Below are 57,153 nucleotides of genomic sequence, written 5' to 3' on the forward strand. Positions count from 1 at the left end.
ATTCATTTGAAAGGTGAAAATCCAAAGCAAGATGCTGAAAAAATAAAGGAAATTTTGCCAGAACAGGTGCGTTTGATTGATACTAAAAAAACTTACCCATTGGTTGATCGTGAAAGTTTACCTACAGGCTCTATTATTGATGTGGGTGGTGTTGCGATGGGTGGCAAAACGATTCAAGTGATCAGTGGGCCTTGCTCTGTGGAGACGCCGGAGCAGATGGTTGCTGCGGCAAAAATGGTTAAGAATGCAGGCTGTCGATTAATGCGTGGTGGAGCATTCAAGCCAAGAACCAATCCCTACAGTTTTCAGGGGCATGGTATTGATGGCTTAACGATGTTAGAGCAAGCGGCTCGGCCTAATGAGCTGCCGATAGTGACAGAGTTGTTAGATGTGAGGCATTTAGAACATTTCTTGTCAACAGGTGTGGATTTGATTCAAATTGGCACACGCAATATGCAGAACTTCGAATTATTAAAAGAAGTTGGACGAACAAAAACACCGGTTTTATTAAAGCGTGGCATGTGTGCGACGATTAAAGAGTGGTTGAATGCGGCTGAGTATATCGCAGCACATGGGAACTCAAATATTATCTTGTGTGAGCGTGGGGTACGTAGCTTTGAGAGTGCATATCGCAATATGTTAGATATCACTGCAATTCCAGTATTAAAGCGTGAAACGCATTTGCCTGTTATTATAGATCCGAGTCATGCTGGGGGCTGTGCTTCGCTGGTCCCTGCTTTATCGAAAGCAGCAATTGCTGCGGGTGCAGACGGTTTGATTATAGAGTCACATCATCAGCCCGAACAAGCGTGGTGTGATGCAGAGCAAGCGCTAAGCCCACAGAGTTTGGCGCAGTTGATGCAAGAACTGGCTTTGATTGCGAAAAGTGTTAATCGTGATATCTGAGAGGAAGATAGTAATGAATCCAGCATTGAATGAATTGCGTCATAAGATTGATGATATCGACCTTAAGTTATTAGATTTATTAAACCAGCGCGCACTATGTGCTTTAGAAGTTGCCTCGGTGAAAAAGCAGGCGAATATTGCGAAATTTTACTGCCCAGAGCGGGAACAGGCTGTTTTAAAAAGAATTCTTGAAAACAATCACGGGCCTTTGGAAGATAAAGCGGTTTATCATATTTTCCGTCAAATTATGTCATTGAACTTAAGTTTGCAGCAGCCATTAACCGTCGCTTGTTTAGGTCCTGAGGGAACTTATTCTGAAGAAGCGGCCTACGGGCAGCTAGGAGACTTCATTGAGCTTTCTTTGGAGAGCTCTTTTAGCGATATTACCAATAGGTTATTAGCTGAACAGGTAAAGTTAGCGGTTATGCCGCTTTATAATAGTACGACAGGAGTGATTGCTCCTGTGTTAGATCAATTGCTAAAGTCAGATGTATATATCAGCGAGGAACATCATTTGGCGATACAGCATAATCTATTGGTCAATGATAAGACTGTAGAGATTAATAAGATTTATGCACATGAGCAGTCATTACAGCAGTGTAAACGCTGGTTAAAGCGAAACCAAACAAATGTGAAATGCATTGCTGTTGCAAGTAATGGCGAAGCGGCGATCCGGGCTAAAAATGAGGTTGGCGCAGCAGCGATTGCATCAGCGCGCTGTGCTGAAAAATTAGGCTTAAGGATTCACGCTGAGCACATTATGGATGCGCTTAATAATACAACTACCTTTGTTGTCATTAATAAAGGGAAAGCTGAGATTAAGCCTAATCTATCAATATGTTACCTTTGGTTAAATCATCATGATGATCTTAATAGAGTGATTGAGCTTGCTGATACTGCAGGGGTGGATTATTGGCCGTGCTCAAAAGGTGTTCTCGTTAGGTTGTCAGAGAAGAATAAGCATGATAGGCTATCTTGTACTGTTAAAAAGGTACAGGATGAAGTGCGATCATGTCGTATTCTTGGCTGTGCCTAGATTAAGGTTTGATATTTTAAAGGTTATAAATTTTCGTGTTATTGGTTGAGTGAGATAATGAAAAAATTGCAGATTAAGCCGTCACAGTTGCAAGGCCGCATAGAAATACCATCCTCCAAGTCACATACGTTACGAGCAATTTTATTTGCCTCTTTAGCTGAAGGAAACAGTGGTATCGAATCTTTTTTGCCTTCGCCAGATGCGTATGCAATGATCGATGCTTGTCGAGCGCTGGGGGCAGAAGTTACCGTTATTGAGTCTGAAAATCGTTTGGATATTAAAGGAGTGTCGGGTCAGCCACAGCAGCCAGATAATATTTTAGATGCGGGTAATTCAGGCCAGGTTTTGCGGTTTGTTGGTGCAATTCTAGGTTTAATCCCAGGGTATAGCGTCATGACTGGGGATCACTCCGTACGTTTTAATCGCCCGGCTTTGCCTTTAATTGAAGGCTTAAAGCAGCTCGGCGCGGAGTGTATTTCAACGAAAGGGGATGGGCATGCGCCTTTGATTATTCGTGGGCCGATGCAAGGGAATCGTGCACAGATAGAAGGTCAAGATTCACAGCCGGTTTCAGCTTTATTAATCGCAAGTTTATTTATTCCAGGTGAGACAGAAATTATTGTCGATAACCCTGGAGAATTGCCTTGGTTGGACTTAACTTTAAGCTGGTTTGATCGTTTAGGTCTGTCTTATCAACGTGAAGGCTATACACGCTTTATCATTCCTGGAGTACAAAAAATTGCCGGTTTTAATTACCGAGTCCCGGGAGACTTTAGTTCACTTGCCTATCCTGTGGCCGCAGCTTTGGTGACGAAAAGCTCGGTGATTATTGATAATGTTGATTTAGAAGATGCTCAAGGCGATAAGAAACTACTCGATGTTTTAGTGAAAATGGGTGCTAATTTTGAATATAATGCGCTAGAAAAATCCTTGCAGGTGTTACCTGTAGAAAAACTTCAGGGTATTCGTTTTGATATTAATGAGTTTGTGGATGCGATTACCATTATGGCAGTGATTGCATGTCATGCCGAAGGACAAACGTTGATCTCGGGTGCGGGCATCGCGCGTAAAAAAGAGTCAAATCGTCTCACCGCAATTACCACAGAGCTGAAAAAGTTAGGTGCTGATATTGCAGAAACAGAAGATGGTTTGCATATTATGGGTGGACAATCGCTGACCAATCAGAAAAACTTGCAAAGCTATCATGATCATCGCATTGCTATGTCGATGACCGTTGCAGCGTTGGCAGCAGTAGGTGATTGCGAAATTGCTGACAGTGAGTGTATTGCTAAAAGCTATCCAAGTTTCGTTACACAAATGCAAGCGTTAGGTGTTAATATTCGAGAATTAGCATGCGCATAATTTTGTGTGGATCTAAAGGTGTCGGCAAAACGACTTTAGGGCAGCAGCTAGCCAAAGCAAAAAATTGGCCATTTTTTGATCTCGATGAACTATTAAAGAATCACTATAATCAGCAAGAAAATACCGAGTTTACTATCCCTGAAATTTTTAAAAATTTAGGTGAGACTGGCTTTCGTAATTTAGAAACTCAAGTGATTTTATCACTTAATTTACCTGAGTCTTGTGTACTTGCTACAGGTGGTGGTGCTATTTTAGCAAAAATCAATCGTCAGACTTTACGGCAATTAGGCCAAGTGGTTTATTTAGATGCTGATAGTAAGCTATTAGAGAAGCGTTATTTATCAGGGAAAAAGCCGGCTTATATCCATAATAGTATGGATAAAGGTTTGGCTGAATTTTTAAAACTTTGCCAAAACCGTCATGACTATTATCAACAAGCTGCACATCATAGTATTAAGATTAATTGCGATACAGCGCATTTAACGATTATGCAATTAGAAGCATTAGGAGAGTCTTGTGGCCAGTAATTCATTTGGACAAATTTTTCGTATTACGACCTGGGGTGAGTCTCATGGTAAAGGCATTGGTGTTGTGATTGATGGTTGTCCTGCCGGTTTAGTGATTAATGAAGATGATATTAATGCTGAATTGGACCTACGTGTAACGGGCAAAAATCGTTTTACTTCGCCACGTAAAGAAAAAGACCATGCACAAATTTATTCAGGAGTTTTTGAAGGAAAAACAACTGGTGCGCCATTGTCGATTGTCATTCATAACCATGATGCAGACTCGAGTAAATATGAGCCGATCAAAAATTTATTGCGCCCAGGTCATGCGAACTACACTTACCTGGAAAAATACGGTGTATTTGATTATCGTGGTGGTGGGCGCTCTTCGGCCCGTGAGACAGCGTGTCGAGTGGCTGCTGGGGCGGTTGCTAAAAAATTATTAGATCACTTTGGGATAGAAATTGCCGCAAGTATTCAATCGATTGGCTCTATTGATGCAAGTTTAAATGTAGAAAAACTACCTAAACTAAAACAAGCGATTTACCAACATCCATTATATTGTGCTGATCCTGCCGCTGGTGAGAGAATGATGGCAGAGTTAGATAGCGCGATTAATGATGGTGACTCCCTAGGGGGTATTATTCAGTTTTCTGCCATTGGTGTGCCTGTTGGTGTGGGCGACCCCGTTTATGAGAAATTGGAAGCTAATTTAGCAAAAGCGATGATGACACTGCCTGCAAGCAAAGGAGTTAGTATTGGGGAAGGGTTTTCAGCATCACGGATGCAAGGTTCTGAGCACAATGATTTGTTTGCAGAGGATAAAGCCTTATTAACCAATCATGCCGGTGGGACCTTGGGTGGAATTAGTACCGGAGAATGCATTAGTGGGCAAGTTGCGTTTAAACCAACGTCAAGCATTAAAAAAGCACAAGCAACAGCCAATATTACAGGGGAGAAAGCCAGCTTTTCACTACCTGAAGGTTCTCGTCATGACCCTTGTGTTGCGATTCGTGCGGTTCCTGTGGTCGAGTCTATGTTAGCTTTGGTATTGGCAGATGCTTTACTCGTGAACCGCGCGGCGAAATTATAAAAATAAATGGATAAGGTAAAAAGCATATTATGTTGCAGTTAGAAGTCACCACAAAACCGGCCTACAATATTGATATAGATTCAGGGCTATTAAAGTCAGATCAATTAATACAAGACTGCATCACGCTTTCTAAGCGAATCGTATTAATTACCGATGATCAAGTAAGAACATTGTATGCGGAACAGTTTAGGTCGAAGCTAGTGGAACAAAGCGCTGAAGTTTTGCTGCTCAGTATAGGTTTGGGTGAGGAGTGCAAAACACGCGAGGTGAAGCAAAGGCTTGAAGATGCCATGCTCGATGCAGGCTTTACACGAGATACTTTAGTGATTGCACTTGGCGGTGGAGTGGTGACAGATATTGCGGGCTATTTAGCCGCGACTTATTGTCGTGGTGTGCCGGTGCTATATATTCCAACTAGTCTACTTGCTATGGTTGATGCCAGCATTGGTGGAAAAACAGGGGTGAATACTCCTTTTGGCAAAAATATGATCGGAACAATCACCCAACCTGTGCGTGTTGTGATTGATCCTGGTGTATTGCAGACACTCTCAATGCGAGAACGCAAAGCGGGATTTATAGAGATTTTAAAACATGCTTTAATCAGTGATCGCGAGTTTTTTGATAAATTAACTGAGAATGCCAAATCTTTGCTAAACTTAGATAATAGAAAAGTACTGGCTGAAGTGATTCTTAAAAGCTGCCAAGTTAAAAAGCATGTTGTCAGCATCGATGAGCATGAAAAAGGCTTGCGCCAAGTTTTAAATTTAGGTCATACGATAGCCCACGCTTTAGAGATTGTCAGTGGTCATACCCTTAATCATGGCGAAGCGGTTGCTTTAGGTTTAATGGTTGAAGCTGATTATGCTGTGCGTTTGGGTGTTTTAGCAAAAAGCGAAAGCGATAAATTAATATATTTCTTAAAAATAAATGGCTTATTACCTAGTATTCCTAGATTAGGGTTAACAGAAATTCTAGCTGCTCTGACTCTTGATTAAAAAAGTACTGGATAAGAAAGTAAGGTTGGTTTTACTCGAAAAGATCGGTCTTGTTTATGTAAAAGATGGGCAATATAGTCATGTTGTTGATCAAGATATTTTAAATCAATCTATTCAAGCTATTTTATTTTAATCCAGTAATTTTAACTCTTTAAGCAGAAAAATATTTGTTTTTGATTTATTCATTTTAATTTAATAAATCATGTCTATGCCTTTTGTATGCAACGAAAGAAAATAAAAAGGTATAGCTTATGCGAAAAGAGGCAATCGGTTTGGTTTTAGGGCTATGGGGAAGTATCACAATTGCAAGTGATATTCCTCAGGGTGCTGGGCGCTATCTAACTGAGTTACCCGCACAAGATAGTGAGGGAAATAACTTAAGAAGTGTAAAGGGGGTAATCAAAAAATCGAATAGCTTTCAGGGGCCAATACCGACACATACCTGGTGGTCATCGTTAATTTGGGATTTTAATGGCAACCAGCCTCACTCACAACCGATGTTTGCCCATCCATTAGCTTTTCAGGCAGAAAAACAAGGATTAGGCATAGGTTATCCTGACCAGCCGATTGTTTATAATATTGAGTGGCAGGGTACTATTTATAATCGAGGGGCGGGTTATCGTTACTCTTATCAAAAAGATTTATTAGTTTCTTTGCAAGGTGAGCAGTTTGATAAAACGGTGGCAGAGAGTTACAGCGATTGGACGGTGGGAGCGCTTTGGCAGAATAGCCAAAACTCACTGAAAGCAACTTTAGGGCACGGTTTACCTTTTATCTATTTTGAGCGCTCTGGTAATCGTCCTGTAGAAGTGAAGTTAAATCGAGTATCTCAGCGAGCGATTGATTTTCCTTTTAAGTCGAAACGTTATCATTTCGAAAACTTACATGGGAGTTATCAGGGAGGAAATATTGGATTTAATATTCCTGTTAACGCCTTAGAGCCGGGTGCTGCTGTAAAAGTTAGATTTGCATTAGATTTTGATGGTGACGGCGAATCCGACCGTATAGAGCAATATGCTTTATTTCCGACTGATGGTTCTAGTGTTTCGTGGGAAATTTATAATGAAAACTCTCATGGCGGTATCGATCAAAACCACAGTTATGGTGATTATCAAAATTTTAATAATGGCAATGTTTCGATAGATATTTGGCGTAATTTTGGTTCTGGAGATATCTTAATTGATCAAAGTCAAGCTCGAGTTGTTTTACCTTATCAGTTAGATCGTACAAATATATTAAATTTTAATAATAATCGTGAAGGAAGTATTGCTAGATTAGAGCAGGATAAAAATGAAGTATGGTATCAAAATGCCAACGTGATGGGTTTAAGTGTTAATGGTCATCACTATGGCTTATTTGCCCCCAGTGGCAGTCAATGGAGTGTGAGTGGTAATCGTAGTTTAATAAGCTCGAATTTAGCAGGAAAAAATTATTGGTCAGTTGCCTTATTACCTGAAAAAAACATTGAGACTTTATTGGAATTTAAGAAATATGCTTATTCTTTTGTGACATCTGGAAAGGCTAACTATCAGTATCAGCCTGAAAGTTCTGAAATAGTAACAGATTTTATATTGAACTTTGATCAAAAAGAGCCTGCGAATCATAATAATCAAACAGTGATGGCTTTATATCCACATCAATGGAAAAATCTACTAGGCTCTCCAACGAATATAGAGTATCAGTCTTCAAGAGGAATGATGAAGGCGATTATCGATAATAAATTTAAAACAGTGCGAAAATTTTCAGGAATTATATCAAGTCTGCCCATTGATCCCTCTCAACAAGATCACTTGAAAGCCCAACTTATTGGTGAATATAACGCATTGCGTAATCAAGGTGGTTTTAGCAAAAAAGATACTTACTGGTTAGGAAAAGAGCTGGGGAAAGTTGCTGAATTTACTTATTTGGCTGATCAGCTAAATTTAACCAGTCAGAGAGATTATTTTATTGAGATTTTAAAAAGTAAGCTAGAGGATTGGTTCGAGGCTAAATTATCGTCATTTTTTTATTACGATCCTACTTGGCAAACATTAATTGGCTATCCTGCTTCTTATGGTAGTGATGATCAGATTAATGATCACCATTTTCATTATGCTTATTTTATTCGGGCCGCCGCAGCGGTTGCACGATTTGATTCGGTTTGGGCAAAGCAAAATAATTGGGGCGCGATGGTCAATTTATTGATTAAAGATGCAGCCAATCATGAACGGTCAGATGATAGTTTTCCATATTTAAGGCATTTTGACCCTTATGCGGGGCACTCCTGGGCATCAGGCCATGCAGCTTTTGCAGCAGGAAATAATCAGGAGTCTTCTTCAGAAGCAATGAATTTTGCCGCCGCAGTTTTGCTTTGGGGCCAAGCAACGGGCCAAGATAGCCTCAGAGATTTAGGTATTTATCTTTATGAAACCGAAGGCTCAGCAATTGACCAGTACTGGTTTGATGTAGATCAAGATATATTTCCAGAAGGTTATTTACACACAACCGCAGGAATTGTCTGGGCAGAGGGTGTTGTGTATAGCACCTGGTGGACTGCAAACCCAGAGGAAATTCATGGTATTAACTATTTGCCGATTACAGCAAGTTCGCTTTATTTGGGTCGATCTTCAGAATATGTCACACGCAACCTTAATGATTTAAAGAAAACCAATCAGTTTTATCATCAGCAGCGTAATGAACATAGTCGGGCGCACTATTATGATCGTTGGCAGGGATTGATTGGGCAATACCAGGCGCTGACTGATACGAACCAGGCTTATCGTCAGTACCAAGAAAACAATAATTTTACACCTGAGTTTGGCACCAGTCATGCACAGTTGATCCATTGGTTGACTAGTTTAAACCACTTGGGCTTACCTGACTTCACCATTTATGCGAATGACCCTTTAGCGGTTGTGTTTACTAAAAATGGTAAGAAAAACTATGTGGTTGATAACCCTTCAGCACAGAGTAAAACCGTAACATTCTCTAATGGTACAACAGTTATTGCAAAAGCTAATCAGCTAACGCTAATACATGAGGATAATCTGACTCAACAGCAAGAAACAGGAACTTCAGATAATGCCAATGAGTCTGAAGATAACTCAACGTCAAATGGGCCTGTTGGTGATCAAAGCGATGATACCTCCTCTTTTTCTGATGGAGTCATTGAACTTGAAGATAATGTCCTACTTAAAATTGATCAGCAGGGCGATGAATATATTATTGAGCTAGAAACCGATAAAGATCGTCGTTATGCCATTATTCATTATTTTGCTAAAAATGGCGTGCCTCAGAATGTGACTCTAACTAAAAATGGACAAAAATTTACTGGGAGGTTTAGGAATTTAGATGGCAGCCGACCTATACGCTTTACCATCGCAGATGCTGATCGAGTGCAATTCACCACTGCTGCGGTTGATGTGGTTGTGGCCGATAATAGTGATACCGACTCAGGAGAGCCTACACAAAGCCAGCCGAGTGAAACAGAAGAAAATTTAGGGAGTATGGTGATACTTGAGGATAATCTACAGCTGTCAGTTACTCATGATAATGGAATTTATCAAATCCAAGTTGAGAGTCATGAGGAGCGTAGTTATATGATTATTCACTACGTTGATTTTCGTGGCATTCCTCAAAATGTGACGTTATGGAAGCAAGGTAAAATGTTTTCAGGGCAATTTAGTAACTTAGATGCTGAACAACCTGTATCTTTTACTGTGGCTGATGAGCAACGAGTACAATTTACGACAGAAAAAATGCAGATTGGTTAAATAAACATGGCTCTGCGTGATTTTTGCACCAAGAATTTCTCCGGTAGGAGTCTTTCAAAACCTGGCAAACGGCGTGCTGTTATTGTTTTCTTCGCTCCACCGGCCAAGCTCTCAATTTCATCCTCGCCGAGTAAGTGTATTCGGCACTTTGGTTGGGTGTATGAACACCACTGCCGCCTTTACAGCGGCCACCAGAGTCAGTAGTATATTTGTTCATTTTAAATTAGTCATAAGGATATAAGCATGGCTTTATCTAAAGCTCTACTACAGATTTTAAGCATTGTTGTACCTTTTATTGGAACCACAATAATTGTAATAACACCGAAATTGTTCGAAGCATGGGAAAGTAGAAGAAAATCAATAGGCAATATATTGAACGACTTGCTTTTGCCTGAAAACAAACTAAATAAACTAAATACCATTACAGTTTCAATAAATAAAAACTTGGATATACTTTGTCCAGATAATTTATTTCCTAGCTTTATAATTGAGTCTCATGAACCAGATAAGCACCTTAGAAACCTTAAGGTCTGTAGAAATCATGTAACAAACTCTTCAAAAAAACTTGATAATTCACTATTCATCGAGCGTTCGACAGAAAAAAGGAAAAAAAGTAATATTTTGGAATAAAGTTAAATCTATTGCATGGGACATTTTTTAGTGGTGGTAGCGTTCTGTTATTTTTTGGGATTTACATATTAATGATAATATTTTCCAAACACTCCCAATTTTCTTGGAGTACAAATTTACAGCTCCTGTGTATTGGGGGTATGGCAGTTGGATTTATATACCTACTGAACACAAACCATTATAAAGCAAAAATACATTTACTTAATGCCTTTTATAAATATTATGACAATTTAAATGCCAGCACCTACTTATCAAGTGTTAAAGAGTCCTATGCTGACCAAAATGGTGATAGAGCCAAACAATATGATTAATAGTCTGGGCAGGAAAACAATGATTCTTGGGTATGTGAAAGCATGTCAAATCTTAAAAATGAAAAATTTGCACTATATCAGCTAATTAGTGTGACGATGCACTTCTATCTTCATTGTTCATATGAAAATGTCAACGTGACCTATTTAAACTTACTAATTCATTGCCACAATAAGTATATTTGCAGAGTATTTCTCATTTTTTGATTTCTTGTTTTTCATGAAGCTACTATATTAATGGCTTGCCTAAAATGTGTTACTCTCAAATTTGGGGTAATACATATGCGACGGTTTATTGGTACATTATTGCTTGTGGGACTGGTTGCTCTTGTGGCAACTTATTGGGTTGCACGTTTTGAAATACCTGTTCTTGTGCAAGGTGAATTAAAAAAGGCACAGAAAGCTGAATTAAGTGCAAATCTTTCAAGTTTGAGTTATAGCGATATTGACGCAGGGTTTACCTTTTTAATTAATGGCAGTTTTCAGTTACATAATGTTGAAATTCAACTAAGCGATTTGCCTGGAGTAACTTTATTTGCGCCAACTATTTCTGTTACCGGCTTTGAGCAAGGAACGGTGAAAGGACTACAAATCGATCAGCTTTACATCAAAAAAGATAAAGCTGAAATAAGTAATGATAGCAATGTACTGGCTGATTTATCGGATTGGTTTTTTACTATACATTATTATCAAAATTTACAAGACCGGCAGAAAAAATTAGATCTTAATATTTATAAAAAAATACTTTGCTTGCTGAAATTGGGATGTCTTTATCGACTGAGCAATCCCTCATTGCTGCTTTGCATGATTGGTACCAAACTGGTGGAAAATTAAATAAGTTAAGGGCGAATTATGAAAACTTCGGTTTGGAAAAGGAACTGGTGAAGCTGCCAAAGTCGCTGAGCCGTGTGCAGCTTGCTGTAGATCAATTGGCATCTGGGCGTAGTTGATAAAGGTTTTTGCTGCATAGACTACAGTTTTTGAGGAGTTATTTTTGTTGAAAGCGCTAGAGCCTGTTAAAATGGTGCTTTTGATTTAATCGTAAGCAGTAAAGAAGGGTCATAATGGCAAGACGGCGACATAAACCTGTTCCTAAAGAGCCTGTGCAAGCAGTCATTGATAAGATGGATCATGAGGGGCGTGGCATTACCTATCATGACGGGAGGACTGTGTTCGTAGATGGCGCTTTGCCTAAGGAAGAGGTGGTTTTTCAATATGTTTCGCGCCGTGCTAAGGTGGCTGAAGCACGTACCTTAGAAGTTATTCAAGGCTCAGCGGAGCGTGTGGATGCAAAGTGTCCTCATTTTTACCTATGCGGTGGTTGCTCGTTGCAGCATATGGCGCCTGAGGCACAGATTAATTTTAAACAAAATGTTTTATTAGAGCAGCTTGAGCATTTTGGTAATGTTCAGCCTGAAGACGTCTTGCCGCCTTTGGTCAATAAAGAGCCGTGGGCTTATCGTCGTCGAGCGCGGTTGGGTGCGCGTTATGTGCACAAAAAAGAGAAGGTTTTGGTTGGTTTTCGTGAAAAACACAGTAGCTTCTTAGCCGATTTATCAAGCTGTAAGGTATTAACTGCTAATGTGGGTGAAAATTTAGAAGAGTTTAAAACTTTGTTTTCAAGCTTGGCGGCGAAAGAAACTATTCCACAGATTGAAGTTGCAGTGGGTGATGAGCAAACCGCGTTGATTATTCGTCATCTGGAGCCGTTGAGTGATGATGATCTAAAAATATTAATAGGATTTTGTCAGCGTTTGGACTTCGAACTTTACTTGCAGCCTAAAGGGCCGCAGACGATTCATCGGGTTTATCCAGACCCTGTGCCAGGTATTATACCCGGGCAAGAGCGTTTATCGTATCGTTTACCTGACTTTAATTTAGAGTTTAAGTTTCATGTCAGTGACTTTACTCAGGTCAACGGTGGAATTAACCGTCAAATGGTGCCTTTTGCAATTGATTTACTGGCTCCGAGTAAAGACGATAAAGTATTGGATTTATTCTGCGGTTTAGGGAACTTTACCCTGCCGATTGCAACTCGTGCTAAAGAGGTCGTCGGTGTTGAAGGCAGTGAGCGCATGGTTGAACGTGGTTATGAAAATGCCAAGCTAAATAATTTAGAGAATGCTCGTTTTTATGCCGCTGATTTATCACAGCAAGGGCAGCAAGCGCCTTGGTATGATGAGCAATATGACTTGATTCTGCTCGATCCTGCACGTAGTGGTGCTGATGTGTTGGTCAGTAATATCGAACGCTTTGGTGCTAGGCGTATTGTTTATGTGTCTTGTAATCCGGCGACGTTATCTCGTGATGCTGGAATTTTGGTTGAAAAAGGTTATCGCTTGAAGAAAGCTGGGGTGATGGATATGTTCCCTCATACCGCTCATGTTGAATCGATCGCTTTGTTTGAAAAATGATTCGACGCTTAAAGAGAGTATGTTAGGCTAGAAATCTGCAGGTCGGTGACAACAGTGGAGCATAATATTCATGGTACAGGTGCGAGAGGAAGTGCGTCCATCTCTCGATGAGGATGCCACTCAGTTTGCAAGTTGGTTAAAAAGTGTTCATGAAACTTTAGGTTATCAAGATGAGCAAATCACGCTTATTGTGAAAGCCTGTGAACTGGCCCAAAAGCAAGGGCGTGAGACAATTGCTTTATCGGGCCATAGCGCCTATTACCAAGGCCTTATGATGGCCGATATTTTAGTCGAACTGCATGTTGATCATGAAACCTTTGCTGCAGCAATTTTATATCCATCGTATTGTTATGGTGCATTGAGTCATGATGATATTAGAGATAATTTATCGTCAGACCTAGCGAAGATTGTGACGGGTGTCAAACGTATGGAGGCAATGCAAACAATTCGTCGTGGCAAGGATATGACCTCGATGGATCGGCTTCGTAAAATGCTGCTCTCTATGGTTGAAGATGTTCGGATTGTCTTAGTCAAGCTTGCTGAGCAGGCGTTTGCTTTAAGGGCGGTGAAAGAAGAAGCTGAACCGGTACGTAAGCAAATTGCACTTGATGTTCAAGAAATTTACGCCCCGCTTGCAAATCGATTGGGGGTGGGCCAGCTTAAATGGGAAATGGAAGACCTTGCTTTTCGTTATCTAGAAAAAGAAACTTATAAGCGTATCGCTAAATTGCTCGATGAAAGACGCTTGGATCGTGAGCGTTATATTCGTAATGTTATTGATGATTTGGAAAGTGCATTGGCAAGTGCTCACATTGAAGGTGAAGTCAGCGGCCGGGTTAAACATATTTATAGTATCTGGCGTAAGATGCATAAAAAAGGGTTGGCCTATGATGAAATTTATGATGTGCGTGCTTTGCGCATTATGGTCAATGAAGTTAAAGACTGTTATGCGGCTTTAGGCGTTGTGCATTCCTTGTGGAAACATATTCCGCGCGAGTTTGATGATTATATCGCAACACCGAAAGAAAATGGTTATCGCTCGATTCATACGGCTGTCGTGGGTCCTGAAGGAAAAACGGTTGAGGTGCAAATTCGTACCTTTAGTATGCACGAAGAAGCTGAATTGGGTGTGGCTGCACACTGGCGTTATAAAGAAGGTGTGAAGCATGATGCCAGCTATGAATCTAAGATTAATTGGTTAAGGCAGTTACTCGACTGGCAAGAAGAAGTGGCTGATGCAAAAGATGCGATTGATGACTTAAAGGCGCAAGTGGTTGACGATCGAGTGTATGTCTTCACTCCGCAGGGTGATGTGATGGATTTGCCTCGTGGAGCAACGCCTTTGGATTTCGCTTATCATGTGCATACCGAAGTGGGTCATCGCTGTAAAGGTGCGAAAGTGGGAGGCGTCATTGTTCCGCTGACTTATGAGTTAAAAACCGGGGATCGTGTTGAAATATTAACCTCGAAACACGGTGAACCCAGTCGTGATTGGTTAAGTTCACATTTGGGTTATTTAAAAACAACGCGTGCACGTAACAAGGCCGCATCTTGGTTTAAGCAATTACGCCGTGAAGATAATATTATTGAAGGTCGGGCAATTTTAGAGCGTGAAGCGGAGCGTTTAGGGGTTGAGAGTATCGACTATGCGCGTTTAACTGAGCGTTATAAAATGCAATCGGAAGATGATATTTTCATTTCTGTTGCTTGTGGTGAATTGCGACCTTTGCAGCTGCTTAATTATTTGCAGCCGGCAGTAGATAAAGAACAAGAAAAAGAACCGATTATTATCACTCCATCATCACCTGTCGCACAAAAAGATGCACAATTAGGTGAGGTCGTTGTTGCTGGGGTTGATAACTTAATGACGCATATGGCGCGTTGCTGTAAGCCTGTGCCTGGAGATAGTGTCGTGGGTTATATTACTATGGGACGTGGTATTTCTGTGCATCGGCAAAACTGCCCAAATGTCGCTTGGCAGCGTGTGGAAAAATCACGTTTGGTTGAAGTGCAATGGGGGACTGTTGAGTATCAGTCTTATCCTGTTGATATTTGTATTTGGAGTACGGAGCTAGACCATACGACCAAGGCGTTAATGATGCTGCTCTCTGGTGAAAAAATGGCGGTGCAGTCTTTGAATGTACAACGTGAAAAAAAAGGGCAGCCAGCGATGATCTTGCTCACGCTTGAAGTCGAAGGGTTGGATATATTGGGTCGGCTGCTTGATAAAATCCAGCAATTATCTTCAGTGACAGAAGTAACACGTAAGCGATAATGACATGGTGAGTGATAAAAAAATAAAAAAAGAAGTTATCGAAGTCGTTATAGAGAAATTGCTTGATAAGAAAAGTGGTGATGCATGGTTATGTCATCAATCTGTTGAAAGTTTAACGGCTTATATTATTGAAGAGGCTTATGAATTGGTTGCAGCGATTAGCGCAAAAGAGCCTTTATCGATTAAAGATGAATTGGCAGATGTGCTATATCAGGTGTTATTGCAAGCATATCACCAAAACGTTAGCCTCGATGAGATTTATGTACACTTGGAAAAGAAATTAAAACAGCGCCATAAAAGTGTATTTAATTGTGCAGATAGAACGCTAAAAGCAGAAGAGTCTTGGTTAGAAATTAAAAACCAAGAAAAGCAGCAAGTGCCTGAACAGCTATTAGATCATGTTGATGATTCATTGCCGGGGTTGCAAAAAGCATTGAAGATGCAGCGTGTTGCGGCAAAAATCGGTTTTGATTGGCCTGAAGTGACAGGGGCTATTGAAAAATTAGATGAAGAAGTAAGTGAGCTTGTTGATGCTGTTAAGGCAAAAGATCAGGCGTTAATTAGTGATGAGATGGCAGATGTTTTGTTCTCGAGTGTCAATATTGCCAGACTATTGAAGGTTGATCCTGAGGTTGCATTGCAGCAGGCGAGTCAAAAGTTCAGGCAACGTTTTAATTATATCGAAAATGAGCTTAAAAAATCGAAGGCTAGCCTTGAAGAAGCTAGCCTTGAGCAAATGGAATTACTGTGGCAAGAAGCAAAATTGAAACTAGAGACGAACGGAAAGTGAGTGCTGGTCTAAAGCAAGGTCATTTTCAGCATGGTGTGCTTTAATAATTTTTATCACCTCATCAGGCGTGTCTGCCATTTCGAATAAATTCATATCTTCGGGTGAAATCATCTTTTGTTTAACGAGAACATCGTCGAACCAGTTGACGAGCCCTTGCCAGAACTCCGAACAGACAAGCACGATGGGAATGGCCCGTACTTTGGCGGTTTGAATCAAGACTAAAATTTCACTCAGCTCATCGAGAGTGCCATAGCCTCCTGGCATGCAGATGTAGGCAGAAGCATACTTAATAAACATGGTTTTGCGTGAGAAAAAGTGACGGAATTTAAGGCTGATGTCTTGATAAGGGTTGTTACATTCTTCAAAAGGGAGTTGTATATTCAAGCCGATACTTAATGATTTTCCTTCAGAAGCGCCGAGATTGCCTGCTTCCATCATCCCCGGGCCGCCACCGGTGACTATGGAAAAGCCTTCTTCTGAGAGGCGTTTTGAGATTTGTCGGGCGAGCTTAAATTGAGGGTCTGAAGAGGGGGTGCGAGCTGAGCCAAAAATACTGACTGAAGGGCTAATATGGGCAAGGCGCTCATAACCTTCGACAAACTCTGCGATGATTTGAAAAATTTGCCAGGTCTCATTGTCTCCTGTAAAGCAGGAGTCTGGTGAGGCGTCTGGGTGAGGTCGGTTACGTTTTTTGTTCATTTTGGATCCTTTTTATTATCTTGAAATTGCATCTTAAACATTAACTTTTTGTAGGGTCACTACCTCCTTTTTAAGCCTAGCTGATTTTTGTCTTGTTTTCCAAGTAGATAGCTAACTGAAGTGAGAAGATAGGCTGAGTTTTATTTCGCCCAAGCTTAAATCGTTTTATGTTAAAATAGGCTCTTATGTTTTTAGTGACTGAAAGGTAAGAAGATACATGCGTATTATTTTATTGGGTGGCCCAGGTGTGGGCAAAGGAACTCAAGCACAACGTTTAACTGCACGTTATGGCATTCCTCAGATTTCTACAGGTGATATGCTGCGTGGTGCAATACGTGAGGGGACGCCTTTGGGTTTAGAAGCGAAAAAGATTATGGATGAGGGTGGCCTCGTTTCTGATGACATCATCATTGGCTTGGTGAAAGAGCGTATCTTAGCCAAAGATTGTGAAAATGGCTTTTTGTTAGATGGTGTACCACGGACGCTTGCCCAAGCTGAAGCATTAAAAACGGCGGGGGTGAAAATCGATGTCGTGGTTGAGATTGATGTTGCAGATGAGGAAATTATCAAGCGATTAAGTGGTCGCCGGATTCATTTACCTTCAGGGCGTACTTATCATGTTCATTATCAGCCGCCTAAGAATGAAGGTCTCGATGACGAAACAGGGGAAGCCTTGGTTCAGCGGGATGATGATAAAGAGGAAACTGTGCGCAAGCGTTTAAATGTGTATTATGAGCACACTTCACCATTAATTGATTATTATCAGCAATGGGAAAAAGAAGGCAGTGCATTTGCTCCTCGTTATGTTAGAGTGGAAGGTGTAGGTGATGTCGCTGAGATAGAACAACGCATCTGTGATGGAATAGATAATCGATCATAACAATAATGGATAGAGGAGCCGTATGCTGATGGAAAGTCTGGTTTGTTTAACCAATGAGAATTTTGATCAAACTGTTGGGGAAAATGATCTGACGGTGGTCGAGTTTCATGCGGACTGGTGCGAGCCTTGCCGCACCTTTGATAAGGTGTTCGCTAAGGTGGCAAAAGAGCATGGAGATGTTGTTTTTGCTAAAATTGATACCGAGCAAGAGGTTGAGCTTGCACAGGAATTTCATGTGCGGTCGATTCCACGCTTGATGATCTTTCGAAAAAATGTTGTTGTTGCGGATCAAGCAGGTGAGCTACCCTTTGATGTTGTTAATGACTTGGTTAAGCAAGCAAAAGCGCTGGATATGAATGATATCCACCAGCATATGGCAAAGCAGTTTTTATCTTAGATTACTTTAAAATATATCCTTATTTTATGGACAGGCGACTTGGCTCTGTCCTTTCTCGTCGTCATTGTCATCTTGTTTATTGAGCCTGTCCTGATGATCTTTTTCTAGCTTGTGACGTAATAGCCAAACGAAAAATAGACACGGTAGTGAAATAATAAAGCTCCAGAAAAAAAACTGTGCCCAGCCTAAGCTGTCAACCATTCTTGCAGCAATAGGCCCTAACCAGGTTCGACCAAATAGCGAGAGTGAGGTAAATAAAGCATATTGGGTTGCAGTGTAGTTCAAATTACATTGCGACATCAGTAAGGCGACAAATGCTGCGGTTCCCATGCCACTAAAAAAGTGTTCTGCGAGTGCGGTGATGACAAAAATACTATAGTTTTTGCCAACAATCGCCAGCCACATGTAGCCTAGATTAGCGATGGCTTGCACTAAGCCAAAGAGCATCAGCGAGCGAAATAATGACAGGCGTAGCATTAATAAACCACCGACAATGCCACCGGCGATAGAGCCAATAATGCCAACATTTTTATTGATAACACCAATGGCATCTAAAGAAAAGCCAACACCTTTGATTAGAAATGTCGTATTCAGTGCAAGTGCTAAGGCATCGCCAATCTTATAGGTTAAAATAAGTAAAATAACCAATAGGGCAATATGAAGCTTTTGCCTGGAAAAGAAGTCAACGAAGGGTTCGTAAATGGCTTTTACGAAAGTAATAGGGGCACGTCCTTCGTTTTTGGGGTTAGGGCCAAAAAAGCGTGGCAAAGATGCCGATGAGCATGCAAAAACTCATGATGATATAAGTGAGATGCCAGCCAATATGTTGAGCAAGAATAAGGGCAATAGAGCCTGAAAGAATAAAGCTGATGCGCCAGCCCGTCACCCCTAGAGATGCACCTAAGCCACGTTCATTCTCATGTAAGACTTCTGTCTGGTAAGCGTTGATTACGATATCTTGGCAAGTAGAAAACAGCGCAACACAGGCACCAATAACCATGAGTATGGGAATGGCCTGCCCTGAAAGGGTTATGGTATGAGTTGGTTTAAATGTGCTCATCAGCAAAATGGTTGTGAGTAATGCGAGCTGAAATAACAACAACCAGCCACGGCGTCGACCGAGTATAGGCAGCCGATAACGGTCGATCAAAGGCGCGATAAAGGGCTTTAGAGTATAGGGTAAGCCAATGAGGCTTGCGGCGCCGATGGTTTTCAAGTCTAGCCCCGCTGTTGTAAACCATGCTTGTAAGGTACCGGCGATAAGAGCAAAAGGTAAGCCTGAGGAAAAGCCCAGCAGAAAAACGGTTAAAATGCGGGGCTCAGTTAAGGCGTATAGGTAAGTTCGCCATGGGGCTGTAGACACGTAAAGCGCTCCTGCTGGTTTTATTTTTATATTATCTAGCCTAAATAAGGCCATTTATGGGCTGCGTATTGTCTGGGTATTCAGTTAGCCTTAATAGCGCCAGGTTAACATTAATCTTCGCTGTTGGCGATAGAGATTTCTGTTGTCAAAACCCCATTTACGTTCGCTTTATGTTAGACTGGACGCTGAATTTTTGGAGCTGATTGAGTGCTAGACTGGATATACCCATATATTACGCCGATTTTACTTTGGCTGGAACATCATATTTATATCATGATGTTTTTTGCTGCCTTTATAGAAGGTGAAACATTTTTATTATTGGCTGGGATAGAAGCAGCCCATTCGATTAGCAGATATGGGGCTTTGCACTTGCCCTTACTGATTTTGATCGCAGTGATTGGTAGCACCATTCACGACCAGCTTTTGTTTGCGCTAGGGCGCTTTTGGGGAGGGCCGTTACTGGCCCGCTGGCCAAAGATTGAGAAAAAAGCCGCCCATGTGCAAAGGTTGCTAGAAAAATATGATATTTGGTTGATACTTGCCTTACGTTATGCGTATGGTTTGCGGACGGCGATCCCTATTGTACTAGGAACAACAAAGATGCCTTGGGGGCGGTTTTTTATTTTTGATGTGATCGGTGGGGTGTTGTGGTCATCAACCTTTATTTTGGGGGGGTACTACTTCGGTATTGCTTTGAAGGAGTTGTTGAAGCATTTAGGTCACTATAAGGGTGCTGTGATCGTTGCCTTGGTTGTTCTGGTTATTGCGATCATTATTTTTATTTGGCGAGGGCGAAGAACAAAGCGGTCTGAAATGTAAATCGACTTGTACTACACTGAGGATATCGGTGTTTTTTTTGATGGATTTTGGAGAACATGATGAAAAGGATGTGCTTGTGGAGCCTTTTAGGGGTTGTTTTTGTTGGTCTGGCTGGATGCACTAGCCCAGCACATCGTGACCAGCAACAAACACAGTCAGTCTCTTCGGTCGATAAAGGTCACAATGTGCAGTCCCTACAAAAGGGTAGTGCGGCTGCGACGTTAGGCAAGGGCAAGTAATTTAATGGCGGAATATTCTTAGTGTGTGAGGAAAGCAAAGCGGACTTTCCCTCACAGCACTCATGGATAGACTGAATTAATTCGATGAATCTTCAGGCGTGTTGAGAGTAGATGCCTCAGTTTGAAAGTTATGGCTAAACATTGTGTCTTGTGCCTTATCAATATAAATATTGGTTGCGTATAAGCCCTTTGCTCCCTGGTTAGTCTCATAACTGACAGGTTGTCCTGTCTTTAATGTTTTATAGCCTTCCATGCCAATTGATGAAAAGTGTGCAAAAAGATCGGCACCTCCCTCAGCGGGGCGAATGAACCCGTAACCTTTTGCATTGTTGAACCATTTAACGAATCCTATTGCCATATCAACATCCCTTGGGTTGATAACTACCAAAACCAAGCACTAGCCAGAGTAGTGCTTTTCCCTTAATCTGAGCTTTTATAATGATCTATATTCGGTTGTGTCGTCAAGGGGTTAAATCATGTTTAAATACCTTGTTATTATTTGATTGATTGAGATAAACGAATGACAATTAGGCTATAAGGGGAGATGAATGAGCAAAAGATTGACTAAACTTTTAGGTATGGCGCTCGAAAAAGAGGATATGGAAGGTGATGTTGCAACAGAAGTCGCACGACCCAAATTGCAAGTTCCTCCCATGTATAAGGTTGTGCTTCTCAATGATGATTATACACCGATGGATTTTGTCGTTGATATTCTTAAGCGGTATTTTACGATGGATGAAGAGAGAGCAACGGTGACGATGTTGGAAATACATACTAAAGGTCGAGCGACCTGTGGTGTTTATTCTCGTGATGTTGCTGAGACTAAAGTCGCTCAGGTGAATGATTATTCGAAAGAATCGGGCTATCCTCTGTTATGTATTGTAGAGGTGGATAAGTCATGAAGATTGAGGTGTGAAACGTGTGTTGTGTGCTGAGTTTGGTGGAGTAGGGGTATGTTAAGCAAAGATCTAGAGATGACACTTAACTTAGCTTTTAAAGTCGCTCGTGAGAAGCGTCACGAGTTTATGACTGTAGAGCACTTATTGTTAGCGTTACTAGATAACACCGCAGCTGCGAGTGTTTTGCAGGTGTGTGGGGCTGATTTAGAGCGTTTACGGCACTCTTTGTCGCAGTTTCTTGATGAAACAACGCCGTTGATTCCGAACAATGACTATGATCGTGATACTCAGCCGACGTTAGGTTTTCAGCGAGTGTTGCAACGTGCTGTTTTTCATGTTCAATCTGCAGGGAAAACCGAAGTGACTGGTGCAAATGTGCTGGTCGCAATTTTTGGTGAGCAAGATAGCCAGGCGGTTTATTTTCTAAGGCAGCAGAACATTACTCGCCTTGATGTAGTGAATTATATTTCTCATGGCATCTCTAAAATCCATGATGACGATGCGGCTGTGGACTATGATCAAGCTCCTCAACAAAGTACTGAGCGTGATGAGACTGAAGAGGCGATGGTCGGGCCGTTAGAAAGTTTTGCTGTTAATTTGAATGAAAAAGCGCGTCAAGGCTCAGTTGATCCTTTGATCGGTCGTAATGCAGAACTTGAACGTGTTGTACAAGTATTGTGCCGTCGCCGTAAAAATAACCCTCTATTGGTCGGTGAAGCCGGTGTGGGTAAAACAGCGATTGCTGAAGGCTTGGCTTGGCGTATTGTCGAAAAAAATGTGCCGGATGTGATTAATGAAAGTGTTGTTTATTCATTAGATCTAGGTGCCTTATTGGCTGGGACTAAATATCGGGGTGATTTTGAGAAACGCTTTAAATCGGTCTTACGTCAATTGCAGAAAGTCAAAGGCGCAATTTTATTTATTGATGAAATTCATACGATTATCGGTGCAGGTGCGGCCTCGGGTGGGGTGATGGATGCATCGAATTTGATTAAGCCCTTATTGAGTAGTGGTGAACTTAGGTGTATGGGGTCAACGACCTATCAAGAGTATCGTGGCATTTTTGAAAAAGATCGTGCATTAGCCAGGCGGTTTCAAAAAATTGATATCACCGAGCCGAGTGAAGATGAAACTTATCACATTCTAAAAGGCTTGAAGAGCCGTTTTGAAGAGCACCATAATATTCGCTACTCAGATTCGGCTTTGAAGATTGCAGCTGAATTATCAGCACGTTACATTCCTGATCGCTTTTTGCCGGACAAGGCCATTGATGTTGTCGATGAAGCGGGGGCGTATCAACGATTACGTGAAAGTGACAAGCGTAAAAAGGTCATTACAGTAACAGACATAGAAAAAATTATTGCAAAGATGGCGCGTATTCCAGAAAAACGAGTGTCTGCTTCAGATCGTAAATCTCTGGAAAACTTGGAACGAGACCTTAAAATATTAATTTTTGGCCAAGATGAAGCCATAGAAGCGCTAGTTTCTACGATTAAGATGTCACGAGCAGGTTTGCGTGATGAAGCTAAGCCTATTGGTTCGTTCTTATTTGCAGGGCCGACAGGTGTGGGCAAGACTGAAGTCTCTCGCCAACTATCAAAATTATTGGGTGTGGAGCTCGTGCGTTTTGATATGTCAGAGTACATGGAAAGTCACAGTGTTGCGCGCTTAATCGGTGCACCTCCAGGTTATGTCGGCTATGATCAGGGGGGGTTATTGACAGACGCGGTAACTAAGCAGCCTCATTGTGTTTTATTACTGGATGAAATAGAAAAAGCTCATCCTGATATATTTAATATTTTATTACAGGTCATGGATCATGGAACTTTAACGGACAATAATGGCCGTCAGGCGGATTTTCGCCATACTATTGTCATTCTGACAACAAATGCAGGCGCCTTTGAAGAGTCTCGCGCTTCTTACGGCTTCTTTGAACAAGATCATGCGGCAGATGGTTTAGAAGGTGTTAAAAGAGCATTCTCTCCTGAGTTTAGAAATCGTTTGGATTCTATTATTCGCTTTAAGCCGTTGTCATTCGATGTCATTAAGCATGTGGTTGATAAGCTGATTTGCGAACTGCAAGTTCAGTTGGATGATAAAGGGATACAGCTAGACATTGATGATGAGGCACGGGGTTGGCTTGCTGAACACGGCTATGATCAGAAGATGGGAGCACGACCGATGAGTCGATTGATTCAAAATGTCTTAAAACGCCCACTGGCTGAAGAGCTTTTATTTGGCAAGCTATCGCAAGGTGGTGCAGTGCACGTGACCCAAAAATGAAGGCGAGCTTTGTTTAGATTTTGAGGACGAAGAGGCTTAGAGTTATTTTAAGCGACATGCTCTGAACAAGCTGTTCAATAAAAAAGCCATCAATTTTGATGGCTTTTCGTTAACGGCCTTGACCGCCTTGATTCTTACGCTCATTACCACGGAAGGTAATGCGACCTTTACTGAGGTCATAAGGTGTCATTTCAACTTTGACTTTGTCACCGGTTAAAATACGGATGTAATTTTTACGCATGCGCCCTGAAATGTGAGCCGTGATAATGTGCCCATTCTCAAGCTCTACGCGGAACATTGTGTTCGGTAATGTTTCAAGGACAGTGCCTTCCATTTCAATGTTTTCTTCTTTTGCCATTGCTCATCTTCACTTGTTAGAAATTGTATGCAGTTAGCCCTGGTATTTAGGGATTGCCGTCAGAATGGGGCTTATCATACATGATTTTCAATTAAAAGTAACTAGCTAGAGATTCTATAACCATTTCATTTGCTTGCGGCCAATATTGATCAAGCTGATTATTGTTTCTGCTGTGTTCGAGTAATTGCAGATAGCTGTCTCGAGAAATATTGCTAACACCGAGCGTTACCAGGTGTGAGTTAAGGAGTTGGCAGTCGATTAACGTTGCCTCCCAACGTCTTAATAAAGCCGCGAGTGCTGCAAAAGCCAGCTTAGAGGCATTGCTTGTGGTTTGAAACATAGATTCACCACTAAAAATTGTCCCGGTGTTAACGCCATATAAACCACCGACGAGCCTGCCGTGTTGCCAAACCTCGATTGAGTGAGCGTGTCCTGCATCGTAAAGTGTGGTATAGGCCTGAATCATTTCTTCTGTAATCCAGGTGCCTTGGTGGGCGTGTGCTTTGGCGCAGCATCGCATGACTTTATTAAAACAATGGTCAACAGTCACTTGAAATACTTGCTTTTTAATAAGCTTTTTTAGGCTGCGCGAAAGATGAAAGTCTTGAGGAGGCAAAACGGCTCTTAAGCTTGGACTCCACCATAAGATAGGCTCTTCTTCTGCAAACCAAGGGAAGATGCCTTTATGATAGGCGTGTATTAGGCGCGCTTTACTTAAGTCACCGCCGATGGCTAGAAGGCCATCGGGGTCGCTGAGTGCGTCTGCAGGTTCTGGAAAGTGAATTGTGTCTGCATTAAGGAATGCGGGTAGCTTAGCTTGCGAATTCATCGAGATAGCGCTCAGCATCGAGTGCGGCCATACAACCTGTTCCTGCGGAAGTGACCGCTTGACGGTAAACAGAATCAGCAACATCGCCGGCAGCAAACACACCAGGAATGCTAGTAGAAGTTGCGTTGCCATTGAGGCCGCCTTTAATGGTGATATAACCGTTTTCCATCTCAAGCTGATTATTGAAAATTTCGGTATTTGGGGTATGACCAATTGCAATAAAGACGCCATTGGTGTCTAGCTCTTTAGTCGTTTGGTCTTGTGTGCTCTTTAGACGTACGCCTGTAACGCCTTGCTCATTGCCAAGAACTTCATCGAGGGTATTATTCCATTCAATTTTGATGTTGCCGTCTTTGGCTTTTGCCATGAGTTTATCAATTAAAATTTTCTCAGCGCGCAAGCTATCACGACGATGAACTAGGGTTACTGTTTTAGCAATATTTGCAAGATAAAGGGCTTCTTCAACGGCCGTATTGCCACCACCAATGACGACAACATCTTGATCTCGGTAGAAAAAGCCATCGCAAGTTGCACAAGCTGAGACACCACGACCCTTGAAGGCTTCTTCTGAATCTAAACCTAGGTAGCGAGCAGACGCACCCGTGCAAATGATAAGAGCATCGCAGCTATATTGACCAAAATCGCCGTCGAGTAAGAATGGGCGTTGATTTAAATCGATTTTTTGAATTTGATCGAAAATAATTTCAGTGCCGAAACGCTCTGCATGTTTCTTCATGCGTTCCATCAGCTCTGGGCCTTGAACGCCTTGGTCATCACCTGGCCAGTTATCGACATCTGTTGTTGTTGTGAGTTGGCCACCTTGCTGCATGCCACTGATCATCACTGGCTTTAAGTTTGCACGAGCCGCATAGACGGCTGCGGTGTAGCCGGCTGGACCTGAGCCTAGAATTAATAGGCTAAAATGTTTTCTTTCGCTCATTTGTTATTGTTCTCCGAAGCTAAATGTTTTACTCATCATACGTGAAAAGCCTAGAGCCTGGCTAGTCCTGCCAAACTCCTTGAGTTATTGTGATTTCGAGCGCTATTATCCTTGATTAATAACAGTTTGTTAAATCGTTTTTTTATATTAGACTCATCGGCATTATCAATCAGGCTATCTTAACCTAATTTATCCTGTTTTAAGTTAAGGTATACTCAAAGAAAAGCTAAGGCAGCGCGGCTAAATTAATTTAGGGGAGCACATTGGACTACGACTATCAAAGCATACAGCACTCGTTTTTATGGCATCGTATTCGTGAAGGCGGTGTTATTTTGCTGGCTGCCATTGGCATATTTTTGTGCATCACTCTATTGACCTTTCATGCAACAGATCCAGGTTGGTTATCTTCAGGTGTGAGTAGTGCAACGGTGCAAAATGCGGGTGGGCGAGTCGGTGCCTGGTGTGCAGATGTTCTTTTTGGCCTTTTAGGTTACTTTGCGTATACTGTTCCCTTGTTTGTTTTCTATGCCGCTTATCGACTTTACCGAGATTTACGCACCCCTTTCGATCCGCCATTATTTTTACTTCGTGTTGCTGGCGGGGTGATCGCTTTACTCTCAGGCAGCGCGTTGTTGGCGTTATTTATTATTCCTGCTCATAGCACATTACCTCAGGGTTCAGGGGGAATATTAGGCACCTTAATTGGTAAAGGGGTAACCAGTGCATTTAACTTAACTGGTGCGACGGTGTTACTTATTGCGGCTTTTCTTATTGCGATTACTTTGTATTCGGGTGTGTCTTGGATACGCTTAAGTCTTGGTTTTAAAGCGTTGAGCGCGCATGGCGCGCGTGCATTACGTGATTTATTACAGCTACAAACGGCCCGTTTAGGCAGTTTTAGAGCCGATCGCTTACTAAAGCGAGAACAGGCAAAGCAGGAAAAATTGGCCAGAAAATCAGCGCGTAAAGAGCAAAAAACAAGCGATTAAAGCGAAAGGTTTTGTGGGAGCTGATGGCGATGGTACTGCAAAGAAGAAAACTAAAAAAACACCCTTATTGCCAGCCATCAAGAAAGAAAAAGTGATTAATGCGCCAGTCATCAGCGAAGATTATATCGATGAGGATGTGGAGCACGAACAATGCATTGGCCAGACAACCTTTGATTTTGTCGCTGATGCACCTACAGCCGCTTCGCCACCTAAAACAGCTAAACAACCAAAACAGGTCACCTCATCAGTCGACCGAGGACCGTTAGATTTGCCTGACTTAGGGTTGCTTGATGAAGGTGAGCAAGACAAGAATGGCTTGTATTCAGAAGCTGCACTAGAAGAAATGTCGCGCCTGGTTGAAGGGCGCTTGGCCGATTTTGGCGTACAAGCTGAAGTGGTGGATGTGTGCCCGGGGCCTGTGGTCACACGCTATGAATTGCAGCTCTCTCCTGGAATTAAAGCGAGTCGAGTCAGTAATTTAGCGCAAGATTTGGCGCGCTCATTGCTTGCTCGCAGCGTGCGTGTCGTTGAGGTGATCCCAGGTAAGTCAACGATTGGCATCGAAATACCGAATGCGAAGCGTGAGCTTGTGCGCTTTCGGGAAGTGTTGGAGTCTGATGCGTTTCAGGATTCAAATTCTAGTTTAGCCTTAGCGTTAGGGCGAGATATTGCAGGAGAAGCTGTTGTTGCTGATCTTGCAAAGATGCCGCATTTGTTGGTTGCAGGAACGACAGGTTCGGGGAAGTCTGTCGGTATGAATGCGATGGTGCTCAGCTTGCTGTATCGAGCAACCCCTGAAGATGTGCGCATGGTGATGATCGACCCGAAAATGCTAGAGCTTTCTGTTTATGATGGAATTCCTCACTTATTAACGCCCGTTGTGACAGATATGAAAGAGGCGGCGAGTGCCTTGCGTTGGTGTGTCGGGGAGATGGAGCGGCGCTATCGTCTATTAGCAGCACTTGGAGTTCGCAGTATCAAAGGTTATAACGATAAGGTTGTTGCTGCCCAAGAAGCTGGGTCACCTTTAGTGAATCCATTAAAAGTTAAACCTGAAGGGACAGAGCCGGACTTGCTGACTAAGCTGCCGTTTATTGTTGTTTTTATTGATGAATTTGCTGACATGATGATGATTGTCGGCAAAAAAGTTGAAGAGCTGATCGCGCGTATTGCTCAAAAGGCACGAGCGGCGGGGATTCATTTAGTTCTAGCGACCCAGCGCCCTTCCGTGGATGTAGTGACAGGTTTGATTAAAGCCAATATTCCAACGCGAATGGCTTTTCAGGTGTCATCGAAAATTGATTCGCGAACGATTATTGATCAAGCGGGAGCAGAACAGTTGTTAGGCCATGGTGATATGCTGTATTTACCGCCGGGTAGTGGGGTGCCCACCCGCGTCCATGGTGCGTTTATTGATGATCATGAGGTCCATGCGGTTGTTCGTCAGTTGAAGACGCAAGGTGTCCCCGAATATATTGCCGATTTAATTGATCAAGGTAGCGGTCTGGATGATTATGGCCAACAAGCCGATGATGAGAGTGCAGAACAGCAAGATGCGTTATATGATCAAGCGGTAGAGTTTGTGATTGATCAGCAAAAGGTTTCAGCCTCTTTAATTCAACGGCGTTTTCGCATTGGTTACAACCGTGCTTCACGTTTAGTCGAAGCGATGGAAGCCGCGGGTTTAATCTCAGACGGTCAAAATGGTCCACGAGAAGTCTTAGTTTCAGCACGAGAGAATGTTTAAAATGAAGCGATTATTAATTCGAATTTGTTTGTTTTTAGTATGTTTGCCTGTTGCTATCAATTCTTTTGCGGCAAGTAATAATCAAGCCCAAACACAAGCTGCAAATCATCTTGTGCAATTTCTAAAAGCGGCGAATACTTATCAGGCTGATTTTTGGCAAATAGGCCAAACCAGTGCGGGCAGTGCAGAGTGTGCTTATGGCCGTTTGTTATTAAAGCAGCCTGGGCAATTGCTCTGGAAAGTTGAAAATGTCGATTGTCAGCAGGTTCAGTCTGGAAAAGCGCCGACGGATAATATGTGGAATCAGGTGATTTTAACGGAGAAACAGTCTGTTAAAATCTATCAGCCTTTGCTTGAACAGGTGATAGAACGCTCTCTTAAAAACTTAGATGATGCGGTTCCGGTGAAATTATTAACAGGTGCTTCTGTGCAGGCACTGGCTAGCTTTAACGTCAGTGAGCAAAGCAAAGCAGGCTATCAGTTATTTATCTTATCTCCAAAGAGTAATCAAAGCCTGGTCTCTAAAGTAGAGATTGCCTTTAAAAATAAAGAACTACAGCAAATGATTGTGTTAACGCCATTAGGCCAGAGTACTAAGTTGCAATTTTTTAATATCAAAGTGAATCAAGGGCTGTCAGGTGCTGTGTTTAAGTTGAATTTACCTAAAGATATCGATGTGATTAAGCAGAGCTAGCGGGAATATTCATGTCTGTCGCTGCTGTTTATGCAGAGTTAGATTTTCAGCAGTTTTTCAAGTAGATCGGTTTTATGTTGAGAAAACAGGCTATTCCGGTTGCACTAATAAGGATGATCGAGTTTTTGTTGTTAGGACAAATTTAGAGATCATTGCTGCAGTAAGGTCAGAAGCAATTGCTGATTATCTAGTTTTAAGAGGCTTGTATCTGGCAAAAATGTATCAAGGACAAAATATTGGTACGAGATTGTTAGAGTACATTGAACCAGTGTTGAAAAGACAGTTGAGCTATTGTTTGCCTTATGATTATTTGATTGGCTTTTATGGAAAGATTGGTTTTAAGAAAGTTGATGAGCTTGAGCTGCCTGTTATTTTACTTGAACGATTACAAAAATACCTAAACCAAAATAAGCCTGTTGTGGCGATGAAGCTGTAAAATGACAAGTAATAAAAAGGCGCTGAAAGCGCCTTTTGCTAAACCTAAATTACGCTTAAATATTATGCGCTTTTAGTGTAATGCGGGCGCAATGTTTGCAGTAAGCTTTTTTAATGATTTCGGGTTTCCGGCGAGTAGTTCACCTTTACTGATATTAGATTCGCCACCGTTTAAGTCACTGACTAAGCCACCAGCTTCGCGGATGAGGAGTAAGCCTGCTTCAACATCCCAGTTTTTGGCGCCAAGCGTGTAGCTCGCATCTAAACGACCTGCCGCGACATAGGCGAGATCAAGTGCGATAGAACCTGAACGACGCAATGCAACATGTTGTTCATAGAGACTGTGTTGAGAAGCAAAGAAGGTGGTTGCGTATTTATTTGCAGAGTGGGTGAGCGATGTACTGATTGTTGCACCTTCAAGCTTGTTGCGCTGACTGACGCGGATGCGGTGATCGTTGAGTTTTGCACCTTGGCCGCGAGTGGCCGCGAACAGCTCATCACGAACTGCATCATAGATCACGGCATGTTCAGTACGTCCACGGTACTGAACAGCGATAGAAATGCAGAAGTTTGGGTTGCCGTGAATGAAGTTGTTTGTGCCATCTAAGGGGTCGATGATCCAGAGGTATTCTGAATCTTGTTGATTTTGACCGCTTTCTTCACTGAGGATGGCATGCTCTGGGTAAGATTTTTGAATGGTTTCAATGATGGCTGCTTCTGCGCTGTTGTCGACGTCGGATACGTAGTCGGCAATGCCTTTCTCAGAGACTTTCAGTGTATCTAAACGGTCAATACGTTGAAGCATTATAGCGCCCGCACGTCGTGCAGCACGCGTCGCGATATTAATAATCGGTTGCATAAAAACTTACCCAGTTATGTTAAAGATCGAATTAAAGGCCAACAGTCTAACAGATCTTGACCAAAACCGGTATAGTATAGCCGGACTATTTGTTTTCGGTGTTATTGATTATAGAGTGATAAGTTGGGTTTGAGTTCATGAATATTTTGCCTAAAGTTCGTATTGTCCTGGTTGAAACGTCACATTCTGGCAATATTGGTGCGGTTGCTCGTGCGATGAAAAACATGGGGTTAGGGCGCTTATATTTGGTCTCGCCAAAAGATTTCCCCTCAGATCAAGCCTATGCCTTATCCTCTCATGCTGAAGATGTGTTAGACAATGCTGTGGTCACAACAAGCTTAGAAGAAGCGATTGCAGATTGTGAGCTGGTGCTTGGAACCAGTGCCCGTGAGCGTAAAGTGCCCTGGCCTTTAGAAGAACCTCGGCAGATGGCAAAGCGTGTTATTTCAGAGCATAACCAGCATGAAATTGCGATCGTTTTTGGCCGAGAGCGCACGGGGTTAACCAATCAAGAATTACAGCGTTGTCACTACCATGTGCATATTCCAACCAATGAAGAATATAGCTCTTTGAATTTGGCGCAGGCTGTACAGGTGATCTCTTATGAACTGCGTTTAGCGGCATTGGATAATAAAAATTTAAATAGCAGTGTAGAACTGTCAGAAAAAGCACTGGCAACCAGCGCACAGATGGAAGGTTTTTATAGTCACTTAGAGCAGCTATTACGGAAAATTCATTTTCTTGATGATGCTCAGGAAGGCATGCTGATGTTGAAGTTAAGAAGGCTTTATCAGCGTAGTCGTGTTGAAGAGTCAGAAATGCACATTTTGCGTGGAATTTTGTCCAAGATGGAGCGACGGCTTGATGAGAAGAGTAAAAATTAGTCTAAAAGCTTTAGATTTAGGTATAACTGAATGATTTATTTTGATTATGCAGCAACAACGCCGATAGATCCTGATGTGATTAAAGTCATGCAGGAATGCTTGGGTTTAGAAGGTAGTTTTGGGAACCCGTCGTCTTTGCATCGTTTAGGTTGGCAAGCAGCAGAGAAAGTTAAGCAAGCGCGTGAACAAGTGGCTAATTTAGTCAGCGCTGAAAGTAGAGAAATTATCTTTACTTCAGGGGCGACAGAGGCAAATAACTTAGCGATTAAAGGTGTCTGTGAAGCCTATCAAAAGCGTGGCCGTCATATCATCACCTCTAAAGCAGAGCATAAGGCGGTGCTTGATGTGTTTGCTGTGCTCGAAAAGCAAGGTTTTGATGTAACTTATCTGACTCCTAATAAGCAGGGTCTAATCGAGCCTGATTGTTTGCAAGCGGCGATGCGAGAGGACACAATTCTGGTTTCATTAATGTATGTGAATAATGAGCTGGGTGTTGCTCATGACTTAAATGCACTGGGGTCAATCGTGAAAGAGGGCAAGGCGATCTTTCATGTGGATGCCGTACAGGCTTTGGGTAAATTGCCGATTGATTTAAAAGAATTACCTGTTGATTTAATGTCATTTTCCGCGCATAAATGCTACGGCCCTAAAGGGGTGGGCGCCTTATTTGCGCGCCGCCGCCCTAAGGTGCGTATCAATGCCCAGCAGCATGGGGGCGGTCATGAATTTGGTTTGCGCTCAGGAACATTAGCCACTCACCAGATTGTCGGTTTTGGTCAGGCTTGTGAATTGGCGCAAAATAATTTAAATCAAGAATCTGAGAGAATTAAAGGGTTGCGTGAGCAGTTATGGCAAGGCTTAAGTCAGCATAAAGAAGTTTACTGGAATGGTGAGAAAGCCGCTTTGCAAGCGCCTGGAATACTCAGCGTGAGCTTTGTGGGGGTGGATGGTGAGTCTTTATTGGCTTGTCTGCCAGAACTCGCGGTTAGCCAAGGTTCAGCGTGTAATTCAACAACGGTTGAGCCATCCCATGTGCTAGCTGCGATTGGAGTATCGGCACAGTTGGCGCACAGTACGGTCAGGTTTTCACTTGGGCGTTATAGTACCGAAGCTGAAGTTGGTCAGGTGATAATGCAAGTTGGTCAAGCTTTGACTCATTTGCGTAAATTATCACCTGTTTGGCAGGCGCGAGAAGCAGGAACGGACCCAGCAACATTGCCTTGGGGGCGCTATGTTGAATGAAAAAACCTTACATTATCTACAACAAAAGAATTTTGTTGGTGAACTTGCTGAAGCGATAGGCGTCTTAAAAGTCTATATGGGTAAGCCTGAGGGGGATTGCTTAGTTCTTAGTCTGTTGCATGATGGTGATAAGGTGCAGAAAATACGCTTTTTAGCCCAAGGCGGCCCAAGTTTGATTGCGTGTTGCGCTTATGTGACAGAGCAGCTCAATAGCAAAAACTTAGCGTGTCTAAGCAGTATTGATTCAGAGCAGCTAGTGCAATATTTTTCTTTAGCAAAAACAGAGATTTCTAAAGCGGTTTTAGTCGAGGATGCATTAAAACAGCTTTACAAAGCCGTAAATCAGTAAAATTTTCTTCACTAATAAGGTGTTATTTGCGACAATAGCGCCGTAAATAGTTTTAACGTAAAAATTAAGGAGCCTCAACATGGCGATAGAACGTACACTTTCAATCATTAAGCCTGATGCCGTTGCGAAAAATGTGATCGGTGAAATCTATGCTCGTTTTGAAAAAGCAGGTCTGAAAGTGGTTGCTGCAAAAATGACTCATTTAACGAAAGAAGAAGCCGGTGAGTTCTATGCTGTGCACAAAGAGCGCCCAATTTTTTGGTGCCTTAGTTGAGTTTATGACTTCAGGTCCTGTGATGATTCAAGTCCTTGAAGGTGAAAATGCAGTGCTCGCGCACCGTGATATCATGGGAGCGACAAATCCTGCAGAAGCTGCAGCTGGAACAATCCGCGCTGATTTTGCAACAAGCATTGATGAAAATGCAGTGCATGGTTCTGATGCGGTTGAAACTGCTGCACAGGAAATCAACTTTTTCTTTGATGGAAAAGTGTGTCCACGTACTCGATAAGATGAGTTAATCTTTGAGTCTTGAGCCCAGGGTACTCTGGGCTTTGTTTTATTTGTGAATATTTAGAGTGATATCATGCAAGCGACCGCTGTAGAAACATCAAAAGTAAACTTATTAAACTTTGACCGTACGGGCTTACAACAATATTTTGAGAGTATTGGTGAGAAGCCATTTCGTGCTCGCCAGGTACTGCAATGGATCCATCAGCGCGGTGTGGTTAACTTTGATGAAATGACGGATTTGAGTAAAGCACTACGCCAGCGTTTGCATGAGGTTGCTGAGATTGTTGCACCTAAAGTGGTATTCGATAAAGTGTCTGAAGATGGCACGCGTAAGTGGTTGATTCAGTTGCCAGAAGGTAATTGTATCGAAACTGTATTTATTCCAGAAGGCAAACGTGGGACCTTATGTGTCTCTTCACAGGTCGGCTGTGCACTGAATTGTACATTTTGCTCGACGGCAACCCAGGGCTTTAACCGTAATTTGAGCATTAATGAAATTATTGGCCAGGTGTGGGTAGCCAAGCATGCCTTAGAAAAAGATGTTGATGTACAGAAATCACCGGATCAGCGAGTATTAACTAATGTGGTGATGATGGGCATGGGCGAGCCATTATTAAACTTTGAAGCGGTGATGAGTTCGATGAGCTTAATGATGGATGATTATGCCTATGGCCTATCAAAGCGTCGTGTGACTCTGAGCACATCAGGTGTGGTGCCAGCGCTGTATGAAATGAAAGAGCGTACAGATGCTGCGCTTGCGGTGTCCTTGCATGCGCCAAATGATGAATTACGTAACCAACTTGTTCCTATTAATAAAAAATATCCTATTGCTGAGTTATTAAAAGCATGTAAAAATTATATCGATGGACGACCTCATGCAAAGATTACCATTGAGTATGTGATGTTACAGGAAATCAATGACAGTTTGGAACATGCAGAGCAGCTCACAAAGGTTTTCAAAAAAATTTGCCTTGTAAAATTAATTTGATTCCGTTTAACCCGTTTCCTGGTGCGAATTATCAACGCTCTAGCCGCAATCGCATTGTGCGCTTTCAAAATTATTTACTTGAGCGAGATTTTGTTATTACGGTGCGTAAAACACGGGGTGATGATATTGATGCGGCTTGTGGGCAGCTCGCTGGTGATTTTGCCGATAAAACGCGTCGTCGTGAGCGTATACAAGCAAAACAGCAGGAGGCTGTGTGAAGGCAGGAGGCTTTCTCGCTTTAATTTTTTATTTTTACAATAACCCGTTTTTTAACGGGTTGCACTGAACATACGACCGTACTTCACCCGTCTGAGTCGCAGACCGTTAAATTAGTCAAACCGAATAAAGCCCAAGCTGCACACTACAATGTGCGCTTGGGTTTAGCTTATTTAAAGGTGGGTGATATGCGTCGAGCGCACTATAAATTAAATAAAGCGATTGAGCTGGACCCTGGCAGTGCTGAGGCGCACTATGCCTTTGCTTATTATTCAGAGCAGTTAGGCGAAGTTCAGCAAGCACGACAAGAATATCTTATTGCGTTAAGGCTCGCACCGAATGACCCGAAGGTGCTGAATAATTATGGTACGTTTTTATGTAAACAGGGTGATCTTAAAGAGTCTATTCATTATTTATTAGCGGCAGCTGAGCAACGTGACTATCTTGATCGGTCCGGAAGTTATGAAAATGCGGGACTTTGTGCAGTAAAAATGAGCGATTTGAAGCGCGCAGAAGATTACTTTCGGCGTGCTTTACAGCTTTCTCCACACAGCGACAGAATACTTTGGGAGTTGATTAAAATTTCAGACAAGCAGGGACAGGATCAACAGACCTTGTTATTATTGAAACGTTATTTATTAGCGCGCCCTCATGATCATAATGCGCGGAGCTTATTGGACAAACTGCAAGCTAGGCTTGTGCAGTCCAACCAATCCTAGCATTATAACGAGGTAATTAGACGAGTTCAGGGTAGTATTTATAGAATGTCTGAAGTGAAAAAAAATGACACAGTTAAGTTTAGGGGATTTACTCCAGCGAGCACGACGTAATAAAAACTTAACGCGTGAGCAAGTGGCGCGACAGTTACATGTACAGCCGCAAGTGTTAACTCTTTTTGAGCATAACGATTTTAACAAGTTGAATGTGCCTGAACGCTTCGTTTTACAGCACCTAGCCGACTATGCCAATCTCGTCGATTTAGATGCAGAGGCAGTGCTTGATATTTACCATCAGGGAGGGGTGATTAATTTAGCACCGAGTGTTGATGAAATAATAGATTCATCAACGCCAATATCAACAGCGCCGGTAAAACATATTTCTGGCGCTGTTGAGGCTATAGTTGAGAAAAATGAAACTACGGCAAAGCCACCAGAACCTGTCATCACTACCAAAAAAAAGGTGAAAAAAGAGCTGAATCGAATCACTGCGCGAGCACCGTCGTCTTTAACATCGAATCAATCAATAGCAACTCCAAAAATTTCTTTATCTGCGAGTAAAACCGACAGTAAATTGTCTCCATCGGATTCAAGTGATAAGAAAAAGAAGAATAGTCAATCTCAAGCAGGGATTTCGGCCGTTTGTGAAGAAGTGACCATTGAAACGTCACCTCCGTTACTTAAAAGTGAGACGCGTAAAACAAAACCGCCTAGAAAAAGCAGTCGTGCGCTGCGTTGGAGTATTAATCTGATTATTTTAATCGCGGTGATTGTTGCTGCATTTTTTTGGTATAAAGAACAAGTAGGCCAGCTTAAAGTGAGTCATGCACCGGACACTTCACAGGCAGAAAACAAGCTGACGCCTTTCGCTAAACCTAGTGCTGCCGAACAACAAGCGGCAGAAAAAATGAAACTAGAGCAGCACATTCAAAGCAATGAGGCAATGGCCGCGCAATATAAAATATTGAAAGTCCCACCACAGTCACAAGGTACAGATCAGTCTTAACTAATGATTGATATTAAAGGTAATCTAATTATGAAACATTCTTCAGCATTTTTAGCACTCGTCGAGCAAGTGCGGGGTTCTATTTGTGAAGTTTCTATTGAAAAAGTGCAAGGCTATATTGATGAGCAGCGCGATTTTAAATTGGTAGATGTGCGTGAGCAAGATGAAGTTCGCGCCGGTAAGGCTAAAGGCGCGCAAGTATTAGGAAAAGGGATCATTGAGCGTGATATAGAAAAGTTAATCCCTGATGCTAGCACTCATATTGTTTTGTATTGTGGCGGTGGTTATCGCTCGGCACTCGCTGCGGAAAATTTACAGCGTATGGGGTATCAGCATGTTGAGTCGATGATCGGTGGCTTTAAAGCCTGGCAGCAAGCTGGATATGCGCTTGAGTTCGACTGAGTGGTTGATAATGTTAGCCTTTAACTCACTTTCTTTGTTATTATAGCGAGCAGTAAAAAATTTTCGGGGTAAACAATGGCTAAAGGTATTCAAGCAATTCGTGGGATGAATGATATCCTGCCGACAGAGTCGGCCTACTGGCAATGGTTTGAGGCAATTGCACGAGACGTTATGGCTGCTTATGGATACCAAGAAATTCGTTTCCCTATTGCTGAGAAAACTGAGCTTTTTGTCCGCGGCATTGGTGAAGCGACTGATGTTGTTGAAAAAGAGATGTATAGCTTTGAAGATAAAAGTGGCGAAAGTGTCACTTTAAGGCCGGAAGGAACAGCAAGCTGTGTTCGCGCGGCGATGCAGCATGGTTTGCTGCATAATCAACAGCAAAAGTTATACTATTTGGGGCCAATGTTCCGTTATGAGCGGCCACAAAAGGGGCGCTATCGCCAATTCCATCAGTTTGGTGTGGAAGTCTTTGGTTATCATCAAGCAGAACTAGATGCTGAAATTATCTTTCTAAGTGCCAATTTGTTTAAACGTGTCGGTGTATTTGATCATGTGACTTTGCATATTAACTCGTTAGGTACCATTGAAGAACGCCTTGCTCATCGCACTGCTTTAATTGCTTACCTGCAAGATAATAAAGCGGTTTTAGATGAAGATAGTGTGCGCCGCCTAGAAAAGAACCCTTTGAGAATTTTGGACAGCAAGAACCCTGCAATGCAGGAGATGATAGAGTCAGCACCAAGTTTACTCGATTATTTAACAGAAGAGTCGCTCGCGCACTTTGAGCGTTTAAAAACATTGCTTAGCGCAGCGGGTCTATCTTATCGGGTAAACCCTCGCTTAGTGCGTGGGTTGGACTATTATTCTCGCACTGTATTTGAATGGATGACTGACCGTTTAGGCTCACAAGCGGCGATATGTGCAGGTGGCCGTTATGATGGCTTAGTTGAACAGTTTGGTGGTAAAACGACGCCAGCCGTTGGCTTTGGCTTGGGTATTGAGCGTTTATTATTACTTATTGAGACCTTAGGTCAAAAAACCGGGCTAGAGAATCAGCCCCATATTTATTGCATAGCGACAGGAGCAGAAGAGACAACACAAGCGGTTGTTATCGCAGAGCAGTTACGTCGTGCGTTTCCAGGTCTGCGGATTTTAAGCCATTGTGATGTGGGTAGTTTTAAAAGCCAGTTTAAAAAAGCAGATAAGTCGATGGCGAAATTAGCGTTAGTGATTGGTGAAGATGAACTGGCTAAAGAGACCGTGACGATTAAATTTTTACGCGAACAGCGTGAGCAAATATCCTGTGCCCAGCGTGAGCTTGTTACAATGATAGAAACAATACTAAAAGAGGTGTAATGGATGGACGCACAAATTGACGTTCAACGGTCTGATCACAGCAAAAAAATAACCCAGCGAATTATCGCGTTTGTTGTTGTGATTATTATTGTTGCACTCATTGCTGTGGCGGGTTGGCAGTATTCTGTGTATCGAGAGAATAACCATCGTGCCGCAGCTTCTGCGCAATATGAACACTTACTCAAACAAGTAGCTGCAAACCAATCGGCAGCGATAGTTACGGCTGCGACAGCCTTACGCAATGAGTATCCAAAAACTCCGTACGCAACGCTTGCTTCTTTGTTTATGGCTAAGGCGTATGTGCAGCAAAATGAACTGCCTAAAGCGCGAGCGGCTTTAGAGTGGGCTTTAAAAGAAAATAAAACAACAGCATTAACGGGTCTTGTTTCCGTACGCTTGGCCAGAGTGCTTATTGCTGAAAAGCAGTACCAACAAGCCATTGAGCTATTAACCAAAGCGCCTGAAAGCAAGCAATATCAGGGTATGTATGATTATGTCCTTGCTGAAGCTTATCAGGCGAAAGGTGAGATTAGTCAAGCGAGAGACTATTATCAAAAAGCTGAAAAGTTATTGGTCAGCGATGCAACTTTGCAGTCGATTGTACAGATGAAAATGAATAACTTGCCTGTACAGACTCATGCTGAAGTAAAAAAATAATTGGGAGATATGAGTGAATAACTGGAAAAAACTAGCGGTGACTGGAATTGGGTTATTGGCTGTTGCTCTAGCGGGGTGTAGTAGTTATAAAGATAATACAATTGCTCCTGCGCCTTTGAAGATTTTTAAACCGCAAGTGGCCGTATTAGAAAGCTGGAAAACCCAAGTCGGTGCAGGGAGCGGCTCTGCATCGAAAGCGGTGTTGAGCTTTGGTGATGAGGGGTATTGGCAATATCAGGCTGCAGAAAATTGGCACCTGAATGTGACGCGTGATGGTAAGAACTTATATGCAGTGGACTATAAAGGTTTAGTCGAGTCTTTAAGCTTACAGGGGAAAGTTAATTGGAAGGCTAACGTGAATCAGTTGCTCACAGCCTCTCCAGTTGCAGGCCCTGAATATGTCTATGTTGTCACCGCTGAAGGGACTGTGTTAGCGCTCAACAAGCAAACGGGCAAAACCGAGTGGAAAAAACCACTAGATACTTTGGTGATTGCAGCGCCTGCTGCGGCAAAAGGTATTGTTGTCATTCATACAAAAGCGGGGGCTGTGATTGCGCTGAGTGCTACAAATGGGCAGCAACTTTGGCGTTATGACCCCTTACTTAATCCACCGATGACGATGGAACGCTCTAGCATGCCGGTGATTTCTGGTCAACAAGTTATTATTGGTAATAATAATGGTCAGGTTGTCGCTTTGGGCCGTAAAACTGGTGATCTGCTCTGGCAATACCAAGTGGCTGTCTCCAGTGGTGCATCTGAAGTTGCGCAAATTGTTGATGTTGATGCAACGCCGGTGGTGAAAGATGGAGCTGTCTATGTTTCCAGTGTGAAAAATCGCACTGCTGCGGTGAGTCTACAGTCGGGTAGAATGCTTTGGGAGCATAAAACTGGTTCATTCAGTGGTCTAGCGGTGAGTAAAGACAAGGTTATTATTACAGCGAATAATGGGGCGCTATGGGCATTAAATCGCGAAACAGGAAAAACGGTTTGGATTGATTCGAGTTTATTAGGCCGTCACCCGACAGCACCAGCTTTAGTGGGTGATTATGTCGTTGTGGGTGATTATAAAGGTTTTGTGCATTGGTTCTCATTGAAAACAGGCAAGTTGCTCGGACGCATGAGTGTGGGGCCGCGTGCGATCGTTGGCCAGCCGGTTGTTGATGGACAAACCGCTTATGTGATGGATGCCTCAGGACGTTTGGTCGCGGTTCGAGGCTCAAAGGTTTAGCCACAATTAGAGAGAAAGTGTGTAAAATGTATAAAGTACGGCTGACGTTGTCAGTCGTCTGTATTTTTAGATGAAGAGGTTTTATTATGTTGCCTGTTGTGGCACTTGTCGGTCGTCCTAATGTGGGCAAATCAACGCTGTTTAATCGTCTGACAAAAAGTCGAGATGCTTTGGTTCACGATCAGCCTGGAGTGACGCGTGATCGCCAGTATGGTGAAGGTCGCCTAGGGCAAAAGCCCTTTATTGTTATTGATACTGGAGGTGTAGGTGAGCACGATGGCAGCATCGACCAGAAGATGTTGACACAGTCTTGGCAAGCTGCCCTTGAAGCGGATGTCGTGTTGTTTCTTGTCGATGGTCGTGTAGGCATGACCGGAGTTGATGAAGAAATTGCTCAAAAGTTGCGAGAGATTCATAAAAAAGTCTATTTAGTTGTCAATAAAACAGATGGAATTGATGCAAGTGTTGCTAGCGCTGAATTCTATGCCTTAGGTTTTGCAGATTTGTATTCTATTGCAGCTTCACATGGTCGAGGCGTTTTAAGTTTAATTGAGTCGACTTTAGAAAATTTTGATGTGCAGCCTTCTGAAGAGGAAGAAAAAGCGCAAGGGGTGAAAATCGCTTTAGTCGGCCGACCGAATGTCGGCAAGTCAACTCTTACGAATCGGCTTTTAGGCGAAGAGCGTGTGGTCGCTTTCGATGAACCGGGGACAACACGCGACAGCATTTTTATTCCCATGCAAAAAAATGGCAAAGATTATACCCTAATCGATACGGCCGGGGTGCGTCGCCGTAAAAATGTTAAAGATGTTGTTGAAAAATTTTCAATCATTAAAACATTGCAGGCGATAGAAGCGGCGAATGTTGTCGTGATGATGTTTGATGCGCAAGCGGGCATTGTTGATCAGGATTTAAGTCTATTAGGTTTCGCGGCTGAAGCTGGAAAATCGATTGTCGTTGCGGTGAATAAATGGGATGGCTTAGAGTCTCAGGTGCGTGATTATATTAAAACAGAATTATCTCGTAAATTAACGTTTACCGACTATGTGCGCATTCACTTTATTTCAGCCTTGCATGGAACGGCAGTGGGCGATTTGTTTGGCTCGATTGATGAGGCTTATGATTCAGCGACTCGAGCATTATCGACGAATCAACTGACGCAAATTTTGCAAAGAGCAACTCAAATGCATACGCCGCCGCTCATAAGAGGTCGCCGTATTAAGTTGCGTTTTGCCCATTGTGGCGGTCATAATCCGCCGGTGATTGTTATTCATGGCAATCAAACCGCTAGTGTGCCAGAGGCTTATCGTCGTTATTTGATTCATCAGTTTAGAAAGGAAATTAAGTTGATGGGAACACCGATTCGCCTTGAATTTAAGACGGGAGAAAATCCGTTTGCAGGTAAAAAAAATGAGCTGACTGAGCGGCAAATTAATCGCAAACGCCGTTATATGAAAATTGTTAAAAAGAAATACGGCAAATAAATTGTAAAAATTTGGATTAAATCTTAAGCGATACAGTCAAAGGATTGACACTTTTTTCTAAGCGACAAAAAAATGGCGGGAGAGCCCGCCTTTAGAGTGTGCTTTGAAAATCGCTAATGATATTCACTACTTTCTTCGTCTAATTTTTCAGAGACCGCATCGAGGGCGAGTCCTAGTAATCTAACTCCAGTGTAGTCTTCCAGTTGTTGCTTCTTTTCGATTTGTTTTAGTAGAGTACAGCAGTGGCGATAGAGTTCGTCCATTGTTGGGCTTTGCTGCTTCATGATGCACCTCCTTTTGCTTAAGAACCTTGTTGCAAAATTGATGCCAATGCTGCAACTTTATAGTGAATTTTTTTATCGATTTTATTTTGTTAAATAATTTTTATTGTCCTGGTACTTTAATTAATGCGTTAAAATGGCAAAAAAACAAACTTTACGGTGTTGAAATTTAAATCATTGGCATGCAAGTTGCCTAAAACTAATGGTAATTAGTGAACGCTCGATGAGGTGTCTATGCAAATTTGGACCGTTGCAAATCAAAAAGGAGGTGTGGGTAAAACGACGACTGCTGTGACTTTGGGTGGGATTTTAGCGAGCCAAGGTAAGCGGGTATTGTTATTAGACTTGGATCCTCACGGCTCATTAACAAGTTATTTGGGATATAGTCCTGATAAAATCGAAAAAGGGGCATATGAACTCTTTTTGCAGCAGGGGCACATGTCTGCGGTGATCGGTGATCAAATCATTAAAAGGACAAATTTTGCCGGCCTCTGGTTGATTCCGGCATCAATCACTTTGGCAACACTGGATCGTCAATTAGGAACGAAAGAAGGTATGGGGCTGCTGGTGGCCAAGGCGCTGAAAAAACTTCGTGCCCGCTATGATTATGTCATTATTGATTGCCCACCTATTTTGGGTGTGCTGATGATTAATGCGTTAGCCGCTTGTGAAAAGGTTATTATTCCAGCCCAAACAGAATTTCTTGCGCTAAAAGGCTTAGAAAGAATGATCGATACTTTAACGATGGTGAAAAAAAACAAAAAGCTTTAACTTTTCTACGGTCATATTACCGACGATGTATGATCGGCGTACTTCAGCAGCTCAAGGTAGTTTAAAAATTCTTGAAGAAAAATATAAAAAGTGGCTATGGAGATTACCTGTTCCTGTAGATACTAAGCTAAGAGAGGCAAGTCAAATGGGTGTGCCTATCTCATTAATCTACCCGCAAAGTCGAGGCCTGTATGTGTATCAGCAATTTTTAACGTATTTGCTGGATAGTGAAGTTGAAGACTTATCAAGGAGAGAGCCTGGGGTATTAATATGATGGATGATGAGACTACAGATATTGATATCCTAGAAGAAGAGCAAGCCCTTAGCGGTTATTTCGATGCCTTGTTAGGTGTGAATGCTGTGTCAGAAGAAGATAAAAGTACTCTGGAGTTGGAAAAAAAATCGGTAAACACAAACGCAAGACATATCGCACCTGTTTTTGAGAATGAAGCAGTTGGGGTTGTTGTTGAGCCCGCTATTGTAACGCCGTTGCCAGATATTCAAGAAATAGATGACAGAATCGAAGAAATTGAGATTTCTGAAATTGAAGCGCGTATTATTGCTGAACCCAAACCTGCGATTTTGGAAGAAATCGAAACTGTTATTATTGATGATCCGGCTGAGTTTATTGCTCCAGATGATCTGCTTGAGACTGAGAAAATTGCTGAAGCTGAATGCGACTCAGGAGTCCCTGCTTGGGCAAGGCAAGAATTTCAATGTGTGTCGTTTGTGGTGCAGGGGCTGCAATTGATTGTCCCTCTTGAGGGGTTAAGTCAGGTGTATGCACTACAAGAGCAAAAGATAAAAACAATTTTTCGGTCAAGCAGATTGGCTTATTGGCATTATGAAACCGGTTGATAAGAGCATTAGTGTTATTGATGCGGCTCACTGGTTATTGCCCGAAACGGCAGAATGTGCGAAGGCGGCAGATCTACAGCATGAATTTGTTTTAGAACTTGAGGGAAGTACGTGGGGGATTGCTTGTGATGACCTGGGTTTTTCAGAATTTTTTAAAAGATAGTGACGTGAATTGGCATAATAAAGACCCCAAACGACCCTGGCTAGCTGGTGTTGTTGTTGAAAAAATGTGCGGATTAGTTGATCCCGAGCATTTTGTGAAATTTTTAAACTCTCAGTCCTGAGGTTTGCCGGTAAAGTAGACTACAATTTAAGGGATAGGGAGTGGGTAGATAAAGAGGGCTAGATATGAGTGATAGCGCTTCAGAAAAAGATCCATTTGATGGGGCAAAAGAGGACAAAGATCCTGTATTGCAATGGGTTACCTTCCGATTAGCAGAAGAAACCTATGGCATTAATGTGATGCAGGTCCAAGAAGTCTTGCGCTATACAGAGATTGCACCAGTGCCAGGAGCACCCGGTTATGTGATTGGCATCATTAATTTACGCGGAAACGTTGTGACGGTGATTGATACACGTAAACGGTTTGGTTTGGAATCGCAAGAAACAACAGATAATACGCGAATTGTGATTATTGAAGCTGAGAAACAAGTGATTGGTATCTTAGTGGATAGTGTGGCAGAGGTGGTTTATCTGAGAGCTTCTGAGATAGAAACGGCACCGAGTGTAGGTAATGAGGAAAGTGCGAAGTTTATTCAAGGGGTTTCGAACCGAGAAGATGAATTGCTCATCTTGGTTGATTTGAATAAATTGCTCAGCGATGAAGAGTGGGAAGAGATGAATAGTGCGAATGCAGGAGCAAATGTTTCGTGAATCATTTTTGAGTATATGATTAATGATGGATTTTATTGTTCATGGAAGTTTTTTAGTCACTCTTTTACTATTGTGTGGTTTTTTGTATTATTTTTGGCGCTGTATTAAGCGTTATCGTCGGCAGCTCAATGAGCTGAGCGCGCACTGTCATGTTTTTATGAGCAGTAGCATTGGTGTTGGGCAACGCTTAGCTTTGTTGGAGCGCTATTTGGGGCGAGACTTATATCAAGAGTTAAACCAAGATGCTTTTCCAGAGCGAGAAGAAAATTTATATCAACAGGCTTCAAAGCTCGCTGCATTGGGTATGGGAAAGAAAGAGCTGATTGAAGGGTTCGATTTAACGGATACAGAAGCCGAATTGCTTCAATTAATGTCTAAAAAACAGTCTGCAATGTCTGATTGTCCTGGCGAAATAGCGAAAAAATCACCATTGCAGAAAAATAAAGATGTTCAAGGCATTCAGCAATATAAAAATTACCAACAAGATTAATTACTTTTCCATTTCTCGCGCCTTTGCTTTTCGTGAGTTTTACTTTGACATGCAGGGGCTTCTTAGTATAATGGAAGCGTATTTTTGTGCGCAGATAGCGCTCGTGGGGCGGTAACGCACGTTTTCTTATTACACTAACGTTTTAAAATAGTGCAATATTCTTCTTTTTTTGTTTAAGGGAGTTAGGTATTTTATGCCTCGTCCGGGTTTAACATATGATGAAATAACAGAAGCTGCTAATCGTGTTTTAGCGGCCGGTGAAAAACCAACGATTAACCGTGTCCGTGAAGCATTAGGAGGGCGGGGGAGTAGCACGACGATCAGTCGTTATCTAAAAGACTGGAAGCGTCAAGTGCAAGAAGGTCAACTGGCTGAGCCGCAAAAGGTAGAAACCGAAGAAAGTACTGCTAAAAAAGAAGTTGCAGTACCCGCAGCATCTGTAGAAGAGCAAGCGTCAGTCGTAGCTCCAGTGGAAGCTGCAGCGGTCGAGTCTGCAATTTCTATCGATGAAGAGTTGCAGTTGTGTTTTAGCGAAGAAGAATATGAATTGCCTGCGGTTACAAATGAGCAATTTAGGCCGGTTGAAACGGATTCTGAACTAGAAGCGTTAAGGCGCGAACATGAAGCACTGAAAATTCAGTTTCGTCGCTTAAATTCTGCAGTTAATAAAGAGCGCATTCGCCGTCAAGCTTTTGAAATGTTAGCGCGAGAAGCTAAAGAGTATGTGAATGTGATCAAAGAGCAAGTGGGTCAGCGGATTTTGGATTTGCGTATGGCTTCTGATCAGACGATTAATCAGCTCAAAGCTCATGCCCGTGAAGCAAAGCAAGAGTCTGAGCGTGAGCTTAAATTTTATCGCGAAGAGCTAATGCGAATTCAAAAGGAAACAGGCAGAAGTGGTTCGCACTCGAAGAATTCTATGGCAACAGGTCGTGGGCCACGCCGTCAAATGACAACTAGTTCTTAAATAGGAACTCAACCATTAAGTCGCCGTGGGCAGATGCGAGCTCAACGGTGACTTGGTGGGCACATTCAGGCCCTTTCTCTTCTGATTTTCGATATGAAAAGGGCGGCTTAGCGTGGACCATGCAGTCGAGTGTTCCCAGCTTTCCACAACCGTGACCGATAACAATATTGACGTATTCAGAAGCCGCATCGATGCTTAGTGGTGTTATTTCTCGATGGTTTTCATCCATGAGCAATTTACTGGCAACATTGACGACAAGCTCTTCAGGCATCGTCAGGGTGTAATAGAAATTTTTCTCTCCAGTGATTTCTTGGGCAAAGGTGTAGTGATTCCCTGAAATTTCTTTGGCTTCTGTGCCAACATCAGTAATTTTTACCACCTCACGGGCGATGCGTAAAAACATTTTCAGCGTATGATCTAGCATCGCTTTGACCACAAGAGCTTCTGGAATGTTATCTAGATCTGCTTTTAAGAGCTCTTCATGTTCCTCTTGAGCCTTTTTGTGGGCTTGTATTTCCCTGTCGAGGATATCTTTTTCGATGTGCCCCAGGGTTAACAAGGCTTCACCAAAGAAAATACGACGCTCTTTTTGTGTGCTTAGCAGTTCACCTACTTGTTCATCGGTAATTAACTTTAGGTCTGCTGCAATTTCACCGAATTTGCGGTCACTTCTTTGTTGTTCCGCATTAATAGAAGTCACTTGGTTTTCGGTGAGCCACCCTTTCTCTATTGCGACTTCGCCCAGAGACACATTATGCTTTTTTTGGTGTTCTATAGCGTCAATGAGGGCTTCAGGACCTATTAAGCCTCTTTCGAGTAACCATTGTCCAAAGAAGTTTGCAGCCATGATATCTCCCCTGCGCTATAGTTTTGTCAAAGTTCTAAGGACAACTAAGACACTTTCTTTGTCGTAAGGCTTGAGTAAATAACCTTTGGCGCCGATAGAGATAGCTTCTTCGACTACATCTTCTTGGCCCATAGAAGTCGCCATAACAACCTGAGCTTCGGGATCAAACTCGATGATTTTTTTGAGAGATGTCATGCCATCTAGCTCTGGCATGACAATGTCCATCAGGACAAAGTTGGGTCGCAGGGTTTTGTATTTCTCAAACCCGTCATTGCCATTATGGGCGACATCAATAACATCGAACTCTGACCCATCAAGGAGGTTTTTTAGCAATCCCGTGTATAGTGTTTGAGTCGTCGACGGTAAGTACGGTGTACGTTTTGTCCACTTCTCTCCCCCCTTGTAAGGTTTAGGCGAAATTACAAGCTGTTACCTCATTATAGTTGAATAGTGCAAGATCCGACTAAAGTGAGTTTGGAGTTAATGCTTTTGTAGTTTTTTGATGCAGCTATCGAGTTCTTTAGGGTAGGGTGCTGTAATAGTGAGTTTTTTTTGATTTACTGGATGAGAGAACTGTATGGATATTGCATGTAAAAATAACCGGTTAAGGCCTAAATTTTGTTTTGCCCATAAATTTTCTTGATGAGCAGTATATTTATCATCGCCTAAGATGCCATGACCTTGAGATTGGGTGTGGACGCGGATTTGGTGAGTTCGACCTGTTTTTGGCCGTGCTTCGATCAAACTGGCTTGTTTAAAGCATTCTAAGCATTTGAAATAGGTTGTAGACGCTTTACCTTCTTCTTGGTGGACTCGAACAATGCGCTCACCTGAGTGGCGAGTATATTTTTTTAATGGCAAATCAACCTGCTGACAACGACGGGGCCAGTGACCATGCACGAGCGCATGATAATTTTTTGACACTTGATTCTTCTGGAATTGCTCATGTAGCGCTTTGAGGGCGCGGCGCTTTTTAGCAATAATTAAGCAACCTGAAGTTTCTCGGTCAAGGCGGTGAACGAGTTCGAGGAAGTGGGCATTAGGGCGCAATTGTCGAAATGCCTCGATGACGCCGTAGCTTAGACCGCTGCCGCCATGCACAGGGACTTTACTGGGCTTGTTGATAATGAGAAGTTCCTCGTCTTCAAACAGGATGTTGTTTTCTAAGTAGCTGATTGATTTGGTATTTAATTTTTGTTCTGGTGCGCGCTCGGCGATGCGAATAGGGGGGATGCGAACCACGTCACCCACTTCTAGGCGATAATGTGCCTTAATACGCTTTTTGTTGACACGCACCTCACCTTTTCTAAGGATGCGATAGACATGTGTTTTGGGGACGCCCTTGAGTTGGAGGATTAAAAAATTGTCGATACGGCGACCGGCTTGGTCGGCATCTATTTCAATAAAAACAGCTGTATTCATGCTTGTTGTGCTCAAAGTTAATCATATAATTCAGTCATAATTTATGCTAGTATACCAGCTTGGTGCTCGGGGCGTTATGTGTTTGAGTGCCTTGTTGCCAACGGCTAACGCTTCAATATAGTCGCTGTGTCGTTGGACACTACAGTTTGTCGTGAGCCTTAGAATGTTAAGGTATTTCACCGTGTGTTATTGAATAGAGCTGAGGAAATTTTGATTAAATTAATATACTTCAGTGAGATAGCACTCAAAATCGCCAGTAGTTTGTGAAGTTGGTAGCGAGATATTAAGCGCAGGTAGCAATGCTTATAGATATGAAGTGGCAAGGATGAGTCGCTTTAACAGGAATGAACTTTGCTAGTCACTATTTGGCACTTGTTATTTAGAGTTAAAAGAGTTTTAGAGGATATAAAATTAAATTATGAAAAGAATGCTCATTAATGCTTCGCAACCAGAAGAGTTGCGGGTTGCAATGGTCGATGGGCAGCATCTGTACGACTTAGATATCGAAACAGCAGGATACGAGCAAAAGAAAGCAAGCGTATACAAGGGACGAGTAACCCGTATCGAGCCAAGTCTAGAAGCTGCATTTGTGGACTATGGGGCTGACCGCCATGGTTTTTTGCCCTTAAAAGAAATTGCCCCCGAGTACTACCAAGCCTCGGCAAGCACAGATAAGCGTGGACGTGTTCATATCCGTGATGCTGTGCATGAAGGCCAGGAAGTCCTTGTTCAAATTGACAAAGAGGAGCGTGGCACCAAAGGTGCGGCACTCAGCACTTATATTACTTTAGCGGGTTGTTATTTAGTTTTGATGCCGAATAACCCTCGAGCCGGTGGGATTTCTCGCCGTATTGATGGGGATGAACGCGAAGAACTCAAGCAAATTTTAGAAAAGTTGAATGTTCCCAAAGATATGGGGCTGATTATCCGTACTGCTGGAATTGGCAAAAATTTTGAAGAAATTCAATGGGATTTGACAATTTTGCAAAAACAATGGCAGGCGATTCGTGCAGCGTTTGCACGGACAGCGGCACCATCGTTGATTTACCGTGAGAGCGATGTGGTATTGCGAGCAATCCGTGATTACTTGCGCCCTGGGGTCAATGAGATTGTTGTTGATGATCGTAGTGTCTATGATCGTATCGCTCACCATTTAAAGCAATTACGCCCTGATTATCTAAATCGTTTGAAGCATTATCAAGACCCTGTGCCTTTGTTTAGTCGCTTTAACATCGAAGGGCAGATTGAAAGTGCCTTTGAGCGTGAAGTGCGTCTACCTTCTGGTGGTGCGATCGTTATCGATCATACTGAAGCGATGATTTCTATTGATATTAACTCAGCTCGCGCAACCAAGGGCGGTGATATTGAAGAGACTGCTTTTAACACTAATTTGGAAGCTGCTGAAGAAACTGCGCGTCAATTGCGTTTGCGCGACCTGGGTGGCTTGGTGGTGATTGATTTTATCGATATGGTGCAGCCTCGTCATCAGCGCGATGTTGAAAATCGTTTGCGCGATGCCTTAAAAATGGACCGGGCGCGTGTGCAAACGGGGCGGATTTCACGTTTCGGCCTATTGGAAATGTCTAGACAGCGGTTGCGTCCTGCCCTCGGAGAGTCCAGCCAGCACGTGTGTCCACGCTGTAGTGGTCATGGTTACATTCGTGGGATAGAGTCCTTAGCGCTTGCTGTTATGCGCTTACTCGAAGAAGAAGCGATGAAAGGCCATCAAGGTCAGATCCAAGCTCAGCTTCCTGTAGAGGTTGCAACTTTCTTATTGAATGAGAAGCGTAGCATACTCGCACAGATCGAAAAACGCCATCGCGTGACTTTATTGCTGATTCCAAACATTAATTTGGAGACTCCACACTATCAGGTGATGAGAGTGTCGGATCAAACTCGAGATGATGCGGCAAGTTATAACTTGGTCAGTCAAGTGCAAGCGACTGAGGCATTGACGAAAGCAGCGGTTAAGTACGAAGAGCCTGTTGTTAAAGATTTGAGCTATGGCACGTCACCGAAGCGTGGTTTATTGAATAAGCTTTGGCAGTATTTGTCAGGAAGCAGTAATAGCACTGCAGCGCAAGAGTCGGCGAGCACAGTTGAGCCCATTCGCCCAGTGAAATCAAGTGTTTCCTCTCAGGACAGCAGCCATCGTGACCGTCGCCGCCAAGGTGGTTCTCAGCAGCAAGGCCGACGCAGCAGCCAGGGCTCAGCTCAACTTGCTGCAGCACCGACAAAAGGACAGAGTGCAAACCGCCAACGTCGTAATGAGAGCAATAAGGCGGGTGCCTCGTCACAGGCAGAACAGCAGGAGCGTCGCAGTAATAAATCTGAGGCGCGCAGGAAATCGGCTTCAGCAAATAAAGCAACAGCCCCAAGGCAAATGCATGCTGCGTCAACAGAGTCACCTCAACAGTGCAAGCCTGCAAAGATGGCATCTAGCAACGAAGCGAAGAAAAAGTCACAAGCGACTAATAATATGGTGGATGTTGCAGAGGTGAAAGCGGCGGCTCAAGCTACTAAAGCACCGGTTGAGAAGGCTTCATTGCCGATTGCTGAGCCTAAAGTGGTTGCGACTGCAGAGAAAGCATCTTTATCTTCATCAGTTGTTGTTGAAAAACAACAAGCTGAACAAGCATCAGTTAAAGTCGTTGATGCAATCATTGAAAAAGCTCCGGTGATGGAGGAAATTGTTCGTGCGCAGCGTCCTGAATTTACTCCGGTGAAGTCTCAAGTGGAAACTAAATCTGATGACAGTGAAAGTGAGCGGGTTGTGGATGTGACGATGACGCATCCGTACCACAGAAATGCGGGTGATCGCCGTTTAGAGCCTTGGCGTTCGGCAGCATCGCAAGCATCTTCCATCGCGAGCATTCAACAAGTTGAAACGGTGGCCTCTGGTGAGGGTCATGCCACAATGGCAGCTTCAGAGCAACTTCATCAAGGGCGCTCGCCTTTGCAGTGGCAAGAAAAGATGAAAGGAGCTCAAGTTTCGGCAGTGATCGAACAGATTCATCAGGTCGAAACAAACGTGATTGCTTCTGAAAACAAAGTGAATACTGACGTCCAGTAATCATTTTTTTACCTTAAAGCGCCCTGATTTATCGGGGCGTTGTTTTTTGTGGGGAAATATCATCATGCGACTAACAAAGTGTCGTTTAAGTCTACTTGCGATTTTTATTCTGTTTGTTTATGGAGCGAGTTATTTTTGGCTGGATTTACCCGTATTGCTCTTTTTTAAAGCACATACTCAAAACTTTTATCATTTAGCAGGCGTAATTAGTCATGCTCTAAGCCCGGCGCATTGGTTGATCTTTGCTGTCATTGTGGCTATTGGACAGTTTTTTTTACCAAAGCGCTTTATTCGACTGCGCGACTGTTTGCGTGAAATAGCGCTGAGTATTGTTATAGCGGCTGTTATTGGTGCTTTATTAAAATATGGCTTAGCTCGCTATCGACCCATAGAATTTTTCCAGCATCATCTGTATGGCTTTCATTTCTTTTCTATGAAACATGATTTAAATTCTACGCCTTCTGGTCACACTTTGGCTGTTTTTGCAGGTTTAATGCCTTTTGTTTGGTATTGTCGCCGTGCTTTTTTTCCGGTGCTTGTGGTTGGTGTTATCGTTATGTTAAGTCGTTTAATTTACTTGGATCACTACCTGGCCGATGTATGGTTAGGTGCTTGGGTAGGGATTGCGTCCTCTTATTTTGTTCATCATTATTATCAATCTCGTTGGGTGAATAAATCATAATTTAGCCCAATGGTTTTGCTTTTGTTCTTTCCAGTATCTTTGTTATGCTAGGCGGTTATGAGCAAACGATTATGTTCTGTATAAAGCTAAGGGTATTTTTCAGTGTATAAAAAGATAGTGCAAGTGATCCATGATGCTGATTTGAAAACGCTTGGCCCGATTTATCGTGGTTTAGAGAAAGAAAATATGCGAGTTGATGCAGCGGGCCATATTGCATTAACCGACCATCCAAAATCTTTAGGTGCAGCCTTGACCAATCCGTGGATAACAACGGACTTTTCGGAAAGTTTAGTTGAGATTGTGACACCTGTTGTTGATCGTCTTGAATCCCTTAAACAAGATGTTGCTGCTGTGACTCAGTATTGCTCGACTCATTTAAACAATGAACTTTTCTGGCCTGCGAGTATGCCAGGTGAGTTGAGTGAAAGTGATATTCGCTTAGCTTATTATGGTAAAAATAATTCGGGTAGAATGAAACAAGTTTATCGCCACGGCTTGGCACAACGTTATGGCAAGATTATGCAGATGATTGCCGGGATACACTATAATATTTCTTTTTCTAAGTCATTGCTAGAAAAGCTATGGCGTTATGATGGTGCTAGTTTATCCTTTGAGGATTATAGTGACCAACGTTATATGGGGCTCGTGCGTAACTTCTTTCGCTATAGTTGGTTATTGCCTTATTTATTTGGGGCATCGCCGATTGCAAGTGGATCTTCTGTTAGTGAATCGTTTGATTTTTTGCAAAAACACGGTAGAGACTTTGTTGGGAAATACTCGACGTCTTTGCGCTTAAGTCGTTTGGGTTACCAAAATAAAGGTAAAGACTTAATGGATATTTCTTACAATAGCGTGGGAGAGTATGCTAAAAGTATCTTGCAAGCGACGAAAACACCCTATGCGCCTTTTTCTAAGCTCGGTGTAAAAAGCAATGATCATAATTATATCCAATTGAATGATGCATTGCTGCAAATTGAAAACGAATATTATAGTACGATGCGACCTAAGCAACCGGCCGAACGTTGTAAGCGTCCTGTGGCGAGCTTGTTAGAAAAAGGGGTGAATTATATCGAGTTGCGGGCACTGGATTTAAATCCGACGGAGCCCTTGGGTTTTGAGCAAGGTGAACTTGAATTTGTTGATTTATTTCTATTATTTTGCTTATTAGTAGAGAGTCCAGAATTAAATACTGAAGAATTGGCCTGCGCGGAGCGGCGCTTACAACAAGTCGCTGAATATGGTCGTAAACCGAACTTTATGCTGACTATTCAAGGGAAATCTGTTCAGTTGCAAGAGGCTGGGGAGAAAATTTGTGATGCTTTAATGCCTTTAGCTGAGTGTTTAGATGCTGAAAGTGAGGGAACTCGTTATTTAAGTACTATAGAAAAGAATCGCAAGAAACTCACTGATGTGACATTAACGCCATCGGCGAAAATTATGAATGAATTTTTAGCATCGGGAAAAAAACTACACGGAATATATGTTGATCTATGCGAAAGAGCAGCGGGATTATTGGCAAAGCCAGCAGAAAAATGAGGCGTATTTCCAGAAATTTTCTGAGGAAGCGCAGCGATCTTTGCTTGAATTTGAAACGATAGAAAGTGCTGAGCAAATTCCTTTTGAAGAGTATTTAGCAAAATATTTTAGTCAAGGTTAAATAAAAAAGTTGGGGAATAACCAGGGGCTTGTTAGAATAGGTCACTTGTTATTTTGAGAGTTATTTTTTTAAATTAAAGATAGTTAGGTTAAGTATGAGTCAGGTTCGCACACGTTTTGCACCAAGTCCAACAGGCTATTTACACATCGGCGGTGCGCGTACCGCACTGTATTCATGGTTATATGCAAAAAAGCTCGGTGGGCGTTTTATTCTGCGCATTGAAGATACCGATTTAGAGCGTTCTAGCCAGGAGTCGGTTGATGCGATCTTAGACGGGATGAATTGGTTAGGCTTGAACTGGGATGAAGGTCCTTTTTTTCAGATGCAACGCATGGACCGTTATCGTGAATTAATTAGTCAATTATTGGCCGAAAATAAGGCGTATAAGTGTTATTGTTCGAAAGAGCGCCTAGAGGCATTGCGCGAAGAGCAGATGGCGAATAAACAAAAGCCTCGTTATGATGGTTGCTGTCGTAATTTAGCTGATGAAAAAGAAGGGCCGTATGTTATTCGCTTTAAAAATCCTCAAGAAGGCTCTGTGCTTTTTAATGATTTTGTTCGTGGTCCAATCGAGGTCAGTAATGGTGAGCTTGATGATTTGATTATTGCACGGACTGATGGCACGCCGACGTATAATTTTACCGTGGTTGTTGATGATATGGATATGAAAATGACCCATGTGATTCGTGGTGATGACCATATTAATAATACACCGCGGCAGATTAATATTTTTCATGCTTTGGGTGCGAATGTCCCTGAGTTTGGTCATGTGCCGATGATTTTAGGTGAAGATGGCAAACGTTTATCTAAGCGTCATGGTGCAGTCGGTGTTATGCAATATAAAGCAGATGGTTTCTTGCCGGAGGCGGTGATTAATTATTTGGTTCGCTTAGGCTGGTCTCATGGTGATCAGGAAATTTTTTCGATGGATGAGCTAATCGAGTTATTTGATGCAAAGGATATTAATAAAGCCGCATCGACTTTTAATACTGAAAAATTATTATGGCTTAACCAGCATTATTTAAAAGCTTTGCCATTAGCTCGAATTATTGAAGATTTTAAAGAGATGGCTGAATCTCGCAATTTAGATTTAAATCAAGGGCCTGAGCTGGAAACTCTCGTAGCAGTGCAGCGCGAGCGCGTGAAAACATTGGTTGAAATGGTGGAAAATTCCCGTCTTTTCTACGAAGATAATATTGAGCTTGATGAAAAAACAGCGAAGAAAAATTTGCGTCCTGTCGCATTAGTGGCGCTGGAAAAATTAAAAGAAGCCTTTGCTATTTGTGATTGGGATGAGGTGAGTCTTCATCAAGTTATAGAAGACACTGCAACTGCACTGGAGCTTAAAATGGGGAAAGTCGCTTTGCCATTACGCACGGCAATTACCGGAGGAGCAGGCACGCCCGCGATCGATGTAACCTTAAAAATGATTGGCCGTGAGCGAGTGGTTGCACGCCTTGAGCAGGCCATTGCTTATATCAACGCGCGTGGCTGAGTTGATTGATGGCGGTTATTTTAGGGATAGATCCAGGGTCGAGAGTGACGGGCTTTGGTGTTATTCGCTTTAAAAAAAACCGCTGCGAATACCTTGCCAGTGGCTGTATTCGTATGGGGACAGTGAGTCTAGCTGAACGTTTACAAAAGATATTTCAAGGCTTAAAAGAGGTCATCACGCTTTATCAGCCTGAGCAAGTGGGGATAGAAAAAGTTTTTGTTGGCCGAAATGTGGACTCCGCCTTAAAATTGGGTCATGCCCGTGGAGCGGCTATTTTGGCCGCGGTTGAGTTTGCTCTGCCGGTTAGTGAATACTCAGCCCGTCAGGTTAAGCGCAGTGTTGTTGGTTTTGGAGCCGCAGATAAAAATCAAGTACAACAGATGATCAGTGCCTTATTAAAATTAAATAAAGTGCCTTCTCAGGATGCTGCTGATGCTTTGGCTATCGCTATTTGCCATGCTCAAATGCAACAAGGTTTAATGCATATTCAAGAAGGAAATAAATTAGTGAAAGGGCGTATACGACCATGATAGGACAGTTGACAGGCACCGTTGTTGATGTTTCTCTAGACAGCTTAATTGTTGATGTCAGCGGTGTGGGTTATGAGGTTTTTGTTCCAGTGCCGACCTTGGCAAGTTATGGTGAAATAGGTCAACGTTTGACCTTATACACTCATTTGATTATTCGTGAAGATGCTCATAGTTTATATGGTTTTGAGGAACGTGCCGCGAAAGCACTTTTTCGTGTTTTGTTAAAAGCTAATGGTGTGGGGCCAAAATTAGCGATGGCCATTTTATCGACCATGAGCGTGGCTGAATTTATCCAAACAGTGACGTTGCAAGATATTACGGCATTAACTCGTTTGCCAGGTGTTGGCAAAAAAACAGCAGAGCGGCTGGTCATTGAACTTAAGGATAAATTAAGTCAATTTGAAAGTCAGGATATAGCCATTAAGGTTTCAAAAGTCAGTGTAAGTCGTCAACCTGTCTTGACTGATGCGATCAGTGCGCTTATTGCGTTAGGTTATAAGGATCCGGATGCTGAGAAAATGGCATCGACCGTTTATGAGGAAGGTCTCGCCTGTGAAGATGTGATTCGCCTCGCGTTAAAGAACAGTTAAGTTATACTGGTTAGAATGATCTGAATTATTTAAAAATAGAAGAAAATGAAGGGGTTGTATGGTTGAGCATGATCGGATCGTGACACTGTTAGAGCATCAAGATGACGAGCCTAATATTGATCGTGCGATGCGGCCTAAGTTTTTGGCTGACTATCAAGGCCAACCTGCGGTTCGTGAGCAAATGGAAGTCTTTATCCATGCTGCACGTAAACGTCAAGAAGCTTTAGATCATACTTTGTTATTTGGACCGCCCGGTTTAGGTAAAACAACATTGGCGCATATTATTGCGAATGAACTTGGTGTTAATGTTAAGCAAACATCGGGGCCAGTGATCGATAAAGCGGGGGATTTAGCGGCGCTTTTGACGAATCTTGAAGCTAATGATGTGTTATTTATTGATGAGATTCACCGACTAAGCCCTGCGATTGAAGAAGTATTGTATCCGGCGATGGAAGATTATCAAATCGATATTATGATCGGTGAAGGGCCGGCAGCACGATCGATTAAATTAGATTTGCCACCATTTACTTTGGTGGGTGCGACAACGCGTGCAGGCTTATTAACATCGCCATTAAGAGATCGTTTTGGGATTACCCAGCGTTTAGAGTTTTATTCGATTGAAGATTTGCAACAGATTATTTTGCGTTCTGCGCGTGTTTCGTCGATTAATCTAGATGATAGTGGTGCTCATGAAATTGCTAAGCGTTCACGTGGCACGCCGAGGATTGCGAATAGATTATTACGTCGAGTGCGAGATTTTGCTGATTTTGATGAAGTATTGCAGATTAGTGCAGAGATAGCAGCGAAAGCACTGGCCATTCTTGATATTGATGAACAAGGTTTAGATCTAATGGATCGAAAATTACTTGAGGCCATATTTGTTAAATTTGAAGGTGGTCCGGTGGGGGTTGATAGCTTAGCGGCGGCGATTGGAGAATCGCGTGATACGATCGAAGATGTTTTAGAGCCTTACTTAATCCAAATGGGTTTGATGATGCGCACGCCACGAGGGCGAGTGACGACATCGCATGCCGCTCACTATATTGGGCTAGAGACAATATAATTGTCGTATTTAACA

Annotated in this window: 57 protein-coding genes and 3 pseudogenes; 48 read left to right on the forward strand and 12 right to left on the reverse strand. The window is 42.5% G+C overall.

What is annotated here, in order from left to right:
- From aroF to mazG, 12 genes are all read left to right on the forward strand, one after another.
- On the forward strand, positions 1-906 hold a 906-nt coding region (gene aroF, locus BGC07_RS13770; RefSeq protein ID WP_139121765.1), incomplete at its 5' end, for a 3-deoxy-7-phosphoheptulonate synthase.
- 13 nt (positions 907-919) lie between these two features.
- Positions 920-1,942 carry a chorismate mutase gene (pheA, locus tag BGC07_RS13775; RefSeq protein ID WP_069313567.1) on the forward strand — a complete coding sequence of 341 codons (1,023 nt, stop codon included), beginning with the start codon at positions 920-922 and terminating at the stop codon, positions 1,940-1,942.
- Positions 1,943-1,999: 57 nt separating this feature from the next.
- Positions 2,000-3,304, forward strand: a complete 1,305-nt coding sequence (gene aroA, locus BGC07_RS13780) for a 3-phosphoshikimate 1-carboxyvinyltransferase (RefSeq protein ID WP_069313568.1) — start codon at positions 2,000-2,002, stop codon at positions 3,302-3,304.
- The gene (locus BGC07_RS13785; RefSeq protein ID WP_069313569.1) at positions 3,295-3,831 is read left to right on the forward strand and encodes a shikimate kinase; all 537 of its coding nucleotides are present in this window, start codon (positions 3,295-3,297) and stop codon (positions 3,829-3,831) included. The genes aroA and BGC07_RS13785 overlap by 10 nt, the downstream gene beginning before the upstream one ends.
- Positions 3,821-4,903, forward strand: coding sequence for a chorismate synthase (gene aroC, locus BGC07_RS13790; protein WP_069313570.1), 1,083 nt, complete (start codon positions 3,821-3,823; stop codon positions 4,901-4,903). The genes BGC07_RS13785 and aroC overlap by 11 nt, the downstream gene beginning before the upstream one ends.
- Positions 4,904-4,932: 29 nt before the next feature.
- The gene (aroB, locus tag BGC07_RS13795; protein ID WP_069313571.1) at positions 4,933-5,898 is read left to right on the forward strand and encodes a 3-dehydroquinate synthase; all 966 of its coding nucleotides are present in this window, start codon (positions 4,933-4,935) and stop codon (positions 5,896-5,898) included.
- Positions 5,899-6,149: 251 nt separating this feature from the next.
- Entirely contained in the window at positions 6,150-9,650 is a 3,501-nt protein-coding gene (locus tag BGC07_RS13800; RefSeq protein ID WP_069313572.1) for a glycosyl hydrolase, read from the forward strand.
- A 243-nt stretch (positions 9,651-9,893) separates the two neighbouring features.
- Entirely contained in the window at positions 9,894-10,280 is a 387-nt protein-coding gene (locus BGC07_RS13805) for a hypothetical protein (protein WP_069313573.1), read from the forward strand.
- A 590-nt stretch (positions 10,281-10,870) separates the two neighbouring features.
- A complete protein-coding gene (locus tag BGC07_RS13810; protein WP_069313574.1) occupies positions 10,871-11,422 on the forward strand; it encodes a hypothetical protein in 552 nt (183 codons plus the stop codon).
- 230 nt (positions 11,423-11,652) lie between these two features.
- Complete coding sequence (rlmD, locus tag BGC07_RS13815) at positions 11,653-13,002, forward strand: 23S rRNA (uracil(1939)-C(5))-methyltransferase RlmD (RefSeq protein WP_069313575.1); 1,350 nt, start codon at positions 11,653-11,655, stop codon at positions 13,000-13,002.
- A gap of 70 nt (positions 13,003-13,072) precedes the next feature.
- Positions 13,073-15,277 carry a GTP diphosphokinase gene (relA, locus tag BGC07_RS13820; protein ID WP_069313576.1) on the forward strand — a complete coding sequence of 735 codons (2,205 nt, stop codon included), beginning with the start codon at positions 13,073-13,075 and terminating at the stop codon, positions 15,275-15,277.
- Between the two features lie 4 nt (positions 15,278-15,281).
- The gene (mazG, locus tag BGC07_RS13825) at positions 15,282-16,067 is read left to right on the forward strand and encodes a nucleoside triphosphate pyrophosphohydrolase (protein ID WP_069313577.1); all 786 of its coding nucleotides are present in this window, start codon (positions 15,282-15,284) and stop codon (positions 16,065-16,067) included.
- Here the strand turns inward: mazG and BGC07_RS13830 are convergent.
- The gene (locus BGC07_RS13830) at positions 16,047-16,766 is read right to left on the reverse strand and encodes an LOG family protein (protein ID WP_069313578.1); all 720 of its coding nucleotides are present in this window, start codon (positions 16,764-16,766) and stop codon (positions 16,047-16,049) included. The genes mazG and BGC07_RS13830 overlap by 21 nt on opposite strands.
- Before the next feature lie 217 nt (positions 16,767-16,983).
- Between BGC07_RS13830 and adk the strand changes: the two genes are divergently transcribed.
- Positions 16,984-17,646 carry an adenylate kinase gene (gene adk / locus BGC07_RS13835; RefSeq protein WP_069313579.1) on the forward strand — a complete coding sequence of 221 codons (663 nt, stop codon included), beginning with the start codon at positions 16,984-16,986 and terminating at the stop codon, positions 17,644-17,646.
- A gap of 28 nt (positions 17,647-17,674) precedes the next feature.
- On the forward strand, positions 17,675-18,043 hold the full coding sequence (locus BGC07_RS13840) for a thioredoxin family protein (protein WP_069313580.1): 369 nt from the start codon (positions 17,675-17,677) through the stop codon (positions 18,041-18,043).
- Positions 18,044-18,067: 24 nt separating this feature from the next.
- On the opposite strand, the gene BGC07_RS22600 is transcribed toward BGC07_RS13840, so the two are convergent.
- Both BGC07_RS22600 and BGC07_RS22605 read right to left on the reverse strand, forming a co-directional pair.
- A complete protein-coding gene (locus BGC07_RS22600) occupies positions 18,068-18,811 on the reverse strand; it encodes an MFS transporter (protein WP_235603223.1) in 744 nt (247 codons plus the stop codon).
- Positions 18,789-19,406, reverse strand: a complete 618-nt coding sequence (locus BGC07_RS22605; protein WP_235603229.1) for an MFS transporter — start codon at positions 19,404-19,406, stop codon at positions 18,789-18,791. The genes BGC07_RS22600 and BGC07_RS22605 overlap by 23 nt, the downstream gene beginning before the upstream one ends.
- Positions 19,407-19,613: 207 nt before the next feature.
- On the opposite strand from BGC07_RS22605, the gene BGC07_RS13850 reads away from it, so the two are divergent.
- Positions 19,614-20,225, forward strand: a complete 612-nt coding sequence (locus tag BGC07_RS13850; RefSeq protein ID WP_069313581.1) for a DedA family protein — start codon at positions 19,614-19,616, stop codon at positions 20,223-20,225.
- Between the two features lie 56 nt (positions 20,226-20,281).
- Positions 20,282-20,464 (forward strand): hypothetical protein, encoded by a 183-nt coding sequence (locus tag BGC07_RS13855; protein ID WP_139121706.1) that lies wholly within the window; start codon positions 20,282-20,284, stop codon positions 20,462-20,464.
- A gap of 76 nt (positions 20,465-20,540) precedes the next feature.
- Here the strand turns inward: BGC07_RS13855 and BGC07_RS13860 are convergent, their stop codons facing one another.
- A complete protein-coding gene (locus BGC07_RS13860; protein WP_069313583.1) occupies positions 20,541-20,822 on the reverse strand; it encodes a cold-shock protein in 282 nt (93 codons plus the stop codon).
- Positions 20,823-21,012: 190 nt separating this feature from the next.
- Between BGC07_RS13860 and clpS the strand changes: the two genes are divergently transcribed.
- Positions 21,013-21,366 (forward strand): ATP-dependent Clp protease adapter ClpS, encoded by a 354-nt coding sequence (gene clpS / locus BGC07_RS13865; RefSeq protein WP_069313584.1) that lies wholly within the window; start codon positions 21,013-21,015, stop codon positions 21,364-21,366.
- A gap of 51 nt (positions 21,367-21,417) precedes the next feature.
- Complete coding sequence (gene clpA, locus BGC07_RS13870; RefSeq protein WP_069313585.1) at positions 21,418-23,646, forward strand: ATP-dependent Clp protease ATP-binding subunit ClpA; 2,229 nt, start codon at positions 21,418-21,420, stop codon at positions 23,644-23,646.
- Between the two features lie 109 nt (positions 23,647-23,755).
- On the opposite strand, the gene infA is transcribed toward clpA, so the two are convergent.
- The 3 genes from infA to trxB form a co-directional block, all read right to left on the reverse strand.
- Positions 23,756-24,004, reverse strand: a complete 249-nt coding sequence (gene infA / locus BGC07_RS13875) for a translation initiation factor IF-1 (protein ID WP_069313586.1) — start codon at positions 24,002-24,004, stop codon at positions 23,756-23,758.
- Between the two features lie 91 nt (positions 24,005-24,095).
- Positions 24,096-24,833: a leucyl/phenylalanyl-tRNA--protein transferase gene (gene aat / locus BGC07_RS13880; protein WP_069313587.1), complete on the reverse strand. Its 738-nt coding sequence runs from the start codon at positions 24,831-24,833 to the stop codon at positions 24,096-24,098.
- Positions 24,817-25,773, reverse strand: a complete 957-nt coding sequence (trxB, locus tag BGC07_RS13885) for a thioredoxin-disulfide reductase (protein ID WP_069313588.1) — start codon at positions 25,771-25,773, stop codon at positions 24,817-24,819. Before trxB ends, aat begins: the two co-directional genes overlap by 17 nt.
- 263 nt (positions 25,774-26,036) lie before the next feature.
- Between trxB and BGC07_RS22610 the strand changes: the two genes are divergently transcribed.
- The 4 genes and pseudogenes from BGC07_RS22610 (at position 26,037) to BGC07_RS19580 (ending at position 29,639) form a co-directional block, all read left to right on the forward strand.
- Positions 26,037-26,762 (forward strand): DNA translocase FtsK 4TM domain-containing protein, encoded by a 726-nt coding sequence (locus BGC07_RS22610; RefSeq protein ID WP_235603233.1) that lies wholly within the window; start codon positions 26,037-26,039, stop codon positions 26,760-26,762.
- 265 nt (positions 26,763-27,027) lie between these two features.
- Positions 27,028-28,509, forward strand: a pseudogene (locus BGC07_RS13890) (DNA translocase FtsK); the annotation flags it as partial.
- A 1-nt stretch (position 28,510) separates the two neighbouring features.
- Positions 28,511-29,203, forward strand: coding sequence for a LolA family protein (locus BGC07_RS13895; protein WP_235603234.1), 693 nt, complete (start codon positions 28,511-28,513; stop codon positions 29,201-29,203).
- A gap of 7 nt (positions 29,204-29,210) precedes the next feature.
- On the forward strand, positions 29,211-29,639 hold the full coding sequence (locus BGC07_RS19580; protein WP_077216919.1) for a GNAT family N-acetyltransferase: 429 nt from the start codon (positions 29,211-29,213) through the stop codon (positions 29,637-29,639).
- A 72-nt stretch (positions 29,640-29,711) separates the two neighbouring features.
- Here the strand turns inward: BGC07_RS19580 and BGC07_RS13905 are convergent, their stop codons facing one another.
- Positions 29,712-30,497 carry an inositol monophosphatase family protein gene (locus tag BGC07_RS13905; protein WP_069313591.1) on the reverse strand — a complete coding sequence of 262 codons (786 nt, stop codon included), beginning with the start codon at positions 30,495-30,497 and terminating at the stop codon, positions 29,712-29,714.
- 137 nt (positions 30,498-30,634) lie between these two features.
- Between BGC07_RS13905 and trmJ the strand changes: the two genes are divergently transcribed.
- From trmJ to der, 12 genes and pseudogenes are all read left to right on the forward strand, one after another.
- A complete protein-coding gene (trmJ, locus tag BGC07_RS13910) occupies positions 30,635-31,381 on the forward strand; it encodes a tRNA (cytosine(32)/uridine(32)-2'-O)-methyltransferase TrmJ (protein ID WP_069313592.1) in 747 nt (248 codons plus the stop codon).
- Positions 31,382-31,411: 30 nt separating this feature from the next.
- A complete protein-coding gene (locus tag BGC07_RS13915) occupies positions 31,412-32,623 on the forward strand; it encodes an IscS subfamily cysteine desulfurase (protein WP_069313593.1) in 1,212 nt (403 codons plus the stop codon).
- Positions 32,613-32,972, forward strand: coding sequence for an iron-sulfur cluster assembly scaffold protein (locus tag BGC07_RS13920; protein ID WP_069313594.1), 360 nt, complete (start codon positions 32,613-32,615; stop codon positions 32,970-32,972). Before BGC07_RS13915 ends, BGC07_RS13920 begins: the two co-directional genes overlap by 11 nt.
- Positions 32,973-33,051: 79 nt before the next feature.
- A pseudogene (gene ndk / locus BGC07_RS13925) lies at positions 33,052-33,481 on the forward strand (nucleoside-diphosphate kinase).
- Between the two features lie 75 nt (positions 33,482-33,556).
- Positions 33,557-34,689, forward strand: a pseudogene (gene rlmN / locus BGC07_RS13930) (23S rRNA (adenine(2503)-C(2))-methyltransferase RlmN).
- Between the two features lie 39 nt (positions 34,690-34,728).
- Complete coding sequence (pilW, locus tag BGC07_RS13935; RefSeq protein WP_235603438.1) at positions 34,729-35,406, forward strand: type IV pilus biogenesis/stability protein PilW; 678 nt, start codon at positions 34,729-34,731, stop codon at positions 35,404-35,406.
- Positions 35,407-35,470: 64 nt separating this feature from the next.
- Entirely contained in the window at positions 35,471-36,409 is a 939-nt protein-coding gene (locus BGC07_RS13940; protein ID WP_069313596.1) for a helix-turn-helix domain-containing protein, read from the forward strand.
- 30 nt (positions 36,410-36,439) lie between these two features.
- Positions 36,440-36,811, forward strand: coding sequence for a rhodanese-like domain-containing protein (locus BGC07_RS13945; RefSeq protein ID WP_069313901.1), 372 nt, complete (start codon positions 36,440-36,442; stop codon positions 36,809-36,811).
- A 75-nt stretch (positions 36,812-36,886) separates the two neighbouring features.
- Positions 36,887-38,170 (forward strand): histidine--tRNA ligase, encoded by a 1,284-nt coding sequence (gene hisS, locus BGC07_RS13950; protein WP_069313597.1) that lies wholly within the window; start codon positions 36,887-36,889, stop codon positions 38,168-38,170.
- A gap of 3 nt (positions 38,171-38,173) precedes the next feature.
- A complete protein-coding gene (locus BGC07_RS13955; RefSeq protein ID WP_069313598.1) occupies positions 38,174-38,827 on the forward strand; it encodes a YfgM family protein in 654 nt (217 codons plus the stop codon).
- Positions 38,828-38,840: 13 nt separating this feature from the next.
- Complete coding sequence (gene bamB / locus BGC07_RS13960) at positions 38,841-40,055, forward strand: outer membrane protein assembly factor BamB (protein ID WP_069313599.1); 1,215 nt, start codon at positions 38,841-38,843, stop codon at positions 40,053-40,055.
- 86 nt (positions 40,056-40,141) lie between these two features.
- Positions 40,142-41,539, forward strand: coding sequence for a ribosome biogenesis GTPase Der (der, locus tag BGC07_RS13965; RefSeq protein WP_069313600.1), 1,398 nt, complete (start codon positions 40,142-40,144; stop codon positions 41,537-41,539).
- A 113-nt stretch (positions 41,540-41,652) separates the two neighbouring features.
- On the opposite strand, the gene BGC07_RS20765 is transcribed toward der, so the two are convergent.
- Positions 41,653-41,823: a hypothetical protein gene (locus BGC07_RS20765; RefSeq protein WP_235603237.1), complete on the reverse strand. Its 171-nt coding sequence runs from the start codon at positions 41,821-41,823 to the stop codon at positions 41,653-41,655.
- 231 nt (positions 41,824-42,054) lie between these two features.
- Between BGC07_RS20765 and BGC07_RS13970 the strand changes: the two genes are divergently transcribed.
- From BGC07_RS13970 to BGC07_RS13990, 7 genes are all read left to right on the forward strand, one after another.
- Entirely contained in the window at positions 42,055-42,591 is a 537-nt protein-coding gene (locus tag BGC07_RS13970) for a ParA family protein (protein ID WP_201258149.1), read from the forward strand.
- A 25-nt stretch (positions 42,592-42,616) separates the two neighbouring features.
- The gene (locus BGC07_RS21255) at positions 42,617-42,865 is read left to right on the forward strand and encodes a hypothetical protein (protein ID WP_201258150.1); all 249 of its coding nucleotides are present in this window, start codon (positions 42,617-42,619) and stop codon (positions 42,863-42,865) included.
- The gene (locus tag BGC07_RS13975) at positions 42,862-43,449 is read left to right on the forward strand and encodes a hypothetical protein (RefSeq protein ID WP_235603238.1); all 588 of its coding nucleotides are present in this window, start codon (positions 42,862-42,864) and stop codon (positions 43,447-43,449) included. The genes BGC07_RS21255 and BGC07_RS13975 overlap by 4 nt, the downstream gene beginning before the upstream one ends.
- Positions 43,436-43,612: a hypothetical protein gene (locus BGC07_RS22615; RefSeq protein WP_235603240.1), complete on the forward strand. Its 177-nt coding sequence runs from the start codon at positions 43,436-43,438 to the stop codon at positions 43,610-43,612. The genes BGC07_RS13975 and BGC07_RS22615 overlap by 14 nt, the downstream gene beginning before the upstream one ends.
- 185 nt (positions 43,613-43,797) lie before the next feature.
- Positions 43,798-44,322 (forward strand): chemotaxis protein CheW, encoded by a 525-nt coding sequence (locus tag BGC07_RS13980; protein ID WP_069313601.1) that lies wholly within the window; start codon positions 43,798-43,800, stop codon positions 44,320-44,322.
- A 22-nt stretch (positions 44,323-44,344) separates the two neighbouring features.
- Positions 44,345-44,812 carry a DUF2802 domain-containing protein gene (locus BGC07_RS13985; protein ID WP_069313602.1) on the forward strand — a complete coding sequence of 156 codons (468 nt, stop codon included), beginning with the start codon at positions 44,345-44,347 and terminating at the stop codon, positions 44,810-44,812.
- 193 nt (positions 44,813-45,005) lie between these two features.
- The gene (locus BGC07_RS13990) at positions 45,006-45,779 is read left to right on the forward strand and encodes a DNA-binding protein (protein ID WP_069313603.1); all 774 of its coding nucleotides are present in this window, start codon (positions 45,006-45,008) and stop codon (positions 45,777-45,779) included.
- Here the strand turns inward: BGC07_RS13990 and BGC07_RS13995 are convergent.
- The 3 genes from BGC07_RS13995 to rluC all read right to left on the reverse strand — a co-directional run bounded on the left by BGC07_RS13995 (position 45,769) and on the right by rluC (position 48,048).
- Positions 45,769-46,626 (reverse strand): chemotaxis protein CheX, encoded by an 858-nt coding sequence (locus BGC07_RS13995; RefSeq protein ID WP_069313604.1) that lies wholly within the window; start codon positions 46,624-46,626, stop codon positions 45,769-45,771. The genes BGC07_RS13990 and BGC07_RS13995 overlap by 11 nt on opposite strands.
- Positions 46,627-46,641: 15 nt before the next feature.
- Positions 46,642-46,959, reverse strand: a complete 318-nt coding sequence (locus BGC07_RS14000; RefSeq protein WP_069313605.1) for a response regulator — start codon at positions 46,957-46,959, stop codon at positions 46,642-46,644.
- Positions 46,960-47,106: 147 nt separating this feature from the next.
- Entirely contained in the window at positions 47,107-48,048 is a 942-nt protein-coding gene (rluC, locus tag BGC07_RS14005) for a 23S rRNA pseudouridine(955/2504/2580) synthase RluC (protein ID WP_069313606.1), read from the reverse strand.
- A 418-nt stretch (positions 48,049-48,466) separates the two neighbouring features.
- Here rluC and BGC07_RS14010 point away from each other — a divergent pair, with 418 nt between their 5' ends.
- From BGC07_RS14010 to ruvB, 7 genes are all read left to right on the forward strand, one after another.
- Complete coding sequence (locus BGC07_RS14010) at positions 48,467-51,121, forward strand: Rne/Rng family ribonuclease (protein WP_069313607.1); 2,655 nt, start codon at positions 48,467-48,469, stop codon at positions 51,119-51,121.
- Between the two features lie 64 nt (positions 51,122-51,185).
- Positions 51,186-51,803 (forward strand): phosphatase PAP2 family protein, encoded by a 618-nt coding sequence (locus BGC07_RS14015; protein WP_235603249.1) that lies wholly within the window; start codon positions 51,186-51,188, stop codon positions 51,801-51,803.
- Positions 51,804-51,905: 102 nt separating this feature from the next.
- On the forward strand, positions 51,906-53,339 hold the full coding sequence (gshA, locus tag BGC07_RS14020) for a glutamate--cysteine ligase (protein ID WP_235603251.1): 1,434 nt from the start codon (positions 51,906-51,908) through the stop codon (positions 53,337-53,339).
- Positions 53,340-53,554: 215 nt separating this feature from the next.
- Positions 53,555-54,955, forward strand: a complete 1,401-nt coding sequence (gltX, locus tag BGC07_RS14025) for a glutamate--tRNA ligase (RefSeq protein WP_069313608.1) — start codon at positions 53,555-53,557, stop codon at positions 54,953-54,955.
- 8 nt (positions 54,956-54,963) lie between these two features.
- Complete coding sequence (ruvC, locus tag BGC07_RS14030) at positions 54,964-55,485, forward strand: crossover junction endodeoxyribonuclease RuvC (RefSeq protein ID WP_069313609.1); 522 nt, start codon at positions 54,964-54,966, stop codon at positions 55,483-55,485.
- On the forward strand, positions 55,482-56,075 hold the full coding sequence (ruvA, locus tag BGC07_RS14035) for a Holliday junction branch migration protein RuvA (protein WP_069313610.1): 594 nt from the start codon (positions 55,482-55,484) through the stop codon (positions 56,073-56,075). The genes ruvC and ruvA overlap by 4 nt, the downstream gene beginning before the upstream one ends.
- A 58-nt stretch (positions 56,076-56,133) precedes the next feature.
- Positions 56,134-57,138 carry a Holliday junction branch migration DNA helicase RuvB gene (ruvB, locus tag BGC07_RS14040; protein ID WP_069313611.1) on the forward strand — a complete coding sequence of 335 codons (1,005 nt, stop codon included), beginning with the start codon at positions 56,134-56,136 and terminating at the stop codon, positions 57,136-57,138.
- Positions 57,139-57,153 lie beyond the last annotated feature (15 nt).

The sequence above is a fragment of the Piscirickettsia litoralis genome, from assembly GCF_001720395.1.
Classification (GTDB): Bacteria; Pseudomonadota; Gammaproteobacteria; order Piscirickettsiales; family Piscirickettsiaceae; genus Piscirickettsia; species Piscirickettsia litoralis.

Excerpts from the sequence above, each read along its gene's own strand:
- pheA (WP_069313567.1), top strand. The coding sequence starts at position 920 with ATGAATCCAGCATTGAATGAATTGCGTCATAAGATTGATGATATCGAC.
- aroA (WP_069313568.1), top strand. The coding sequence starts at position 2,000 with ATGAAAAAATTGCAGATTAAGCCGTCACAGTTGCAAGGCCGCATAGAA.
- BGC07_RS13785 (WP_069313569.1), top strand. The coding sequence starts at position 3,295 with ATGCGCATAATTTTGTGTGGATCTAAAGGTGTCGGCAAAACGACTTTA.
- aroB (WP_069313571.1), top strand. The coding sequence starts at position 4,933 with ATGTTGCAGTTAGAAGTCACCACAAAACCGGCCTACAATATTGATATA.
- BGC07_RS13800 (WP_069313572.1), top strand. The coding sequence starts at position 6,150 with ATGCGAAAAGAGGCAATCGGTTTGGTTTTAGGGCTATGGGGAAGTATC.
- BGC07_RS13805 (WP_069313573.1), top strand. The coding sequence starts at position 9,894 with ATGGCTTTATCTAAAGCTCTACTACAGATTTTAAGCATTGTTGTACCT.
- BGC07_RS13810 (WP_069313574.1), top strand. The coding sequence starts at position 10,871 with ATGCGACGGTTTATTGGTACATTATTGCTTGTGGGACTGGTTGCTCTT.
- rlmD (WP_069313575.1), top strand. The coding sequence starts at position 11,653 with ATGGCAAGACGGCGACATAAACCTGTTCCTAAAGAGCCTGTGCAAGCA.
- relA (WP_069313576.1), top strand. The coding sequence starts at position 13,073 with ATGGTACAGGTGCGAGAGGAAGTGCGTCCATCTCTCGATGAGGATGCC.
- mazG (WP_069313577.1), top strand. The coding sequence starts at position 15,282 with ATGGTGAGTGATAAAAAAATAAAAAAAGAAGTTATCGAAGTCGTTATA.
- BGC07_RS13830 (WP_069313578.1), bottom strand. The coding sequence starts at position 16,766 with ATGAACAAAAAACGTAACCGACCTCACCCAGACGCCTCACCAGACTCC.
- adk (WP_069313579.1), top strand. The coding sequence starts at position 16,984 with ATGCGTATTATTTTATTGGGTGGCCCAGGTGTGGGCAAAGGAACTCAA.
- BGC07_RS13840 (WP_069313580.1), top strand. The coding sequence starts at position 17,675 with ATGGAAAGTCTGGTTTGTTTAACCAATGAGAATTTTGATCAAACTGTT.
- BGC07_RS13855 (WP_139121706.1), top strand. The coding sequence starts at position 20,282 with ATGATGAAAAGGATGTGCTTGTGGAGCCTTTTAGGGGTTGTTTTTGTT.
- BGC07_RS13860 (WP_069313583.1), bottom strand. The coding sequence starts at position 20,822 with ATGGCAATAGGATTCGTTAAATGGTTCAACAATGCAAAAGGTTACGGG.
- clpS (WP_069313584.1), top strand. The coding sequence starts at position 21,013 with ATGAGCAAAAGATTGACTAAACTTTTAGGTATGGCGCTCGAAAAAGAG.
- clpA (WP_069313585.1), top strand. The coding sequence starts at position 21,418 with ATGTTAAGCAAAGATCTAGAGATGACACTTAACTTAGCTTTTAAAGTC.
- infA (WP_069313586.1), bottom strand. The coding sequence starts at position 24,004 with ATGGCAAAAGAAGAAAACATTGAAATGGAAGGCACTGTCCTTGAAACA.
- aat (WP_069313587.1), bottom strand. The coding sequence starts at position 24,833 with ATGAATTCGCAAGCTAAGCTACCCGCATTCCTTAATGCAGACACAATT.
- trxB (WP_069313588.1), bottom strand. The coding sequence starts at position 25,773 with ATGAGCGAAAGAAAACATTTTAGCCTATTAATTCTAGGCTCAGGTCCA.
- BGC07_RS13895 (WP_235603234.1), top strand. The coding sequence starts at position 28,511 with ATGAAGCGATTATTAATTCGAATTTGTTTGTTTTTAGTATGTTTGCCT.
- BGC07_RS13905 (WP_069313591.1), bottom strand. The coding sequence starts at position 30,497 with ATGCAACCGATTATTAATATCGCGACGCGTGCTGCACGACGTGCGGGC.
- trmJ (WP_069313592.1), top strand. The coding sequence starts at position 30,635 with ATGAATATTTTGCCTAAAGTTCGTATTGTCCTGGTTGAAACGTCACAT.
- BGC07_RS13915 (WP_069313593.1), top strand. The coding sequence starts at position 31,412 with ATGATTTATTTTGATTATGCAGCAACAACGCCGATAGATCCTGATGTG.
- BGC07_RS13920 (WP_069313594.1), top strand. The coding sequence starts at position 32,613 with ATGTTGAATGAAAAAACCTTACATTATCTACAACAAAAGAATTTTGTT.
- BGC07_RS13940 (WP_069313596.1), top strand. The coding sequence starts at position 35,471 with ATGACACAGTTAAGTTTAGGGGATTTACTCCAGCGAGCACGACGTAAT.
- BGC07_RS13945 (WP_069313901.1), top strand. The coding sequence starts at position 36,440 with ATGAAACATTCTTCAGCATTTTTAGCACTCGTCGAGCAAGTGCGGGGT.
- hisS (WP_069313597.1), top strand. The coding sequence starts at position 36,887 with ATGGCTAAAGGTATTCAAGCAATTCGTGGGATGAATGATATCCTGCCG.
- BGC07_RS13955 (WP_069313598.1), top strand. The coding sequence starts at position 38,174 with ATGGACGCACAAATTGACGTTCAACGGTCTGATCACAGCAAAAAAATA.
- der (WP_069313600.1), top strand. The coding sequence starts at position 40,142 with ATGTTGCCTGTTGTGGCACTTGTCGGTCGTCCTAATGTGGGCAAATCA.
- BGC07_RS20765 (WP_235603237.1), bottom strand. The coding sequence starts at position 41,823 with ATGAAGCAGCAAAGCCCAACAATGGACGAACTCTATCGCCACTGCTGT.
- BGC07_RS13970 (WP_201258149.1), top strand. The coding sequence starts at position 42,055 with ATGCAAATTTGGACCGTTGCAAATCAAAAAGGAGGTGTGGGTAAAACG.
- BGC07_RS21255 (WP_201258150.1), top strand. The coding sequence starts at position 42,617 with ATGTATGATCGGCGTACTTCAGCAGCTCAAGGTAGTTTAAAAATTCTT.
- BGC07_RS13975 (WP_235603238.1), top strand. The coding sequence starts at position 42,862 with ATGATGGATGATGAGACTACAGATATTGATATCCTAGAAGAAGAGCAA.
- BGC07_RS22615 (WP_235603240.1), top strand. The coding sequence starts at position 43,436 with ATGAAACCGGTTGATAAGAGCATTAGTGTTATTGATGCGGCTCACTGG.
- BGC07_RS13980 (WP_069313601.1), top strand. The coding sequence starts at position 43,798 with ATGAGTGATAGCGCTTCAGAAAAAGATCCATTTGATGGGGCAAAAGAG.
- BGC07_RS13985 (WP_069313602.1), top strand. The coding sequence starts at position 44,345 with ATGATGGATTTTATTGTTCATGGAAGTTTTTTAGTCACTCTTTTACTA.
- BGC07_RS13990 (WP_069313603.1), top strand. The coding sequence starts at position 45,006 with ATGCCTCGTCCGGGTTTAACATATGATGAAATAACAGAAGCTGCTAAT.
- BGC07_RS13995 (WP_069313604.1), bottom strand. The coding sequence starts at position 46,626 with ATGGCTGCAAACTTCTTTGGACAATGGTTACTCGAAAGAGGCTTAATA.
- rluC (WP_069313606.1), bottom strand. The coding sequence starts at position 48,048 with ATGAATACAGCTGTTTTTATTGAAATAGATGCCGACCAAGCCGGTCGC.
- BGC07_RS14010 (WP_069313607.1), top strand. The coding sequence starts at position 48,467 with ATGAAAAGAATGCTCATTAATGCTTCGCAACCAGAAGAGTTGCGGGTT.
- BGC07_RS14015 (WP_235603249.1), top strand. The coding sequence starts at position 51,186 with ATGCGACTAACAAAGTGTCGTTTAAGTCTACTTGCGATTTTTATTCTG.
- gltX (WP_069313608.1), top strand. The coding sequence starts at position 53,555 with ATGAGTCAGGTTCGCACACGTTTTGCACCAAGTCCAACAGGCTATTTA.
- ruvC (WP_069313609.1), top strand. The coding sequence starts at position 54,964 with ATGGCGGTTATTTTAGGGATAGATCCAGGGTCGAGAGTGACGGGCTTT.
- ruvA (WP_069313610.1), top strand. The coding sequence starts at position 55,482 with ATGATAGGACAGTTGACAGGCACCGTTGTTGATGTTTCTCTAGACAGC.
- ruvB (WP_069313611.1), top strand. The coding sequence starts at position 56,134 with ATGGTTGAGCATGATCGGATCGTGACACTGTTAGAGCATCAAGATGAC.